This is a genomic window from Bacillus sp. SJZ110, assembly GCF_006715455.1.
GTDB lineage: Bacteria > Bacillota > Bacilli > Bacillales > Bacillaceae > Bacillus > Bacillus subtilis.
Genome location: NZ_VFNF01000003.1, coordinates 171,821 through 229,491, shown reverse-complemented (window position 1 = coordinate 229,491; position 57,671 = coordinate 171,821). Strand labels below are relative to the sequence as shown.

Here is a 57,671-nt window from a genome sequence, read left to right as displayed (position 1 = left end):
CATCTGTTCTTCTAATGGAAGGAGAGCTTGATATTTCGCGCCTGCGTTACTCACTCAATCAGCTTGTGAACCGTCACGAATCATTGCGGACATCATTTATGGAAGCCAATGGTGAGCCTGTTCAGCGCATCATTGAGAAGGCGGAGGTTGATCTTCATGTGTTTGAAGCCAAAGAAGACGAAGCGGACCAAAAGATTAAGGAATTTATCCGGCCATTCGACTTAAACGACGCACCGCTCATTCGCGCAGCTTTGCTTCGAATAGAAGCGAAAAAACATTTGCTGCTTTTAGATATGCATCACATCATCGCAGACGGCGTCTCAAGAGGCATTTTTGTAAAAGAATTGGCGCTGCTTTACAAAGGAGAACAGCTTCCGGAGCCGGCGCTTCATTATAAAGATTTCGCCGTTTGGCAAAATGAAGCTGAGCAAAAAGAACGGATGAAGGAGCATGAGGCGTATTGGATGTCGGTTCTTTCTGGCGAGCTGCCAGAGCTTGATCTCCCGCTCGATTATGCCCGTCCGCCTGTGCAAAGCTTTAAAGGAGATACGATCCGTTTCCGTACGGGAAGTGAGACGGCAAAGGCGGTAGAAAAACTGCTTGCGGAAACCGGAACGACCTTGCACATGGTGCTCCATGCTGTTTTCCACGTCTTTTTAAGCAAAATTTCCGGACAGCGGGATATCGTCATCGGCTCCGTTACTGCCGGCCGGACGAATGCTGATGTTCAGGACATGCCGGGAATGTTCGTCAATACACTTGCCCTGAGAATGGAAGCGAAAGAACAGCAAACATTTGCGGAGCTTTTGGAGCAAGCAAAGCAGACGAACATGTCAGCGTTTGAGCATCAGGAGTATCCGTTTGAAGATCTGGTTAATCAGCTTGATCTCCCTCGGGATATGAGCCGAAACCCATTGTTTAATGTGATGGTGACGACAGAAAACCCTGATAAAGAACAGCTTACATTGCAAAATCTGAGCATTTCACCTTATGAGGCTCATCAGGGAACTTCTAAGTTTGATCTGACACTGGGCGGATTTACTGATGAAAATGGCATTGGCTTGCAGCTCGAATATGCGACAGATCTGTTCGCGAAAGAAACAGTTGAAAAATGGAGCGAATACGTTCTGCGGCTACTAAAGGCTGTTGCGGATAACCCGAACCAGCCGCTTTCCAGCCTGTCACTTGTCACAGAGACAGAAAAGCAAGCACTTCTTGAGGCATGGAAGGGCAAAGCGCTGCCTGTGCCGACAGACAAAACGGTTCATCAGCTATTCGAAGAGACTGTCCAGTGCCACAAAGACTGTCCGGCTGTCACATACAACGGCCAGTCTTGGACGTACGGCGAGCTGAATGCGAAGGCAAACCGTCTCGCGCGGATTCTGATGGACTGCGGCATCAGCCCGGATGACCGCGTCGGCATTCTCACGAAGCCGTCGCTTGAAATGTCCGCCGCGGTGCTCGGCGTCTTGAAAGCCGGAGCGGCGTTTGTGCCGATTGATCCTGACTACCCGGATCAGCGGATTGAGTATATTTTACAGGACAGCGGCGCGAAGCTTCTCTTGAAACAGGAAGGCATTTCAGTGCCGGACAGCTTTACGGGAGATGTCATTCTTCTCGACGGAAGCCGCACGATTCTAAGCCTGCCGCTTGATGAAAACGACGAGGGAAATCCAGAGACGGCTGTAACCGCGGAGAACTTGGCGTACATGATTTACACGTCTGGAACGACCGGACAGCCGAAGGGTGTCATGGTCGAGCACCATGCGCTTGTGAACCTGTGCTTCTGGCACCACGACGCGTTCAGCATGACAGCGGAGGACCGCAGTGCGAAGTACGCGGGCTTCGGGTTCGACGCTTCCATTTGGGAGATGTTCCCGACCTGGACGATCGGTGCTGAACTTCACGTCATTGATGAAGCGATCCGCCTCGATATCGTCCGCCTGAACGATTACTTCGAAACGAACGGCGTAACGATCACGTTCCTGCCGACACAGCTTGCGGAACAGTTCATGGAGCTTGAGAACACATCACTTCGCGTATTGCTCACTGGAGGAGACAAGCTGAAGCGGGCAGTGAAAAAGCCGTACACACTCGTCAACAACTACGGGCCGACAGAAAATACGGTCGTTGCCACGAGTACAGAAATCCATCCGGAGGAAGGCTCGCTTTCCATCGGACGGGCGATCGCCAATACGAGAGTATACATTCTCGGCGAGGGCAATCAGGTGCAGCCGGAAGGCGTAGCCGGAGAGCTTTGCGTGGCGGGGCGCGGACTGGCACGCGGCTATCTGAATCGAGAAGACGAAACCGCGAAGCGGTTTGTCGCTGATCCGTTTGTGCCTGGTGAGCGCATGTACCGCACCGGCGATTTGGTGAAATGGACGGGCGGCGGCATCGAATACATCGGCCGGATCGACCAGCAGGTCAAGGTCCGCGGCTACCGGATCGAGCTCTCAGAAATCGAAGTCCAGCTCGCCCAGCTTTCTGAGGTGCAGGATGCGGCGGTAACAGCAGCTGTCAAAGATAAAGGCGGCAATACAGCGATCGCGGCGTATGTCACACCGGAAACAGCTGATATAGAAGCGCTGAAATCAGCACTGAAGGAAACCCTGCCGGATTACATGATCCCGGCGTTCTGGGTGACGCTGAACGAGCTTCCGGTTACGGCAAACGGCAAGGTGGACCGCAAAGCCTTGCCTGAGCCGGACATCGAAGCGGGAAGCGGAGAATACAAAGCGCCGACGACCGACATGGAAGAGCTGCTTGCCGGCATCTGGCAGGACGTGCTTGGAATGGCTGAAGTCGGTGTCACCGACAATTTCTTCTCGCTTGGCGGAGATTCCATCAAAGGAATTCAAATGGCGAGCCGCTTGAATCAGCACGGCTGGAAGCTGGAAATGAAAGATCTCTTCCAGCATCCGACGATCGAAGAGCTCACCCAGTACGTAGAGCGTGCCGAAGGCAAACAGGCAGACCAAGGCCCGGTGGAGGGCGAAGTCATCCTGACGCCGATCCAGCGCTGGTTCTTTGAAAAGAACTTCACGAACAAGCACCACTGGAACCAATCGGTGATGCTTCACGCCAAGAAGGGCTTTGATCCTGAACGGGTGGAGAAAACATTGCAGGCGCTGATCGAGCATCATGACGCGCTCCGTATGGTCTTTCGTGAGGAAAACGGGCACATCGTTCAGGCGTATCAACCGATCGGTGAGAGCGAGGTCAGCTTCGAAATCGTGGATCTGTACGGCTCCGATGAAGAGATGCTGAGAAGCCAGATTAAAATTCTCGCGAACAAGCTGCAGAGCAGTCTCGATCTGCAAAACGGGCCGCTTCTAAAGGCGGAGCAATATCGCACAGAAGCTGGGGATCACCTGCTCATTGCTGTACACCATCTCGTGGTCGACGGTGTGTCATGGCGGATTTTGCTTGAAGACTTTGCTTCAGGCTACATGCAGGCTGAGAAAGAAGAGAGCCTTGTCTTCCCGCAAAAAACAAACTCCTTCAAGGACTGGGCGGAAGAACTGGCGGCATTCAGCCAATCAGCGCATCTTCTACAGCAGGCTGAATACTGGTCGCAAATTGCCGCTGAACAGGTTTCTCCTTTACCGAAGGATTGTAAAACAGAGCAGCGGATCGTCAAGGATACATCATCTGTCCTATGTGAATTAACGGAAGAAGACACGAAACATCTTTTAACAGATGTTCATCAGCCATATGGAACTGAAATCAACGATATTCTTCTCAGCGCGCTCGGTTTGACAATGAAAGAATGGACAAAGGGGGCCAAAATTGGCATTAACCTTGAGGGACACGGCCGGGAGGACATTATCCCGAATGTGAATATCTCCAGAACGGTCGGCTGGTTTACGGCACAATACCCTGTTGTGCTCGACATATCTGACGCAGATGCCTCGGCTGTGATCAAAACAGTCAAAGAAAACCTGCGCCGCATTCCGGACAAAGGTGTTGGCTACGGCATTCTTCGTTATTTCACAGAAACAGCGGAAACAAAGGGCTTCACACCGGAGATCAGCTTCAACTATTTGGGCCAATTCGACAGTGAAGTCAAAACCGATTTCTTTGAACCGTCCGCTTTCGATATGGGGCGCCAAGTAAGCGGAGAATCAGAGGCGCTGTACGCTTTAAGCTTCAGCGGCATGATCAGAAATGGCCGGTTTGTGCTTTCCTGCTCCTACAATGAAAAGGAGTTTGAAAGAGCCACGATTGAAGAGCGAATGGAACGGTTTAAAGAAAACCTCCTGATGTTAATCCGCCATTGCACGGAAAAAGAAGACAAGGAATTCACACCAAGCGACTTTAGCGCCGAAGACCTTGAAATGGACGAGATGGGAGATATCTTTGACATGCTTGAGGAGAATTTAAAATAAAACGCAAGGGAATTACAGAAGGCGGGAGCGAAACATATGAGTCAATTTAGCAAGGATCAGGTTCAAGATATGTATTACCTATCGCCGATGCAGGAAGGGATGCTTTTTCATGCCATCCTGAATCCCGGCCAAAGCTTTTACCTTGAACAAATCACGATGAAAGTAAAAGGCAGCTTGAATATCAAATGTCTTGAAGAAAGCATGAATGTGATCATGGACCGGTACGATGTATTTCGTACCGTGTTCATTCACGAAAAAGTAAAAAGACCTATCCAAGTCGTATTGAAAAAACGGCAGTTCCATATAGAAGAAATCGATCTGACACACTTAACGGGCAGCGAGCAAACAGCCAAAATCAATGAGTACAAAGAACAGGATAAGATCAGGGGTTTTGATTTGACGCGGGATATTCCGATGCGGGCAGCCATTTTCAAGAAAGCTGAAGAAAGCTTTGAATGGGTGTGGAGCTACCACCACATTATTTTGGACGGATGGTGCTTCGGCATCGTCGTACAGGATCTATTTAAGGTATACAATGCTCTGCGCGAACAAAAGCCGTACAGCCTGCCCCCCGTCAAACCGTATAAAGACTACATCAAGTGGCTTGAAAAGCAGGATAAACAAGCATCGCTCCGCTACTGGCGCGAGTACTTGGAGGACTTTGAAGGACAAACGACGTTTGCGGAGCAAAGAAAGAAACAAAAGGCCGGCTATGAGCCGAAAGAGCTGCTCTTTTCACTGCCGGAGGCGGAAACAAAGGCCTTTACCGAGCTTGCAAAATCGCAGCATACCACTTTAAGTACGGCGCTGCAGGCAGTCTGGAGCGTATTGATCAGCCGCTATCAGCAGTCTGGCGATTTGGCCTTCGGTACAGTTGTTTCAGGGCGTCCCGCGGAAATCAAAGGCGTTGAACATATGGTCGGGCTGTTTATCAACGTTGTCCCGAGACGTGTGAAGCTGTCTGAGGGTATCACATTTAACGGCTTGCTCAAGCAGCTGCAGGAGCAATCGCTGCAGTCTGAGCCGCATCAATATGTGCCGCTTTATGACATCCAAAGCCAGGCCGATCAGCCGAAACTGATTGACCACATTATTGTTTTTGAGAACTATCCGCTTCAGGATGCGAAAAATGAAGAAAGCAGTGAAAACGGCTTTGATATGGTGGATGTTCATGTTTTTGAGAAGTCGAATTATGATCTCAACCTGATGGCTTCCCCGGGAGATGAGATGCTGATTAAGCTTGCTTATAACGAGAATGTGTTTGATGAGGCGTTTATCCTGCGCTTGAAATCTCAGCTTCTCACAGCAATTCAGCAGCTCATCCAGAATCCGGATCAGCCTGTCAGCACGATCAACATCGTTGACGACAGGGAGAGAGAATTTTTGCTAACCGGCTTAAACCCGCCGGCTCAAGCTCATGAAACAAAGCCTCTGACGGATTGGTTCAAGGAAGCAGTGAACGTCAATCCGGATGCACCGGCGCTTACGTATTTCGGCCAGACCCTGTCTTATCGCGAATTAGATGAGGAAGCGAACCGCCTTGCACGCCGGCTGCAAAAACAAGGTGCGGGCAAAGGCTCTGTTGTAGCGCTGTACACGAAGCGCTCACTTGAACTGGTGATCGGCATTCTCGGTGTATTAAAGGCGGGAGCAGCCTATCTGCCGGTTGATCCGAAGCTGCCAGAGGACCGAATCTCGTATATGCTGGCTGACAGTGCGGCAGCCTGTCTTCTGACGCATCAGGAGATAAAAGAACAAGCGGCTGAGCTGCCGTATACAGGCACAACGCTCTTCATTGATGATCAAACACGGTTTGAAGAACAGGCAAGCGATCCTGCAACCGCGATTGATCCTAATGATCCGGCATATATCATGTACACGTCCGGCACAACCGGAAAGCCAAAAGGCAATATCACCACTCATGCCAATATTCAAGGATTGGTCAAGCATGTAGACTACATGGCATTTTCTGATCAGGATACGTTCTTGTCTGTTTCGAATTACGCCTTTGATGCATTTACCTTTGATTTCTATGCTTCTATGCTGAATGCGGCACGGCTCATTATCGCAGATGAACATACGCTGCTTGATACAGAACGGCTCACAGATCTGATCCTGCAAGAGAATGTCAATGTCATGTTTGCGACAACCGCACTATTTAATCTTCTCACAGATGCGGGAGAGGATTGGATGAAGGGGCTTCGCTGTATATTATTCGGCGGAGAGCGCGCGTCAGTGCCTCATGTCAGAAAAGCGCTGCGGGTCATGGGGCCGGGCAAGCTGATTAACTGCTACGGGCCGACTGAGGGAACAGTGTTTGCGACAGCTCACGTCGTGCATGATATACCGGATTCCATCTCCTCATTGCCGATTGGAAAGCCGATCAGCAATGCCAGTGTTTATATTCTGAACGAGCAAAGCCAGCTCCAGCCATTCGGGGCGATCGGTGAACTGTGCATCAGCGGAATGGGCGTGTCAAAAGGGTATGTAAATCGTGCTGACCTCACGAAGGAAAAGTTTATCAAGAACCCGTTCAAGCCGGGAGAGACGCTTTACCGCACAGGGGATTTAGCGCGCTGGCTGCCGGATGGAACGATTGAATACGCCGGCCGTATTGACGACCAGGTCAAAATACGCGGACACCGGATTGAGCTTGAAGAAATCGAAAAGCAGCTGCAGGAATACCCAGGTGTGAAAGATGCGGTCGTTGTGGCGGACCGCCATGAGTCTGGCGATGCATCAATCAATGCCTACCTCGTGAACCGGACGCAGCTTTCAGCTGAGGACGTGAAGGCGCACCTGAAAAAACAGCTTCCTGCTTACATGGTGCCGCAAACCTTTACCTTCTTGGATGAGCTTCCTTTAACGACGAACGGGAAAGTCAATAAACGGCTGCTCCCAAAACCTGATCAGGATCAGCTGGCGGAAGAATGGATTGGACCGCGGAACGAGATGGAGGAAACAATCGCACAAATCTGGTCTGAGGTTCTCGGCAGAAAGCAAATTGGCATTCATGACGATTTCTTTGCGCTCGGAGGGCATTCCTTGAAGGCAATGACCGCCGCTTCCCGCATCAAGAAAGAGCTCGGGATTGATCTTCCAGTAAAGCTTTTGTTTGAAGCGCCGACGATCGCCGGCATTTCAGCGTATGTGAAAAACGGGGGCCCTGATGGCTTGCAGAATGTAACGATAATGAATCAGGATCAGGAGCAGATCATTTTCGCATTCCCGCCGGTCTTGGGCTATGGCCTTATGTACCAAAATCTATCCAGCCGCTTGCCGTCATACAAGCTGTGCGCCTTTGATTTTATTGAGGAGGAAGACCGGCTTGACCGCTATGCGGATTTGATCCAGAAGCTGCAGCCGGAAGGGCCTTTAACATTGTTTGGATATTCAGCGGGATGCAGCCTGGCGTTTGAAGCTGCGAAAAAGCTTGAGGAACAAGGCCGTATTGTTCAGCGGATCATCATGGTCGATTCCTATAAAAAACAAGGTGTCAGTGATCTGGACGGACGCACGGTTGAAAGTGATGTCGAAGCGTTGATGAATGTCAATCGGGACAATGAAGCGCTCAACAGCGAAGCCGTCAAACAAGGCCTCAAGAAAAAAACACATGCCTTTTACTCATACTACGTCAATCTGATCAGCACAGGCCAGGTGAAAGCAGATATTGATCTGTTGACTTCCGGCGCTGATTTTGACATGCCGGAATGGCTTGCATCATGGGAAGAAGCTACAACAGGTGCTTACCGTATGAAAAGAGGCTTCGGAACACACGCAGAAATGCTGCAGGGCGAAACGCTAGATAGGAATGCGGAGATTTTGCTCGAATTTCTTAATACACAAACCGTAACGGTTTCATAAAAGAAGTGATGAAAGGAGGAGACAGCCAATGAGCCAACTCTTCAAATCATTTGATGCGTCGGAAAAAACGCAGCTCATCTGTTTTCCGTTTGCCGGCGGCTACTCGGCGTCGTTTCGCCCTCTCCATGCTTTTTTGCAGGGGGAGTGCGAGATGCTCGCTGCCGAGCCGCCGGGACACGGCACGAATCAAACGTCAGCTATTGAGGATCTTGAAGAGCTGACGGATTTGTACAAGCAAGAACTGAACCTTCGCCCTGATCGGCCGTTTGTGCTGTTCGGACACAGTATGGGCGGAATGATCACCTTCAGGCTGGCGCAAAAGCTTGAGCGTGAAGGCATCTTTCCGCAGGCGGTTATCATTTCTGCAATCCAGCCGCCTCATATTCAGCGGAAGAAAGTGTCCCACCTGCCTGATGATCAGTTTCTCTATCATATTATCCAATTAGGCGGAATGCCCGCAGAGCTTGTTGAAAATAAGGAGATCATGTCCTTTTTCCTGCCTTCTTTCCGATCAGATTACCGGGCTCTTGAACAATTTGAGCTTTACGATCTGGCCCAGATCCAGTCGCCTGTTCATGTCTTTAACGGGCTTGATGATAAAAAGTGCATACGAGATGCGGAAGGGTGGAAGAAGTGGGCAAAAGACATCACATTCCATCAATTTGACGGCGGGCACATGTTCCTGCTGTCACAAACGGAAGAAGTCGCAGAACGGATTTTTGCGATCTTGAATCAGCATCCGATCATTCAACCGTGATCAAAAGCGGACAGCTTCGGCTGTTCCGCTTTTTTTTATGTTGAATGCCAATTTTTGCATGGTATAATAGTCGAAATACTCAAATAAAGGAAGGTCGAAACATGCGCACGTCTCCCAGGATGAAATGGTTTGTATTGCTGTTTACGTTTGTTTTCGCCATCGGAATGAACTCATTCAGAAATTCCTTTCAATTTTTTATGCTGCCAATGGCAGATGCCTTCCATGCCGACAGGTCGCTGATCTCGGTTTCTGTCAGCATTTTTATGATCACAACCGGCATCGTCCAGTTTTTTGTCGGTTTTTTTATCGACCGTTTCAGTGTCAGAAAAATTATGGCGCTTGGAGCTGTCTGCATCAGCGCAAGCTTTTTGGTGCTTCCTTATTCACCGAATGTTCATGTGTTTTCCGCCATTTACGGTGTGCTTGGCGGAATCGGCTATTCCTGCGCGGTCGGCGTGACGACCCAGTACTTCATCAGCCGTTGGTTTGACACACACAAAGGCCTGGCGCTTGCTATTTTGACCAATGCCAACTCTGCGGGCCTGCTGCTTCTCTCGCCCATTTGGGCTGCGGCTCCGTATCATGCCGGCTGGCAGAGCACCTATACCATTTTGGGAATCGTCATGGCGGCTGTTCTGCTGCCGCTCCTCGTCTTTGGGATGAAGCACCCGCCACATGCGCAAGCGGAGTCTGTGAAAAAATCTTATGATTGGCGGGGGTTTTGGAACGTGATGAAGCAATCCCGCCTCATTCATATCCTGTACTTCGGCGTGTTTACTTGCGGATTTACAATGGGAATTATTGATGCTCACCTCGTCCCGATACTGAAGGATGCGCATGTCTCTCATGTCAACGGAATGATGGCCGCGTTCGGGGCGTTTATCATCATTGGCGGATTATTGGCGGGCTGGCTGTCAGATCTCCTCGGCAGCAGAAGCGTCATGCTATCCATCTTATTTTTCATTCGGCTGCTCAGCCTCATTTGCCTGCTCATTCCCATTCTCGGAATTCATCACAGCGACCTTTGGTACTTCGGGTTTATCCTGTTATTCGGGCTCAGTTACACAGGCGTGATCCCGCTGACCGCGGCGTCAATTTCGGAAAGCTATCAAACAGGATTGATCGGATCGCTGTTAGGCATCAATTTCTTTATCCATCAGGTTGCCGGAGCTCTCAGCGTGTATGCGGGCGGTTTGTTTTTTGACATGACTCATGGTTATTTGCTGATTGTCGCTGTGTGCATCGTGTTTGTGGGTTTATCGGCTGTAATAGAGCTGGTGCCGTTTTTAGATAAACAGAAGGCAAAAGAAACCCACCATTCAATATAAAAGGATCAGCACTGTCAATGCTGATCCTTTTTAAATTTGAGTTTTTTTGTTTCGGTATTTTTAAGGATAATCCCCTTGAATCTGTTCATCTCCTCTTCGGAGTGAAAAAAATGTTTGGGGATCGCAATATATTGGCTGCTGGATGTATTGATGCGGAAGATATTCTTATATTCGAAAACAGCTGTGATTTCATTCCAATTGAAAATGAGGTTATATTTTTTAGAACTTATACAGATTCCTTCTTGATTGAGGGTATATGTTCTTTTAGATTTCATCCGTTCGTTCTTCTTGTATGCTCTGGAAAACTTCACATATAGAAGAAGGAGGAGCAGCAGTGTAAACAGAACTGACATCACGATAATCAACATACTGTTCATAAACAAGTTAAGCGCGTCACTGCCATAAACGATACGGGGCCATCCATTAATGAAGTTAACTGCAGCAAATATGGCGCAAAACAACAGAAAGTAAAAGCATGATATTTTTGCGAATTGATAAAAAAAGATTTCTCTTACATCCTTAAAAGCGATTTCTCCTGGAAGATTGATACTTTCACTAGCATATTGAATCATACGGTAAACCTACACCTCTAACCATGTTTTTCCTTTCAGTCTAGCATAATTTTTCATTTTTTTGCAGGTATACCAGGGCGCTTTGTTTTTTTCTCCAGATTGATATTGCTCCCCACCACGCCAATCATAATACAAACAGCCCCGGCAAGATGGTACCAGACCAGGCTTTCGTTGAGAATCACAACTCCTGCAATCATCGTCACAATGGTAGATACATGATTAAAAGCACTCATTTTAAACGCCTCAATTCGCGACAGCGTATAGTTAGACAGAAATGAAGTGACAAGTGAAGACAGCACGCCCAAATACACAATGGCGAGAACGAAGCCGGGCTCCCGGAACGGCAGAAAATAAGTGCCGACTGTTCCCGCCACTCCGTGACGCACAAGGGCGATGGCGTTGAAGACGACAAAGCCGATGGCTGACATGATGTAGGTGAGCTCGGTCAGCTTGAACCGCTGCGTCATTTTTCTGGCAGCAGTATTGTACATCGCTGAAGACAAAGCAGACAATAGGATCAGCAAAGACCCTTTTAAGCTGGCTGATTCCACGTCAACGCCTTTCATCACAAAAATAAACATGACGCCGGCAACGGATAAAACCGTGAACCCCTTTTGCGTCCACGTTGGGCGTTCCTTTAAAACATAAGCGGCAAAGACCATCGTGAAAATCGGAATGGCTGCCTGAATAATTCCCGCTTCAGAGGAGGACGAGTACACAAGGCCGAATGCCTGAAAGCTGAAAAATAACGCGGGATACAGCAGGGCGAGCGGCAAAATGGCAATGACGTCCTTTATGCGGATTGATAGCTTTACCCAGCCGAATAAGATCGGTATAGTGGCCGCAGCAAACGCAATGGTGAACCGATGCGCCAAAATATCAAACGGCTCTGCTGTTTGCAGTGCGATTTTTACGAATAGAAAGGATAAACCGATAATGAACGAATATAAAATAGCCGCTATATAAGCGGGGGCTTGCTGATGTTTAACCATAATGGGAAGGGCTCCTTTACCTGAATTGCAGCGCCGGTCGCTCCCTTTATTGTATGGCCGCGGTCAGAACGGTACAATGAGAAAAACAATGAACTGTACCGGTACAAAACAGGGGGAGAAGGCATGGAGAAATATATGAGTCTATTAACGAGGATAGAGGAGATAATGCAAAGCACCGCCTATCAAGAAGGAGACAGGCTTCCATCTATCCGTCAGCTGTCCGCCCGCTACCAAGTCAGCAAAAGCACAGTGATCCGCGCGCTGCAGGAGCTGGAAAAGCGCCACCTTATCTATTCTGTTCCGAAAAGCGGCTATTATATTGTGAAAAAGACAGGGAAATCAAGAAGCGGGCAGCCTGGCCCCATCGACTTTGCCACATCTGCGCCGGACCCAGATGTGTTTCCGTATCTTGATTTTCAGCACTGCATCAACAAAGCGATTGATACATACAAAAACGATTTGTTTATTTATGGGACGCCAAAGGGGCTTCCATCACTCATCCGCGTACTCCAAAAGCTCTTGGCCACTCAACAGGTATTTGCGGATGAACGGCATATTTTCATTACATCAGGTGTCCAGCAGGCGTTATCCTTGCTTTGTGCCATGCCGTTCCCAAATGGGAAAGAGAAGATCGCCATTGAACAGCCGGGCTACCATTTGATGGTCGAACAGCTTGAGACACTTGGGATTCCCGCCATCGGGGTGAAACGAACAGAAGAAGGGCTTGATATAGCCAAGGTTGAGCGGTTATTTCAAACAGAATCGATTAAATTTTTTTATACGATGCCGCGCTTCCATAACCCGCTTGGGTGCTCATTGTCAGAGCGTGATAAACAGGAGCTTGTGAGACTGGCAGAAGCGTATGATGTCTATCTCGTTGAGGATGATTACCTCGGTGATCTGGAGGAAAATAAAAAGGCAGATCCGCTGTACGCATATGATCTGTCCTCACATGTCATCTATTTGAAAAGCTTCTCGAAAATGATGTTCCCCGGCCTCCGCGTGGGGGCGGCTGTTTTGCCCGAAGCGCTGACTGACACGTTCTATGCGTACAAAAAACTGAACGACATCGACTGTTCGATGATTTCTCAAGCGGCATTGGAGATTTACCTGAAAAGCGGTATGTATGGCAGGCATAAGGAGAAAATCAGAGATTCTTATAAAGAGCGGTCGCTGAGGCTACATCAAGCCATTCGAACTCACAGGCAGCTGGGAAGCGGACGCTTTACGTTCTCCAGCGGGCAGGCACCCTGTATGCACACCCATCTGGTGCTTCCTCAGGATCTGCCCGCCTCAAGAGTGATTCATAGACTGAAAAAACAAGGGGTTCTCCTTGAGGCGATAGACCGTCATTATTTATCAGATTATCCGAAAGAAAATCTATTAAAAATCAATATTTCCAATGTGAAAACGGAAGATATTGAGCGCGGTGTCAAGCTGTTGATGAGCCATTTATAGAAGCTCTTCGTACGAGACCATTGTGATATCCTCAGGGAAATCAGGGTGTGCGGCGCATACAGCCATTTTGTAGCCGGGATCGACCTCATACGTTTTGATATAGCATGGGGAATGGCTGTCCGGAAGCTCAATGGATACTTGTCCGTCCTGGTGCAGGCGCACTGAAAAGGAATCAAGCGGAAGCGATAAGCCTTTGCCTTCCTGTTTGATAAAGCTTTCTTTCATTGACCATAGATGATAAAAATAGTCTGTCTGCTCGTCCTTGTCTTTTGCTAAAAGGTCGCTGTACTCTGTTTTTGAAAAGAAGCGCTTGGCGATCTCAAGGCTGATCGGTTTCGTTTTTTCGATATCTATGCCGATCGGCTGTGAATCAAACGCACCAATGACCCAGCGGCCGGAGTGAGAAATGTTGAAATGAGCGTCGGGAAGATCAGGGATGCACGGCTTCCCGTATTCCTGTGTGCTAAAGCGGATATCGGATTTGTCCAACTGATACTGCCTGCTTATGACTGAGCGAACGAGCACATCTCCCAGCAGGGTGCGGTGAGCATCTTCTTTATGATAAAATCTCCGGCATTTCTCCCGTTTTTCAGGTGATATGAAAGACATGAACCGTTCATTTTCTTCCTGTGAAAGCGGGCGGTCCATATAAATTCCGTAAATCTTCATTCTAGATCCTCCGTCTGCAAAAGATTGTCAAAACCATCCTATCATACTTCCACAAGACTCATATAGAGGAGAAAATAAAAAAACAAAGCCAAGGCGGCTTTGTTTTAGTGTACAGGCGGAGATGCTTTCACAGCGGCTGTCCGCCTTGCCACAGCATAATTCAGCAGCTGGATTGACTGGGGCAATGAAAAGCGCAAAATAAGTCCGGTGAGGATGGCGGTCAAAATGGTGCCAAAACCGATCGGCCCGCCCATGCCCCATGCCGCAAACAAAATGGTTATTTCCATGCCGTTCCGCACCCATTGCACATTCCAGCCGGTTTTTTCTGTAATCAGCATCATCAGTGAATCACGCGGCCCCGCGCCAAGGCCTGCTGATACATAAACACCGACGCCGTAACCGATCAGCACCACGCCTAGAGAGAAGACGATGATCGAGCCTGTGTAGGTCGAGGGGGCAGGCAGAATGAAATTGAAAAAATCTATAAATACACCAATGAGCACCATATTCAGGAGGGCACCAATTTTCGGCCAAGCTCTCGTAAACAATGACGTGAATCCGACGATGAGCGCTCCAATAATGATGGACCACTGGCCGACGGTAAGCCCGAAGTGCTGAAACAGGCTGTAATGAAATGCATCCCACGGACTAATGCCGAGTGCTTTTCCTTCTATCGTCAGGGATACACCAAAAGCCAAAATGATCAAACCGGCAAAATAAAATGTCCAGCGCAGAACAAGTTCTTGCTTCACGTGAGGTCCCTTCTTTCGTAAAAATCAGTCGATTGTCATTGTAGCACATCTGACAGAAGGGCGGAATAGGCGAAAGGGGCTCAACAAAAAAACAGGGCCGCCGCGGGCGCCCTGTTTCAGCGTGTTGGCAAACCCTTGCATTCGTTGTCAGGCCTGTGCTTCGGTGCTCACGAATTTAACATTCGCTGTGCTCCAATGCTCGCCCTTCCTAGACTTCAAAGGTTTTCAATCACGCTGAAAATCACAAAATCCTAAAACGAAAATCGTTTTAGGATTTTGTCAATAATCTGAAACAGGGCGCTGGCGCCCTGTTTTTCTTATTACAGCGGGTTCAAAATCCGGTTCAAGAACCGCTGTGTCCGTTCTTCTTTTGGTGCAGTGAAAATTTGCTCCGGCGGTCCTTGCTCCACGATAACGCCGCCGTCGATGAAGATGACTTCATCCGCAACTTCCTGCGCGAACTTGATTTCGTGGGTCACGACGACCATGGTCCAGCCTTCATTGGCCAAGTCCTTGATAACCTTCAGCACCTCTCCGACAAGCTCGGGATCAAGCGCTGAGGTCGGTTCGTCAAACAGCATGAGCTCAGGCTGAATCGCCAGTGCGCGGGCGATGCCGACGCGCTGCTGCTGGCCGCCGGAAAGCTGGAACGGATATAAATCCATTTTGTCCTTCAATCCGACTTTATCAAGAAGCTGAATCGCTTCTTTTCTGACTTCCTCTTTGTTCCGTTTTTGCACCTGAATAGGGCCCTCCATCACGTTTTCGAGGGCTGTGCGGTGCGGGAACAGGTGATACGCCTGAAACACCATTCCGGATTTTCGGCGAAGCTTTAGGATATCTGCCTGTTTCACCTTTTTGGAGAAATCGATGGAGAAATCATCAAATGCAAGCTCTCCGCGATTCGGGATCTCCAGAGCGTTCAGGCAGCGGAGCAGCGTCGTTTTCCCTGAACCTGAAGGCCCAAGTATGGCGATGACTTTTCCTTTTTCAATCTTCATATCTATCTTTTTTAAAATTTCATTTTCACCGAATGATTTGTTTAATCCTTTAACGGTAAGCATACTCGGAACCTCCTTATTTGGCCACGTAGCGGTCAAGACGCCGTTCGATGACATGCTGGACGAGTGAGAGCAGGAAGCAGATAATCCAATAAATAAAGGCTGCTTCAATATAGATCACTAAAATTTGATCAAGATTCCGCGCGCCGATTTCCTGGGCTTTTCTGAACAGCTCAGCGACCAGAATTTGAGAGGCGAGGGATGTATCTTTAATCAGGCTGATAAAGGTATTGGATAATGGCGGGATCGACACACGAAACGCCTGCGGCAAAATGACGCGGAACAGCGTTTTTTGATGTGTCATGCCAATTGTGTAGCCGGCTTCCCATTGCCCTTTCGGCACGGATAAAATAGATGCCCGAATGATTTCAGATGCATAGGCGCCGACGTTTAATGAAAAGGCGATAACTGCGCTTGGAAATGGATCTAATGTGACGTTAAAGGCCGGGAACAGATAGAAAATGATGAACAATTGAACGAGAAGAGGAGTGCCGCGTATTGCGGATACGTATACACTAAACACCCATCTCAAAGGTCTCACTTTCGACATTCTGGCAAGCGCCGTAATCAGCGCCAGGATCATTCCGAATATAAAGGAAAGAATCGTAAGGGGAATCGTATAGTAGATTCCCCCTGAAAGTATCGGCCAGAATGACTGCTGCACCAGATCCCACGGGATCGCCGTGCCAAGCGTCAATGCCGGCAGATTATTTAGAAACATCTTCGCCGAACCATTTTTTAGAAATTTTAGAAAGAGTCCCGTCCTCTTTCATTTCTTTTAATGCTTTGTTGACTTGATCAACAACCTCGCCGCTTCCTTTACGGAACGTGAAATATGTTGACTGAGGATCACCTGTTTCAAACGCGATTTTCACGTTTTTATTGCCAGATGTTTTTAAGTAGTTCAATACGGCAAGCTTATCGTTGTATGTCATATCGACGCGGCCTTGCTGGATCATTTGAAGGGCCTGCGCCATACCTTCAACGCCTTCTACTTTAGCGCCGGCATTTGTAGCTAATTTGTTGTAGTTGCTTGTCAGTGATTGAGCTGACGTTTTTCCTTTTACGTCTTTTTCAGACTTAATATCGTTGTTGTCTTTTTTCGTTACGACAACAGCTCTTGATGTTGTGTATTTATCTGAGAAATCATATTTGTCTTCACGATCTGTTTTTCCGACTTGGTTGGCAACAACGTCAAACCGTTTGGAATTCAGGCCGGCAAACATACTGTCCCACTGTGTTTCCTTAAAGTCGACTTTAAGCCCGAGGCGTTTTGCGACTTCTGTGATAACTTCGACATCATAGCCAGTCAGTTTATCAGTGTCTTTGTCGTGGTAAGTGAACGGCTCATATGTTCCTTCCGTTCCGACTGTGAGCACACCTTTTTTCTTAATTGAAGCCCAAAGATCGCCATCTTTGGCATTATCTTTTGACTGATTGTCATTTCCTGCTCCGCAAGCTGCAAGAGCTGCAATACTTACGACCATGAATAAAGCCAATAATGCTTTTTTCATCTTATTCCCCACTTTTCTGGTTGATTTTATTGAAATAAAAAAATAGCTTACAAATCTAAAGGATAACTTTTTTTTAGTATGAGTCAAGTAATTGGTTTTCATAAGGCAAATTCTTTTAAAATAAATCCAAAAATTGCTGTGCCGGTTTAGGCAAATAACTGTCCGTTCTCCACATGACAGCCGGTGTCATAATGAAGGGATTATTTTCGATATGGACGGTGTGAACGTGATTTCTCATATGAACGGGAATCATTGTGACGGGCAAAATAGACGCACCGAATCCGGATGACACGAGGCTGAGCAAAGTTGCAGAGTCGTGGCATTCACAAACAATGCGCGGCTCCAGATTCAAACGATGAAATTCATTCATGACCTGATTATAGACGCCTTTTCCGTTGACAGGCCGCAGCAGGATCAGCGGAAATGAAGGAATGTCCTCCATCTTAATGGTGTCTCCGCACGGATATCCGGCTTCATCTGAAAGCACGAGCACACATGGAATGTCATCAAGCTGTTTGAATTGTACCGTGTCACTTTTGATCAGTGTTGTCGTGACCGCCGCATCGATTTGCCGGCTTTCCAGCAGTTCCAACAGTGTCGCGGGTTCATTTTCCCAAATATTAAAGGTGAGATGGGGGTATCTCTCTTTGATCTGTGTTACTTTTTCAAGCATCAGAGCCGCGCAATAAATCGTTGATCCCACGGCAAGTGTGCCGGCTACTTCCTCCTTCAGCTCCTGTACCTCAATGACTGCATCTTCAAACCTATGCAGAATCTCTTTTGCTCTTTTTAGAAAAACAGCTCCTTCATATGTAAGAGTCATTTGTTTTTTCTTGTTCCGGTCAAACAGAACAACACCAAGTTCGTCCTCCAGCTGTTTGAGCTGCCTGCTTAAAGGCGGCTGCGCCATGTGAAGCTTTTTGGCTGCGGACGTGATTTTCTGTTCTTGGGCAATGGTAATGAAGTATCGAAGCTGGCGAATGTCCAAAAGAAAGCGCCTCCTTATCATACCTTTTAGGTATTAAATATAGATTTAATAGATATTTTTCATATGGATATATCAGGAGTATGATTGAAATGAAAGCAGAATTCAAGCGTAAAGGAGGGGGCAAAGTGAAACTCGTTGTCGGAATGACAGGGGCAACAGGGGCCATTTTCGGGGTCAGGCTGCTGCAGTGGCTGAAGGCCGCCGGAGTGGAAACCCATCTCGTTGTGTCTCCTTGGGCAAACGTCACGATCAAACACGAAACAGGCTATACGTTACAAGAAGTAGAACAACTGGCCACATACACTTACTCACATAAGGATCAGGCGGCAGCCATTTCAAGCGGGTCGTTTGATACCGATGGAATGATTGTTGCGCCGTGCAGCATGAAATCTCTCGCAAGCATTCGCACCGGCATGGCGGATAATCTGCTGACACGTGCGGCGGATGTCATGCTCAAGGAGAGAAAAAAACTCGTCCTCTTAACGAGAGAGACGCCTTTGAACCAGATTCATCTCGAAAATATGCTAGCGCTTACGAAAATGGGCACCATCATTCTTCCTCCGATGCCGGCATTTTATAATCAGCCGAGCAGCTTAGAGGAAATGGTTGACCATATTGTATTCAGAACGTTGGACCAATTCGGCATTCGGCTTCCTGAAGCGAAGCGCTGGAATGGGATTGAAAAACAAAAAGGAGGAGCTTGATCATGGCTTATCAAGATTTCAGAGAATTTCTCGCTGCCCTTGAAAAAGAAGGACAGCTGCTTACAGTGAATGAAGAGGTAAAGCCGGAACCGGATTTAGGGGCCGCCGCACGGGCAGCCAGCAATCTTGGCGATAAAAGCCCCGCGCTCTTATTTAACAACATTTACGGCTATCATAACGCACGAATTGCGATGAATGTCATCGGCTCTTGGCCAAACCATGCAATGATGCTGGGCATGCCGAAAGACACACCGGTAAAAGAACAGTTTTTTGAATTCGCAAAGCGTTATGACCAATTTCCGATGCCGGTCAAACGTGAGGAAACAGCGCCATTTCATGAAAATGAAATCACAGAAGATATCAATTTGTTCGATATACTGCCTCTTTTCAGAATAAACCAAGGAGACGGAGGCTACTATCTAGACAAAGCGTGTGTTATTTCCCGTGATCTTGAGGACCCTGACAACTTCAGCAAACAAAATGTCGGCATTTACAGAATGCAAGTCAAAGGAAAAGACCGCCTTGGCATTCAGCCTGTCCCGCAGCACGATATTGCAATCCATCTGCGCCAAGCTGAAGAACGCGGCATCAATCTTCCGGTCACCATTGCGCTCGGCTGTGAGCCGGTCATTACAACGGCGGCATCGACTCCGCTTCTCTATGATCAATCAGAATACGAAATGGCAGGCGCTATTCAAGGCGAACCATATCGCATCGTCAAATCAAAGCTGTCTGATCTTGATGTTCCGTGGGGTGCTGAAGTGGTGCTTGAAGGTGAGATTATTGCCGGAGAGCGCGAATATGAAGGGCCGTTTGGTGAATTCACAGGCCATTATTCCGGCGGACGCAGCATGCCGATTATCAAAATTAAACGCGTCTATCACAGAAACAATCCGATCTTTGAACATTTATACTTAGGCATGCCTTGGACAGAATGCGATTACATGATCGGCATTAACACATGCGTACCGCTTTATCAGCAGTTAAAAGAAGCGTATCCGAACGAAATTGTGGCAGTGAACGCCATGTACACACACGGTTTAATCGCGATTGTTTCCACAAAAACCCGCTATGGCGGATTTGCGAAAGCGGTCGGCATGCGCGCACTCACAACGCCGCACGGACTCGGCTACTGCAAAATGGTCATTGTCGTTGATGAGGATGTCGATCCATTCAACCTTCCGCAGGTCATGTGGGCGCTTTCGACCAAAATGCATCCGAAACACGATGCGGTCATCATTCCGGACTTATCTGTCCTGCCGCTTGATCCGGGATCCAATCCATCAGGAATCACTCACAAAATGATTCTCGACGCCACTACACCGGTTGCGCCGGAAACAAGAGGCCATTATTCACAGCCGCTTGATTCTCCGCTAACAACGAAAGAATGGGAACAAAAACTAATGGACTTAATGAATAAATAAGGAAAGGATGTTCGAAATGCATACATGTCCTCGATGCGACTCAAAAAAGGGAGAAGTCATGAGCAAATCGCCTGTAGAAGGCGCATGGGAAGTTTATCAGTGCCAAACATGCTTTTTTACATGGAGATCCTGTGAACCGGAAAGCATTACAAATGCCGAAAAATACAATCCAGCGTTTAAAATTGATCCAAAGGAAACAGAAACAGCAATTGAAGTTCCGGCGGTGCCGGAACGAAAGGCTTGATCCGCGTGAACTGTATGTCAGACCGTCTCTTTGAGCTGCTTGACGGGAGCTGCCTGAATGAGAAGCAGCATGAGGCCTTCGTTCTGCAAACAGTATCAGAGGATGGCTGGCCGCATGCCGCTATGATCAGTGCAGGTGAAATCATCGCGCTGAGCCGAACTGATATCCGAATCGCTCTGTGGAAAAACACAATGACTTCGGCCAACATCCTTCGCACAGGAAAAGCACAGTTCACGGCGTGGTGGAAGGGAGCGGCCTATTATGTAAAGCTTGAATGCGCGCCTTTACCGCCTTTGAAAGATGCCGAATATGAAAGAGACCGTTTTTCCTGCCGCATCGTTTCAGTGAAGGAGGACGTTGCGAAATACGCTGATTTGACTTCAGGTGTCCGTATACAGCTTCACAGCGCTGAAGAGGTGCTGAGCAGATGGGAAAAGACCCTGGAAGATTTAAAGCGGTAATATCGATAGCCTGACGCCATGCGTCAGGCTTTTTTTATATAATGAAAACAAAGGGGGCGTGAGAAATGGAACGGGCGGGGATCTGTCACTCGGACGGCTTTGATTTAGCTTATCGAATTGAGGGCGAGGGCGCACCCATCCTTGTGATCGGGAGTGCGGTTTACTACCCGCGCCTTTTTTCCTCAGATATCAAACAGAAATATCAATGGGTCTTTGTCGACCATAGGGGATTTGCTAAGCTTAAGCGAGGGCTTCGTGCGGAGGATTCGAGGCTTGATGCCGTCTTGGCTGATATCGAAAGGATGAGAACATTTCTTCAGTTTGAGGATATTATTATCCTGGGGCATTCCGGGCATGCTTTTATGGCTTTGGAATATGCCAGGACATATCCTGAACATGTCCGGAAGGTGGCGCTCTTCAATACTGCGCCTGATAACAGTGAAGAAAGACAGCGAAAAAGTGAATCATTTTTCATGGAAACAGCCAGCCTTGAGAGAAAGAAACGCTTTGAAAAAGATATCGCGAATTTGCCGCAGGACATTGAAAAAGATCCTGAAAGACGCTTCGTGCATATGTGTATTCGCGCTGAAGCGAAAAGCTTTTATCAAGAGCGGCCGCATGCAGCTGCCTTATGGGATGGCGTATTCACGAATATGCCGATCATTGATGAATTATGGGGCAATACATTTGCCCGGATTGATCTTCTTCAGCGGTTAGCTGATGTTCGTATGCCGGTGTATATCGGATTAGGGAGATATGATTATTTGGTTGCACCCGTTTCGCTATGGGATGCTGTTGACGATTTATATCCCCATGTGGATAAGGTTATTTTTGAAAAGAGCGGCCATCAGCCGATGCTGGAAGAACCGGAAGCCTTTGATCAAAGCTTCAGCAAATGGCTGGATCAATAAAAAAACAGCCCGCAGATCAAAATCCGCGGGCTGTTTCTGATTATAAGACCCCTTTCATCGCGCGTTTGATCATCGGCGAGAGCAGCAGGAGAATGCCGCCAAGAACGATAGAAATCAAACCGATGGTGCCGAAGTACATTGTTTCAGGAATTTTATCAAACAATCCGGCTACTTGGGCATTGATCGCTTGGGCTGCCGCGTTCGTCAGAAACCACATACTCATTGTCTGTGCAGAGAAGGCAGCTGGTGCCAGTTTCGTTGTCACGGATAAACCGACTGGAGACAGGCACAGCTCTCCAAGCACGACAAGCAGGAAGCTGAGAACGAGCCAAAGCGGGCTTACGAGTGCTTCTTTTCCTTGCATAGCAGGGAATACCATAATGATAAATGACAATCCGGCTAAAATAATTCCGATTGAGAATTTAACTGGTGTAGACGGCTGGCGTTTGCCAAGCTTCATCCAGAGCCATGCGAATATTGGCGCAAAAATGACGACAAACAATGGATTTAATGATTGGAACCATGATGATTGAAGTTCGAATCCGCCCAATGAAAGTCTTATGCGTTCATCAGCGTATACCGCAAGAATGGTCGCTCCCTGTTCCTGAATGGCCCAGAACATGACAGCACCGATAAACAAAGGAATGTAAGCGGCAAGACGGGATTTTTCTGTGCTGTCCGCTTTTTTGCTTGTAAACATGATGATGAAATAAATGACAGGAATCAAAATACCGAGAATACTTACAAGGTCGATAAAACGATTGATCGTCAGCACGCCTGTTTGTACAGAGATAATCACTGCGATCGCCACGATGATAACACCGATGCCGGTGCCAATCGCAGATTTTTTAGACAGCGGATTCGGCACATTGGAACCTGCAAGCCCGAGGTTTTTCTTTCTTGTCAAAGCAAAAACGATAAGTCCGAGAAGCATTCCGACCGCGGCAGCTCCGAAGCCGAGATGATAGTTGTACTTCTGTCCGAGTGTTCCGACAATTAACGGCGCAAGTAAACCACCGAGGTTAATCCCCATGTAGAAAATACTGAAACCTGAGTCGCGGCGCGGGTCTTCTTTCGTGTAAAGATCCCCAACCACGCTTGAAACGTTTGGTTTTAATAAGCCTGTTCCGACAATAATAAGCACCATGCTGATATAGAATGCGATCGCGCTGCCCGGATAGGCGAGTGCAATGTGGCCGAACATAATGAATATGCCGCCGTAAAACACGGTGTTTGCGGTACCGAATACCCGGTCAGCGAGCCATCCGCCAATAATGGTGGACATGTATACGAGTGATCCGTAAATCGACATAATGGCAACCGCAGTGCCCTTGTCAAAGCCGAGCCCTCCGTTTACCGTCTCTGTATACAAATAGTAAAGTAAGATTGCTCTCATTCCATAGTAAGAGAAACGTTCCCAAAATTCGGTGAAAAATAGTGTAAATAGTCCTCGCGGGTGACCAAAGAACCCTTTTTGCGGGACGCTTTTAATGATACTTTCGTTATCAATCGAAGCCATGTCAGCCAAACCCTTTCTAAAAAAAGTGTATTATAAAAATCATATTCTTATATAATACTTGTGTCAATATAATTTATACTCATTTCAAATAGTTCCATAATGGAAAAATTATAAATACCTAAAAATAGTGATTTTCTCCTAATTTTTATACTCTTTATCGTGAGATTTTCTTACACAACTATTCCTTTATATTTTTTTAATAAAATTTTAGAGAAATGTACAAGCAGATCGGGCCTTTGTGAGTAACATGATAGTAATCATAGAGAAGGAGGCTCGCAATTGGCTGAATTCATATTAAATGCAGCGGATTTCGGTGTTCCTGGAGATGGTAAAACGGATTCGACAGAACGGATTAATCAGTGCCTTAGTACAGCTGTTTCGAAAGGCTATCATACTGTCTGGTTTCCAAAGGGAACATATTTAATAGACGCAACGCTTGGCGGAGATCTTAATCAGAGGTTTCGAAACGCGGGGATCATTGTTCCCGGCAACCTTGAGATTATGATGGACCCCGAATGTATCATGAAAGTGATACCGAATAGTTCGTGGGGTTATTCCGCATTTTATGTAGGCAAGCAAGAGAATATAACCATTTCCGGGGGACAAATTATCGGCGAACGGGATGAGCATACGTATGCCTCGGCAGGTATAAGGTCAACCCATGAATGGGGCTTTGGCATATGTATTGAAGGATGCTCGAATGTTGTCATTGATGATGTGAAAATTTCCGATTTTACCGGCGATGGGATCATAGTCAGCCCAAGGGGATTAAAGACCAATCAAGATTATCGAACGTCAGAGCAAATTATCATCCGCCGCTGTGAGGTTCGGCGGTCGAGGAGAAATAACATTTCCATTACCGGATGTGACATGGTCACGGTGGAGGAATGCTTGATTGAAGATGCCGGAACGGGGAATGGAACAGCGCCGAAATTCGGAATTGACATTGAAGGATATGGCGAAGGTGATGTTGATTATGAGGAACCGATTAATGTATCAATTCGCAATAACCACTTTGTTGGAAACGTTTCAAGTTCTGTGACCAATTTTAACGGGTATGGCATTTTAATAGAAGGAAATCACTCAGACAATACAATCAGCTACGGATATGGGACGCAAACAGTGATCAAGGGAAATATACTGAGGCGCCCTGAAGACGCGGCGGCTGCGCCAAGAGTCGGGATAACCGGACTCGGTGTATCACAAGGAAAAGAGACCAGTGATGCAGTGATCGCTGGCAACCTCATTACCGGATTTTCAACAGGAATTGATGTCAGGGGAAAGAGCGTTCTTGTGACGAACAACAAAATCAGCAACTTTGAAAACACAGGGATATTGGTTTATCAGTCCTCCGACGTAAAGGTAGACGGAAACCAAATTCAAAACGGACTGTCTGAAACAAGGCGCAGCATCGGTCTTCGTGCAGTGCTTTCAGATGACACCGCTTTTCTGAATAACTGTCTCATTCAAGTCGTTGACGGTGTGAGCGTTTCGGGCGGAAACATGATCATTAAAGATAATCTCCTGAGAAAATTCAGCCGAGGCATTTGGATTGCTCAAGGGAACGCGGTGATTGAAGGGAATACACTGAATCCTGGCGCGTTTGAAGCAGTGCCGGAATCATATTCTGTTTCCGTTACAAACAATGCCGGCGCTATCATCAAAAACAATACATTTAAAGAGTTTAAAAATTACCCCATTTACTGCTCCACAAGTGCAAAAACCTCAATTATCGGCAACCACTTAGAGAGATCTCCGCTTTTGGTCACCATCTATATCAGCGCCGGTGTGCATGAGATTTTTGATAATACCATTTCAGTCAACAGAACAGCCGGGAATCCGATTGTGATTTATCTCAATGGCTCTGCAGGCTCTATCATCTCAGGAAACACCATCAATAACCTCTCCGCGGGCACTGCGACAGCTATTCAAACAAACACGTCAACCAATTCCAAAATCATCGGCAACCGCATTTTTAAAGGGACTATCAACAAACACAGCAGTGATGCAATAGACGGCAATATTATCGTCTGAAAAAAGCGCCCCCTCTAGGGGTTCTTTTTTTTCGATTTATAGATCACGTACATTTCTCTCACAAGTACTAACACAAAAAATAAAAGCACGACCCATTCCGCAAATGTTGTCATCTTAAAGCTGGACATATTGTTATAAATGGCTTTTGTTAAACTGAACCCTTGAAGCATGTCCATCAATACAGAAATAGCTAATAAACAAATTAATATAACTCCTGTCACGCCCAATATCTTCATGCTTCATCATCCTCCGCTTTTAGTGTCTATCGTTGGCGGAGAAGTTATACCGCATCTAAACCTAATGCATAATCTCAATTTTAAAAGGAAGAATATGAGAAAACGACAAGGAAAGGTATTTGTGTATGCCTTTATTTTCTAAGCGAAAGAACAATACAAGTTCGAAAGACAAGCGCAATACAGAAGAAAAGAATCAGGAACAGAAGCAAGAAAAAGAAAGGCCGGTTCTCATTTCTCCAAGTTTGGCCAAGAATATAGCGGAAACGAAAAAGGAAGTCGGAAGCAGCTCTGACGTCATCATTCGCGAGATTAAAATCGGGGAGCAGGATCATGTCCACCTAGCTGTTATCTATATTGCTGGGCTGGTCGATAATAACACGATCCATGAGTCGTTAATTGACCCATTGGTACAGGATGAGTCTATCCAGAATACTCATGCGATCCAGCAAATTCTTGAAAAAACGCTCCCGCTGGGCGGGGTGAAAGCGGAAAAGAGCTGGGACAAGCTTTTTTCCGAGTTAATGCTTGGCAATGCGCTCATTTTTGCTGATGGCTATGATGAAGCTTTGATTTGCAGCACTCAAGGGGGAGAGCAGCGCTCCATCCAAGAGCCGAGCACCCAGGTGTCATTCCGCGGCCCGCGCCAAGGGTTTACAGAGTCTCTGCAAACCAATATTTCCATGATCCGGCGATACATTAAAAATCCGAATTTATGGGTTGAAAAAATGAAAAAAGGTTCTGTTACGAATACGGATATCGCCCTCATGTACATTCAAGGAATATGTGATGAAAAGGTGCTGAAGGAAGTGAAGCAGCGCCTGGAAAAAATAGATATTGACAGTATTTTGGAATCTGGATATATTGAGCAGCTGATTGAAGATGAAACCTTTACGACGTTTCCGACTATGTATCATACAGAACGCCCTGATGTTGTAGCGGGAAATCTGTTAGAAGGAAGATTCGCGATTATTGTGGACGGAACACCGTTTGTGCTTATTGCCCCGGCCTTATTTGTCCAATTTTTTCAGTCTGTTGAGGATTATTATTCGCGTTTTGACATTGCGACAAGCATACGGATTCTTCGTGTTCTAGTCTTTTTCATTTCGCTTGTGGCACCAGCTGTATACGTGGCAGCCACGACGTTTCATCAAGAAATGATACCGACTCAGCTGTTAGTGGTCATTGCGGCCCAGCGGGAGATTGTCCCGTTTCCAGCTGTTGTGGAGGCGCTGACGATGGAGGTTGCTTTTGAGATTCTGAGGGAAGCGGGAGTCAGGCTGCCCCGGGTTGTCGGCTCGGCAGTGTCAATCGTAGGCGCGCTCGTAATCGGCCAGGCTGCCGTACAGGCTGGTATCGTCTCTCCGGCAATGGTCATTATCGTGGCACTCACCGCGATTGCGAGTTTCGCAACACCGGCGTTTGCAATGGCGATTTCAGCCCGGCTTATTCGGTTTATTTTTATTATTGCCTCAGCTGTTATGGGTTTTTACGGGCTGATTTTAGGGATCATTATGATGTTTGTCCACTTATGCAGTCTTCGTTCATTCGGCGTTCCATATATGTCGCCGCTTGCACCCTTTTCTTCACAAGGTGTAAAGGACGCGCTTTTCCGGATTCCGTGGTGGGCTGATGAAAAAAGGCCGGAATCGATCAGTAAGGAAGATAAGGTGCGGCAGGGGAAGGATCAACGCCCAGAGCCGGCCGCTTCACGAGGAATGGTGAACAAAGACTTGGAAGAAGGGGATCAGAATGGTACGTAAATGTCTATTAGCCGTTCTTATGCTTTTGAGCGTCATTGTGCTGCCCGGCTGCTGGGATAAGCGTGAACTGACAGATCTTGCGATTATCTCGGCGATTGGCATCGATCGGACAAACGAAGGCAACTACGTGCTGCATCTTCAAATTATCAATCCTGGAAATGTCGCCGGCGGGCTTCAGGGAGGCGGTGCTGGGGACAGGCCGCCTGTATCTGTCTATTCAATTGAAGGCGACAATTTGACGGAAGCACTCAGAAAAGCCTCCATGAAGGTATCGCGGCGGCTTTATTTTGCCCATACCAACCTAGTCGTAATCAGCGAAAAGCTGGCGAAAGAGGAAGGGCTGGATTTTGTATTAGACAATCTTGACCGGGACACGGAATTCAGGACAACGGCGACCTTCGTCGTTGCCCATAAAACAAAAGCAGAAAACATCGTGAAAATCCTAACGCCTATTGATAAAATTCCGTCAAATAAAGTCAATAAAACCCTCGATTTCACGGAGGCGCAATACGGTCGGGTGGTCAAAACCAATATTCAGGACGTTTTGAAAACACTTGCCAGCGACACAAGGGCACCGATTATTCCGGGTTATTTGATGATTGGCGATGATAAAAAAGGAGTCAGCATGGAAAACACGCAGGCAACTGACCCGAAAGCCATTCTTCAGGCAGACGGCTTGGCGGTTTTTGATAAGGCTGGGTATTTAAAGTATTGGATTGAAGATGATGAAAGCGTGGGGGCAGTCTGGCTTATGAATAAGGTCCAGCATACGTTTATTAATGCTGATTGGGGCAAGACGAAAGATGCGGTCAGCTTGCAGGTAACCCATCAAGATACAAAGCTGGTACCTGATATGCGGAACGGACGTCCGCACATCCATGTGAAAGTGACGGTTGAAGGAATTATAGATGCTGTCAAATACCCTTTCCAATTGTCTAATCCGAAGGTGCTGGCCGCTATTGAAAAAGCGCTCAACAAAGAGCTTGAAAAGGAAATCAGCCATACTGTGAAAATGATCAAGAAGAATAAGATAGATTTTGTCGGTTTTGGTGACACGATATATAGAAAGTATCCGGAGCAGTGGGAGAAAATGAAGAACACATGGGACAAAGAATATTTGCCCGAACTGCCCATCGATGTGAAGGCCGAGACGTATATCAGAAGGACGGGATTGCGGAACAATCCGATCAAACACCAGTTTAAAGATGATTAGGTCTGAAGAAAGGGGAAGTGACAGATGGAAAAAGCCAGAATAAGCATAAGGCAGCTGTTTGTCATGATTATCATTTTTGAGCTGGGCAGCTCCTTATTGATTACACCCGGATCAATGGCGGGCAGGGATGCTTGGATCGCAGTTCTGTTGGGGTGTGTGGCCGGTTTGTTTCTTTTCTATTTGTATCAAGGAATTTATCAATGTTACCCCAATTCTTCTCCGAAAGAATATATGGATGATATGCTGGGAACCAAGCTGAGCTGGCTGTTTTCATTTCTCTATATTTTGTACTTTGCCTATATTGCCGCAAGGGTCCTGCGTGACTTTGGAGAAATGCTGCTGACATTTGCTTATCATGATACACCTATCATTATTGTAAATGGTTTATTAGTGATAGTTAGCATATACGCTGTAAGAAAAGGAATCGAAGTGCTCGCCCGCGCGGCTGAGCTACTTTTCGGAGCCATGTATTTACTGGGCGCGATCGGCCTCGTGCTGATTGTTGTCTCAGGTTCTATAGACCCGCATAACTTAAAACCGGTTTTGGCAGACGGCTTTTCTCCTGTCCTTTACTCAGTTTTCACTCAGACCATGTACGTTCCGTTTGGCGAAGTCGTTTTATTTGTGATGATTTTCCCTAACCTGAATGACAGAAAAGATGTGAAAAAAATGGGGATGATTGCCATAGCTATTAGCGGATTGGTTGTGGCGCTCACCGTGGCGATTAATATCAGCGTGCTTGATGTTGATCTTACACTCAGATCCCAGTTCCCGCTTTTAAGCACGATCCAGACAATCAAGGTCGAAGAATTTTTAGACCGGCTCGATGTCTTTTTTATGCTGGCGCTGATCATCGGCGGCTTCTTTAAGGTTAGCCTCTACTTATATGCCACTGTGGTTGGGACATCTACGCTCTTTAAGGAAAAGAACCCCTCTCAATTGGCTTATCCGATGGGATTGGGCATCTTAATCCTTTCTATAACGATCGCGACTAACTTTTCAGAGCACTTGAACGAAGGCTTGAAAGTGGTGCCGCTGTATATTCATTTGCCTTTTCAATTATTGTTTCCGCTCTTTCTGTTTATTGTGGCTGTTTGGAAAAAGAAACGAAGAGAGAAGTCAAAAGGGGCGGAAGCAAAAAAATGATAAAAAGAGCGGGGGGATGCAGCCGCCGCTCTTTTTATGTTCACTTCTATATAAAAGGGGGATATAGGGTGCGCCCCTGTCTGCACTGGCAGAGGCGCGTTTTGTTATACGACTGCGATGTTTTCCTTCACAGTAAAGCTTCCTCTTGAAAGTCTGATATTGATGTCTGACACTTTTGCAATTTGTTCATCGTGCGTCACCATGATGACACATTTATTTTCCTTGTGTGCCAGATCTTGAAAGAGCCGTACGATCTCTTTTGATGTGTCCTCATCAAGGTTTCCGGTCGGTTCATCGGCTACGATAAGATTCGTGTCACAGCAGAAAGCCCTTGTAATTGATACCCGCTGCTGCTGTCCGCCGCTCAGTGTGAGCACTTTTTGCCGGGCTTGTTTTTCGTTGATGCCAACCTTCTGCAGCATGTCAAGCGCATATGATTCTTTGTTTTTTTCTTTAGAACCTGTGATTTCCATAGCGGTTGTGACGTTCTGCAAAGCCGTCATATACGGGAGCAGGTTGTACGCCTGAAAGACGATTGATACATATTGATTTCTGAAATTGGTTAAGCCGATTTTAGAAACCGCTTTTCCGTCGTAAAGGATGTTTCCTTCTTTTGGTGCGTCAAGTCCGCCTGCCAGAGACAGGAAAGTGGTTTTCCCCGTCCCTGATGTTCCGACGATTGTGTAGAATTTTCCTTTTTGAAAGCTGATGTTAATATCCTGAAACAATGGCTGGCTTTTGTCTTTATACCAGTAGCCGACTTGTTGAAATTCTAATAAGCTCATAGGTTCCGCCTCTTTCTATTCCTGTTTTGTCAATATCGTTTTCGGATGAAGCCGCAGTACTGAAATTGACGGCAGCAATGTTGCAATGATTGCGATTAGGATGCCGATCCCGCCAAGTATAAGCATGTCGTTCATAGAAACCGCGACGTTCAGTGAATCGATAACGTCCACGTTGGATGAACTGTGGCCGAACATTTTGCCGCCCATGCCACCGCCGCCGGGCATTTGTCCGCTTGCGGTTTGCGTTGAATCGGTTGATGAACTGATTTGCTGGGATAAAAGCTGATTTCCAAGCTGATTCGCGACGAGATTTCCCGTCACAGATGCAAGGCCGATAGCGATAACGGCCACAATCAGAATCTCAGTCAAGAACTGTCCAATCAATTTCCATCGTTTTTCACCGATGGCCATTAACACGCCCATTTCGTATTTGCGCTCCCTGATTGACATCATGACAATCAGGCCAAGAATGACGGCGCCTGCCACTGATACAAGATACACCACGTTTTTAGAGAAAGAAGCCACATTTTCAATCGGTCCGACCATTTGCTGGTAAAGCTGATCGTTTGTATTCAGTGTGTACGTATCAAAGTCAATTGATGTTTTCTTCGCTGCTTTTACGAAAGCATCCATATTTTTCGCGTCGTCCATATAGTAAACAGCTGAGTCAACCGTATTTTTATAGTCGTCGCCTTTCAGCGCCGCTGTTGCTGTGTAAGGCGTATAAAGCTTGTTATAAGGATTTAAGAAAGAGAAATTTTGGGCTTGGTCATCACCTGAAGATGTTGTTTTATAAATACCGACGATCTTCAGCTTTACTGTTGTATCCTCATCCGTTGCTGATTCAATTGTGATCGAATCGCCAACGCTTAAATCATTTTCTTCCGCTAATGTTTCATTGATGACTGTTACTTTTTTGCCGACATCTGATTTTGTAATCGCGCGTCCGTCAGTGATTTTTGAATCTCCGTCAGAGAAATCATCGACTAACGCTGTGCTGATGACACCTTCAATCGAAAGATCGGCTTGCACCATTTGCGGTCCGCCTTGTCCTCCGCCTTGGCTGTTTTTAGCGGTTGAGCTCGAACTGCTTGAGCTGGAATCACTTGAACTAGAGCTTGAGCTTTCAATCGCATCAAAGTTTCCTGCGTTGGCTGAAGCTGATGTGGTGTAATTGTAGCTCTTCACATGATCAAGCGCTGCAAGCTTATTCGCATCAGACACTTTGATCGGTGCTGATTCGAAGCTGCGTTTTTCACCGCTGTCCTGCTGTTTTTCCATTTGCTTTTGGCGGTCAACCTGAAGTGTCACGCTTCCGCCGAGTTCCTGTCTGGCCAGTTCGCTTGACTTTTGTGCTGCCGACTGGATGGTGAGGCCTGATAGAACAAAGACACATATGACTGTAAACACAAATAATTGCAATAACGTTTTTCCCTTTTTAGCCTTCATATTCCAAAAGGCTCGTTTGATAAAGTTCATTTATGTTCCTCCGCATTGGTATTTTTATTGATAAGACCGCCTCTGGGGCGGGCTTGCTTGTTGATAAATTAATAGTAGTCCAAAGGTATGAAAAAAATATGAACAATCTATTTCTAGTTGATGAAATAAAAACTAACAATTGTGAAACGCAAAACCTTCTGTTTAAAATGGTGCTATTATATAAAAAAGCATCAAAACAATCGGAGGATATAATGAAAATATTAATGATAGAAGATAATGTTAGTGTATGTACGATGACGGAGATGTTCTTTTTTAAAGAAGGTTTTGAAGCGGAATTCGTTCATGACGGGTTAGAAGGGTACCAGCGTTTTACGGAAGAAAATTGGGATCTGATCATTTTGGATATCATGCTTCCATCTATGGACGGCGTGACCATCTGCAGAAAAATAAGAGAGACAAGCACGGTGCCGATTATCATGCTGACTGCCAAAGACACTGAATCAGATCAGGTCATCGGCTTTGAGATGGGGGCGGACGATTATGTCACAAAGCCGTTCAGCCCGCTGACATTGGTTGCCCGCATCAAAGCCGTCATCAGAAGATACAAGGCGACAGGCAAAGCGGTTATTGATGAAGATATGATTGAAACGGAATGCTTTACCATTAATAAGAAGACGAGAGAAGTATTATTAAACGGAGAGCCTGTAGAAAATCTCACGCCGAAGGAATTCGATCTGCTTTATTACCTTGTCCAAAATCCGCGGCAGGTGTTCTCCAGAGAACAGCTGCTTGAGCAGGTATGGGGCTATCAATTTTATGGAGATGAGCGAACGGTTGACGTTCATATCAAACGGCTGCGGAAAAAGCTTGCCAGCGAGGACAAGCCTTTCCTGTATACTGTGTGGGGAGTAGGGTATAAATTTGATGAAGATTAAATATTTATATCAGCTGCTGCTAAGCCATATCAGCATTTTGATTTTAGCGTTTGTCATTATCATTTCTCTGTTTTCCCACTTTGTGAAGGAATTTGCCTATCAGAACAAAGTAGAGGAATTGACGTCATATGCGGTGCAGATTGCAAATGAATTCCAAGCCGGCCAGGTGGACATGCGCAGGCTCTATCCTTATCAGGACATGTTAAGCACAAGAAAGACGCAGTTTATCATCTTTAATGAAGAGCAGCAGCCCTATTTTCTTCCTGAAGGCTTTCATCACCCACCAAGGGAACAGCTGAAGAAATCAGAATGGAATAAGCTTAAAAAAGGGCAGACTGTCATGATCAGGGCAGATGGCCGTTTTGATGATGAAGTGTCACTTGTGGCGCAGCCTATATTTGTTCAGAACGAATTTAAAGGCGCCGTTCTGCTGATTTCTCCGATCAGCGGCGTTGAACAGATGGTCAATCAGGTCAACCTCTATATGTTTTACGCTGTGATCAGCACGCTTGTGATTACGATTCTCGTGAGTTGGCTTCTGTCCAAATTCCATGTCAAGCGGATTCAAAAGCTGAGAGAAGCGACAGATAAAGTGGCTTCCGGCGATTATGACATCCATTTGGAAAACAGCTACGGGGACGAAATCGGCGTTCTGGCCTCTGACTTTAATATCATGGCGAAAAAACTAAAGCAGTCAAGGGATGAAATCGAGCGCCTTGAGAAGCGGAGAAGGCAGTTTATCGCTGACGTGTCACATGAATTAAAAACACCGCTGACGACGATCAACGGTTTGGTTGAAGGGTTGAACAGCCATACGATTCCTGAGGATAAAAAGGATAAATGCTTCTCGCTGATCAGTGAGGAAACGAAGCGCATGCTGCGGCTCGTAAAAGAAAATCTGGATTATGAAAAAATCAGATCCCAGCAAATTACCTTGAACAAGCTAGACGTTCCTCTGATCGAGGTGTTTGAAATCGTGAAAGAGCACTTGCAGCAGCAGGCGGAAGAAAAACAAAACAAGCTGATGATCCAAGTAGAGGATCACGTCATCGTACATGCCGATTATGACCGGTTCATTCAAATTCTCGTCAACATTACGAAAAACAGCATCCAATTTACGCAAAACGGTGACATTTGGCTGCGCGGAATGGAAGGTTATAAAGAGACGATTATTGAAATTGAAGACACGGGTATCGGCATTCCAAAAGAGGATATTGAGCATATTTGGGAGCGATTCTATAAAGCAGATATTTCAAGAACGAACACAGCATACGGTGAATACGGACTCGGTCTCTCGATCGTAAGGCAGCTCGTTGAAATGCACCAGGGCACAGTAGAAATCAAGAGTGAAGAAGGGAAAGGCACAAAGTTCATCATCCGCCTTCCTTTAACGGCAAAACAGCAATAGCATACAGGGCGGCGCATCAACTGATGCATCCGCCTTTTTTGCACACCGCTTCGGTTTATTGCGTGCTCCCGAAAACAAAGATTGCGTGTTTTTCGGGTTGGGACGGTCTATAAACATGATAAAATATGACATAAACAGTTTTTGATGGGAGAGGGTGAAGGAATGAAGAGCGGGGTAATTCCTTCTTCAGCGGTCGGTCAAAAAATTAACGAGTGGTACAGATATATCCGGACATTCAGCGTGCCGGATGCCGAAGTGTTAAAAGCTGAAATCCAGCAGGAACTGAAACACATGCAGCATGATTCCAACTTGCTGCTTTATTATTCACTAATGGAATTCCGGCACCAGCTTATGCTGGATTATCTTGAGCCGTTAGAGAAATTAAATATCGAAGACCAGCCAAGCCTGTCTGAATTATCAAGAAACATTGACAGCAACCAGGCAGATCTCAAAGGGCTGCTCGACTATTACGTGAATTTTTTTCGCGGGATGTATGAATTTGATAAGCGGGAATTTATTTCTGCCATTACATACTATAAACAGGCGGAGAAAAAGCTCTCCTTTGTCGCAGACCATATTGAACGGGCTGAATTTTATTTTAAAATCGCGGAAGCTTATTATTATATGAAGCAAACGTATTTTTCATTGATTAATATAAAAAACGCCTATGAAATTTACGTGGAGCAGGAAACCTATAATGTGAGAATCATTCAATGCCATTTCGTCTTCGGGGTCAACCTGATGGATGAAAGAAATTTCGAACAAGCCGCACGCCATTTCAAATTAGCGCTCAATATGGCCCAAGCGGAACAAAAAGCCCAGCTGGTTGGAAGAGCATACTACAATCTCGGGTTATGCTATTACAATCAAGACCTTCTAGACCCTGCCATTGATTACTTTGAAAAAGCGGTCTCCACATTTGAAAGCAGCAGGATCGTCAATTCTCTCCCGCAAGCCTATTTTTTAATCACCCTGATTTATTATAAACAGGGAAAACATGATAAAGCTTCGGAATATCACAAGCGGGGCTATGAATATGCTAAAGAAACAGACGATGCAGACTATGCCGTAAAATTCGAGTTTTTGCAATCCCTATATCAGGATCAGCCCAATGAAGAAGGAATCGAACGATGTTTCCAGTACTTAAAAAATAAAAATATGTACGCTGATATAGAGGATTTAGCCCTAGAAGTAGCAAAATATTACTATGAACAGAAATGGTTTAAACTGTCTGCTTCCTACTTTCTACAAGTTGAAGAGGCAAGAAAACAAATACAAAGGAGTGAAGGTTTGTATGAAATTGAAATCTAAGTTGTTTGTTATTTGTTTGGCCGCAGCCGCGATTTTTACAGCGGCTGGCGTTTCTGCTAATGCGGAAGCACTCGACTTTCATGTGACAGAAAGAGGAATGACGTAAGAGCAAGCCCCTTCTCATTAGCGAGAAGGGGTTTTTCTTTTCAAAAAAACACCGCAGGACATAGTCTTGCGGTGCCGCCTTCATGGAGATTACGTTTATTTAGTAGCCTCCTACAAATGCAGTTCCCACAATGATCAAGAGGATAAATAACACAACAATCAAAGCGAAAGAAGTTCCGTAACCTGACATTTTGTGCACCTCCTTGCGAGATTGCTTCAGCATATACTGCAAAACTGTGGCGGACAGGGTTCCGCAGAGACGGTCAGCAGCTTAGTAGCCGCCAACAAACGCAGTCCCTACGATAATTAAAAGAATAAACAATACAACGATTAAAGCGAAAGAACTGATGCCGCCGTAACCGCCGCCGTTAGAGTATCCTGACATAAGGTTTCACCTCCCTATGAAGGATACTATAAGATATGCTGAACCGATCCATTTGGCAGGGATAATAGTGGACAAGAGAAAAAATGAAGAATTCGGCTATATGAAGGTGATATAAAAAATAGCGGGCGCTGCCGCCCGCTATTTATGTACGATTAAGAGATCAGCACGCCCGCGAAAAATTCCCGGTATAACGCTTGGACGGCTTTTCTTTCTTCGGCTTCTTTTACGCCAAACATCATGCTCACTTCAGAAGATCCCTGATTGATCATTTCGATATTCACCTGTGCCTCTGATAATGCTTTGGCGGCTCTTGCTGTTGTACCGACATTGTGGCGCATCGCTTCCCCTACAACCATAATCAGGGCGAGATGATGCTCGACGATGACTTCATCGGCATGCAAATCCTCTTCGATCCGTTTGATGACGCTGCGTTCAGTGGCGGCATCCATTTGCCCCTGCCGTAAAATGATTGTCATGTCATCGATTCCCGATGGAACATGCTCATACGTCAAACCATGCTCCTCCAGGATGTGAAGGGCTCTGCGGCCAAAACCGATTTCTCTGTTCATGAGATACTTGCTGATATAAATGCTGCAAAAACCGGTGTCGCTGGCAATGCCGACGACAGGCCCGTTTGTGTTATCCCGCTTGCTGACGACGCGGGTGCCTTCGGCTGAGGGGTTGTTCGTATTTTTGATCTGAACAGGAATCCCCGCTCTGAATGCCGGAATGAGCGCTTCATCATGAAACACTGAAAAACCCGCGTAGGACAGCTCCCGCATCTCTCTATATGTCAGCTCGCTGATTTCCTTTGGATTCTCAACGAAGGACGGATTGACAGAATACACAGCGTCTACGTCTGTAAAGTTTTCGTACAAATCGGCTTGTAGTCCGTTGGCAAGAATCGAACCGGTAATATCAGAACCGCTCCGTGAGAATGTGATCACATCGCCATCCTTGCTGAATCCGAAAAAACCGGGAAAAATGATGAGTCCGTCACGTTCCCGAAGACGATAGAGGTTTTGATAGGATTCAGGAAGAACTTGCGCGTTGCCGGGTTCATTTGTCACAAAGAGGCCAGCATCCTTCGGGTTTACATATTCCGCTTTGACGCCTTTATAACGGAAGTAAGCGGCGATCAGCTTGGCATTGTTATCCTCTCCGCTGGCCTTGACTGCGTCAAGGTATTGCTCGGGATTGCTTTTATCTCCTTCTAAAAGCGTAAACAGATCATTTCTGATTTTTTCGATAATGCTTTGCCCTAGCTGAAGCTCATTGGCGATGAGAGCGTACCGTTCCACAACTGCTTCCGCCAGTTCAGGTGCACTGCCTGTTGCCAAATATTGTTCTGCACATGCGATTAAGAGATCAGTCACTTTCGTATCCTCGGCATAGCGTTTTCCCGGAGCTGAAACGACTACAGCTTTCCGTGCCGGATCTGAGGTAACGATGTGAAACACCTTGTCAAGCTGGGCGCCTGAAGCAAGTGAGCTGCCTCCGAATTTAACGACCTTCATGTTTACATCTCCTAATGTTTAAAATTTTCACACAAATTTAGTATTTATTATCTCTCTTTCAGTACTGTAAATCAAGGGGGAATTTCTATATGGGGAGAACATTTGTATTTTCCACGAGGAATAATGTCAGGTTTGCTGACCGTATACCTGCGTTATAAAGATAAATATGGTAAACAGCCTAACGTTTTGTGATGGAAAATGGTTAGAATGATTAGTAAAATGGATAAATGACTAGGTTAATATTTTTAAAGAATATTGACTAACCCTAGAAAAATGGTAATATGTAAATGATAATGATAATCAATTACTATATGGCCATATTGTTTTGAGTCCTTGCGGAGTAGGAGATACGTTCTTTTTGCTGTAAGGATGTAAGGAGGCAGCATGAAGCTACGTTACTTATTTATTCTACTTATCATATTAGCAGTCACATCTGTATTTATCGGTGTAGAAGATCTGTCGCCGCTTGATCTCTTCGATTTAAGCAAACAAGAGGCGTCAACGCTGTTTGCAAGCCGTTTGCCGCGATTGATCAGCATTGTCATCGCGGGATTAAGCATGAGCATCTGCGGTTTGATTATGCAGCAGATCAGCAGAAATAAATTCGTGTCACCGACGACGGCGGGCACGATGGATTGGGCTCGGCTCGGCATTTTAATTTCCTTGCTGCTGTTTACATCGGCCAGTCCTTTAATCAAAATGCTGGTCGCGTTTGTCTTTGCCCTTGCAGGAAATTTTCTGTTTATGAAAATCCTTGAAAGAATCAAGTTTAACGACACCATCTTTATTCCGCTTGTCGGTTTAATGCTCGGGAATATCGTCAGTTCAATCGCGACATTTATCGCATATAAATATGACTTGATCCAGAATGTGTCATCATGGCTGCAGGGAGACTTCTCTTTAGTCGTGAAAGGAAGATACGAGCTTCTTTATCTGAGTATTCCGCTCGTCATCATTGCCTATGTGTATGCGGATAAATTCACATTGGCCGGTATGGGTGAAAGCTTTTCTGTCAACCTCGGCCTGAAGTACAAACGGGTTGTGAACATCGGGCTCATTATCGTGTCCCTGATCACGTCCCTTGTCATTTTGACTGTCGGTATGCTGCCGTTTCTCGGTTTAATCATCCCGAATATTGTATCGATTTACAGAGGAGACAATCTGAAGAGCAGCCTGCCGCATACTGCGCTGTTGGGAGCGGTGTTTGTGCTGTTTTGCGATATACTGGGCAGAATCATTATCTTCCCTTATGAAATCTCGATTGGCCTGATGGTCGGAATCATCGGCAGCGGCATTTTCCTGTTTATGCTGTTAAGGAGAAAAGCCTATGCGTAACCAGATGAAAATAGCTTTGCTCGTTGTTTTAGCCATTGTATGTATCGGCTTGTTTTTGTTTTATGACTTAGGCAATTGGGATTACACCCTGCCGAGACGAATCAAAAAAGTCGCTGCCATTGTGCTGACGGGGGGAGCGATTGCGTTTTCGACCATGATCTTTCAAACGATTACGAACAACCGCATCCTGACGCCGAGCATTTTGGGCCTTGATTCTCTCTACATGCTGATTCAGACTGGCATTATCTTTTTGTTCGGTTCTGCGAATATGGTCATCATGAATAAAAACATCAACTTTATCATCTCTGTTCTGCTGATGATACTGTTTTCTCTTGTTTTGTATCAGATCATGTTCAAGGGTGAGGGGAGAAATATCTTTTTCCTTCTGCTTATCGGAATCGTGTTTGGCACGCTGTTCAGCAGCCTGTCTTCCTTTATGCAGATGCTGATTGATCCGAACGAGTTCCAAGTTGTGCAGGACAAGATGTTTGCCAGCTTTAACAATATCAATACGGATTTGTTATGGCTCGCGTTCATCATCTTCCTGCTGACAGGCGTTTATGTCTGGCGTTTTACAAAATTTTTCGATGTGCTGTCGCTCGGACGCGAGCACGCCGTGAATTTGGGTATTAACTACGACAAAGTGGTGAAGCAGATGCTGATCGTGGTTGCGATTTTGGTTTCTGTTTCAACAGCGCTAGTCGGGCCGATCATGTTTTTAGGCCTTCTAGTCGTCAACCTGGCGAGAGAATTCCTGAAAACATATAAGCATTCATACTTAATCGCAGGCTCTGTTTTCATCAGCATCATTGCGCTGGTCGGAGGGCAGTTTGTGGTTGAGAAAGTGTTTACCTTCTCAACGACGCTGAGCGTCATTATTAATTTTGCCGGCGGGATTTATTTTATCTACTTGCTGTTAAAGGAGAATAAATCATGGTAGAGGTCAGAAATGTAAGCAAACAATATGGCGGGAAAGTTGTTCTTGAAGAGACGTCAGTCACGATTCAAAAGGGCAAAATCACCTCGTTTATCGGTCCTAACGGCGCCGGCAAAAGTACGCTGCTGTCTATCATGAGCCGCCTGATCAAAAAGGATTCCGGCGAGATTTACATAGACGGACAAGAGATTGGAGCATGTGACAGCAAAGAGCTTGCCAAGAAAATGAGCATTTTGAAGCAGGCGAACCAAATTAATATCAGGCTCACGATCAAAGACCTCGTCAGTTTTGGCAGGTTTCCGTACTCACAGGGCCGGCTGACAGAGGAAGACTGGGTTCATATTAACCAGGCGCTCAGCTATATGAAGCTGGAAGACATTCAAGACAAATACTTGGATCAGCTGAGCGGCGGACAGTGCCAAAGGGCATTTATCGCCATGGTCATTGCCCAGGACACAGATTATATTTTTCTGGATGAGCCGCTGAACAATCTGGATATGAAACACTCAGTTGAAATTATGAAACTGCTGAAACGGCTGGTAGAGGAGCTTGGAAAAACGATCGTCATCGTTATTCACGATATCAATTTTGCTTCAGTCTATTCTGACCATATCGTCGCTTTGAAAAACGGCCGAATCGTAAAAGAAGGACCACCTGAAGAAATGATAGAAACATCAGTGCTTGAGGAAATCTACGATATGACCATCCCGATTCAGACGATTGATAATCAAAGAATAGGTGTCTATTTTTCTTAATATATAGAAGAGGTGAAGAGCATGAAAAAGTTCGCATTACTATTCATCGCTTTGGTGACGGCAGTTGTGATTTCTGCATGCGGAAACCAAAGCACAAGCAGCAAAGGTTCTGATTCTAAGGAAGAACAAATCACGGTGAAACACCAGCTGGACAAAAACGGAACAAAAGTACCGAAGAGCCCTAAAAAAGTTGTCGTATTTGACTTTGGAAGCTTAGATACATTAGATAAACTTGGTCTTGATGATAAAGTAGCGGGACTGCCGAAACAAGCCCTTCCTAAATATCTGTCCAAATTCAAGGATGACAAATATGCTGACGTCGGAAGCTTAAAAGAGCCAGACTTCGAGAAAGTGGCAGATTTAGACCCTGACTTGATCATTATCTCAGGAAGACAATCTGAGTCTTACAAAGAATTCTCTGAAATTGCGCCGACAATTTACCTTGGCGTAGACACAGCGAAGTATATGGAATCATTTAAGTCTGACGCAGAAACAATCGGTAAGATCTTCGATAAAGAAGATGAAGTGAAGGATGAACTCGCAAAAATCGATCATTCAATCGCAGATGTAAAGAAAACGGCTGAAAAGCTTAACAAAAACGGTCTCGTCATCATGGCGAACGACGGGAAGATCAGCGCATTCGGTCCTAAATCAAGATACGGCCTGATCCATGACGTGTTCGGCGTGACACCGGCTGATAAAAACATCAAAGCGTCTACTCACGGACAAAGCGTTTCTTACGAGTACATTTCAAAAACAAACCCGGATTACCTGTTTGTCATTGACCGCGGTACAGCGATCGGTGAAACATCATCTACTAAACAAGTCGTTGAAAATGATTATGTGAAAAATGTAAACGCAGTGAAAAATGATCATGTCGTCTACCTTGATTCTGCTACTTGGTACTTATCAGGAGGCGGTCTTGAGTCTATGGCACAAATGATCAAAGAAGTGAAAGACGGTTTAGAAAAGTAAAACCAAAAAGAGCCTCCGCTAAGTAGCGGGGCTCTTTTTTTGTTAATCAGCGTGCCGGCTGCTGTTCGGCAGGGCGCTGAGGTTTCTTTAATGTGAATGAGAGAAGGAAGCCGACAAGTGCAATGACGGCAGCCACAATAAAAGCGGCATTCATGCCGTGCAGGGCGGCGTGCTTTACATTTGACGTGCCTGCATGTGCCGCCTGGTTGCTCATCACGGAAACCAATAGTGCGGTTCCGATCGAGCCGCCGACTTGGCGAATCGTGTTGTTCATCGCAGTTCCGTGCGGAATCAAGTGGCGCGGCAGCGCGTTGATTCCGGCTGTTGTCACCGGCATCATGATCATGGCGGTGCCTAAGAGACGAACGGTGTATAAAACGACAATCCAAGCGAGTGACGTATGGTCAGTCAGCTGCATAAACGGCAGAGATGTCAGGAAGATGATGCAGAAACCGGCAATCGCCAGCCCTCTTCCGCCGACACGGTCAAAAATTCTGCCGATAATCGGCGACATAAAGCCCATCACAACGGCTCCCGGAAGGAGCATAAGCCCTGTATCAAAAGCTGTGACGTCTCTGACATTTTGTGTATAAAGCGGCAGGATAGTTTCCGTACCGATCAATAATGCAAAGACGAGGGTTCCCAGCAGTGTTGTTAAGCTGAAAACGCCAAACGTGAAGACGCGGAATTCCAGCATCGGTTTTTCAAGCTTCATTTGTCTTGTGATAAACAAGAGCAGCGCGATGACACCCACCAGCAGTGAAATCAAGACGGTTGAACTGGACCAGCCGTAAGAGCCGACGCTTGAGAATCCGTACAGAAGGCCGCCGAATCCAAATGTTGAAAGGATGACTGATAAAATATCAATCTGTGTTTTTCTTAAAGTCGTCACGTTTTTCATCAGGATGCTGGCAAGAATCAAATCAATCACAGCAAACGGAAGAATAATATAAAACAATGATCTCCAAGAGAAAGCTTCGACAGCCCATCCGGAAAGAGTCGGTCCGATCGCAGGCGCGAATGAGATGACCAATCCGACCATACCCATAGCCTGGCCGCGCTTTTCAATCGGAAAGATTGTCAGGAATACAGTCTGCATGAGCGGCATCATAATGCCGGCTCCAGCCGCTTGAATGATACGCGCTGTCAGCAGAACCGGGAAGTTCGGCGCGAACGCTCCGACGACTGTTCCGGCAGTGAAAATGCTCATTGCTGTGATGAGCAGCGCCCGGCTTGTGAATTTCTCAATTAAAAACGCGGTAATCGGAATTAAAATCCCGTTGGTTAACATAAATGATGTGGTCAGCCATTGTGCTTGGTTGGCATCGACATTGAAATCCCTCATGATATGGGGAAGTGCGGTAATCAACAATGTCTGGTTCAAAATCGCCACAAACGCTCCGGCTAACAAAATGCCGACAATGACAGAACGGTTAAAAGATTTTTGTTCAATACTTGTGTTCAATACATATCCCTTCTTTTCTCTAAGTAATTAATAGTGTTTTTAACATGGAAACGGGCTGTGTTAAAACACCGGTTTTTTCCAGATAGCCAATCAGTGATTTGAGTAAAAAAGCGCGGGGTTCTTCCTTCTTCGCTTCTTCCTCCAGCATAGCGGCTGCGGATGTCAGTTCATCTACGTCATAGTCCGCGGCGGACAGGGAAGAGATGCCTTTATGTAATTCCTTCAGGCTTTCCGATAATAGGACTGATTTATCCTTTGGCTTGTAGGAGGATGCTGATTGAATATAAAGCTCGATGGCTTCGGGCGGAAGAAGAGACTGGCGGGTTTCCCTGTTTTTGATAATCTGATTGAGGGTGCTGATGATAAACTCTGCGATCGGGTCAAGCTCAAGCGGTTTTTCCTCGATTTTGATCAGCATTAAAAACTCACGCATCATACCATGAAGAATGATGACCAAATCCCACACAAATGGGAGAATGGTTTCTCCATACGCCTGGATCAGCGAATCGCGGTGCCAGCAGATAATCGTCGATCTGGTCTGATGGATATGCTGTTTGACCCGGTCATTGTGCAGCTTGGGGTTTCCGTAGGTCAGCATATTGAAAAACTGCTGATTCCGCCTGAAGCCCTCCAGTTCCATTTTGACCTTTTGCGTCAAACGCTCCTCCGGTGTAAGTGCGGTATTTTCCTGAAGTCTTGAGGCCGCGGCCACCATTTGCTTCTGGTTAAATGACAGCAGCTCCAAAAGCAGATCTTCTTTAGATTGAAACAGCTTATATATCGAAGCTTTTGACATCTTACATTCTTCTGCGATCGCCTGCATGGAAACCGACGTAAAATCCTTTTCCGAAAAAAGCTTTCGCGCGGCTAACAAGATATCTGTTTTTTTATCAAGCATCTCATGGCTTCCTTCTTTCTTGAACATTAGAAAACCCATTGGTTCACAGAAAACCAATGAGTAACTATGAAAAAATTTTACCAAATAAACAAAATAGAAGTCAATGGATTTTAACCGGGTAAATGAAAGGCCTGCCGGAAAATCCGACAGGCCGAATAAGAGCTTATTTTTCAACTTTAAATCCTTGTTTTTCAAGCATTTCACGGATGTGCGGATAGTACAGGCGCTCATAGTAGGAAGCGATGCTCTGTGACCAGTTTCTTGTTTCTTTTCCGTTTGTCCGTTTATTCATGTATTCAGACATCTGTTTGTCGTATGCCTGAATGTGAGACGTCAGCTCATCCTGATTCAAATAAGTTTCCTGATGATTGACAGCTTCCTGCGGCAAGCGCGGTTTTTTCGCTGAACGGTCGGCAGGATGCCCAATGACAAGGCCGGATAAAGGGAACACGTATTTTGGAAGCTCAAGCAGTTCGATCAGCTCTTGAGGGTTTCCGCGAACTGCACCGATCGGAACTGTGCCAAGTCCGAGTGACTCGGCCGCTGCTGTTGCTGTGCCGAGTGCAATACCAGCGTCTACTGCGCCGACAAGAACAGATTCCAATCCATTTGTGATTTCCATTTTGAAATCATGCAGATCTTCAAGCGCAATTTTGGCCCGGTTGAAATCTGCGCAGAACAGCAGGAAAACAGGAGCTTGATCGATCCATGGCTGGCCGCCTGCCAGCTCGGAGATTTTCTTTTTGCGCTCTTTATCCTGGACTGTGATCACAGTCACTTGCTGTCCGTTGATAGAAGAAGGGGCTGATTGCACCGCTTCAATGATTTGGTCCAATTGCTCCTGAGCTACAGGCTCATCTGTGTAGCTGCGAATCGAGCGGTGGTCTGTTAAAGATTTAATCACTTCATTCATATGAGACACCCTTCCTTTACTCGCTAAGCTCTGTGCGGACAACATCAAGAGGAGCGCTCAGCAGTTCTTTTCCTTTTGCGACAAACCCTTGGAAATGCGCAGTTTCGTTATGGAATTTCATTGCCGCTTCATCTTTCCATTTTTCAAGCATGACAAATGTATTTTCTTCGCCTACTTTTTCGAATAGGTCGTATTGCGCGTTGCCTTCCTCAGCTCTTGAATGCTGAACAAGTGATTGAGCCTCGCTCAAAAATTCCTCGCGTTTTTCTGGTTTTACTTTGATGTAAGCTTGTAATACGATCATTTAAATCTCCTCCGTTGTTATGCGAATTTATTGTTCGAATTTCATCGAACTAAATGTAACATGTATTCTAAATGAGGTAAAGGAAAAACCCTTATATAGTAAAATTGTCATTCTAATTGTTGTGTGATACATTTGTGTCATGAACATTCCAAACCATCCAGAAACAGAAACATTGCAGCTGACAAAGGTTCTTCATGCACTTAGTGATCCGCTTCGTTTAGAGCTCGTCAAGCAATTAGCTGAAGCAAAAGAAAAAACGTGCAGCACCTGTGCAGATGTGCAGGTTGCCAAATCGACTTTGTCGCATCATTTTAAAGTTTTGAGAGAATCAGGCATCGCTCAAGTTCGGATAGAAGGAAAGCGCCGGTATTATTCGCTTCGCGCTGAAGACCTTGAAAAGGCATTTCCGGGACTGCTTGAAGCCGTGCTGAATGTAGACCAGGACCGCTGGTGAATCAATCCCCTGTAACGGGGATTTTTTTATGTCCGTAAACCGCTTTGAAAAGCCGCTGCACACCCTCCTGAATATCTTCTTCCTTCAGCCGTGCAAAGCCGATAATGAGAGCGGGCCTGCCCGTTTGCCGCTTGTTTTCCTTCAAGTTAAATCGGCTCATTCCGAATATTTCAAGCTGCAGACCGGCAGCATGTGACAGGATGTCTTGTTCGGTGCGCCTGGTATCAAATTCGGTAACAAAATGCAGCCCCGCATTTGCTCCTTTTACGGTAACCTCTCCGCTGAACTCTGCTTCTAAAGCGGTGATCAGGCGTTCTCTCTTTTCTTTATAATGCTGCTTCATTTTTTTTATATGCTTCTGATATTCACCAGACTCAATAAATTCCTGCAGGGTGAGCTGTGTAAGTGATGAGCAAGTCTGCAGATCGTAGCCCCGCTGTTTGTATATCCTCAACAGCTCAGGCGGCAACACCATATAGCTGATCCGCAAGCCGGGGAGAAGGGACTTTGAAAAGGTTCCCATATAGATAACATTTTGAAAACGGTCGAGGCTTTGCAGCGCCGGAATACTGTCTACATCATATGTGAATTCACTATCATAATCGTCCTCAATGATATATCGGCGCGGCTCCTCGGCTGCCCAGTTCAGCAGCTGAATTCTTCTGGACACAGGCATAATCGTTCCGGACGGAAACTGATGCGACGGGGTGGTCACCAGCACATCTGGCTGCTGTCTGGTGATTTCAGCAATCGACATGCCCTTTTCATCCAGCATGATCGTCTTGACTTGTTTTCCGGCATTCTTCAAAAGCTGATACATGCGCCTGTAGCCAGGCTCCTCCATCGCATACACGGCTTCCTTGGGTAAAAGCTCAGTCAACAGCTGCATGAGCACCTGTGTGCCTGCCCCTATGATCATTTGTTCTGGCCTGCATTTTACACCCCTCGTCAGGGAAATGAGCCTGGTAATGGCCGCTCTCACTTCATATATCCCTTGCGGATGTGACATATCGCCGAGCGTGCGGTATGAGCGGGAGGCCGCTTTTTGCTCGCAGCGGAACCAGCTTTTGATCGGAAAATGGTCTGTATCGGAACTCATGTGTGAAAACGATATCCAATCGCTCTGGTCGATGTGAATCTCTTTTAGATCATCCGGCAGTGCAAATGGAGGGTGCTCCTCGGCGGAAAACATGTCTAGTTCCTCCACGAAGAAACCCTTTCGTTCAATGGCGTACAAATACCCTTCAGCCAGCAGCTGCTGATAGGCTGAATTCACTGAATTTACGCTGACCTTGAGATTTTCAGCCAGCTCCCGCTTGGAGGGAACCTTCGAGTGCGGCAGCAGATTGCGGCTGAGGATTTCTTTTTTCAGCTTTTGATAAATTTGCTGATAGATATAATCGGCTTGCTCTGAACGATCGAGTGTAATTGTGATATCCATTTTGTAGTTTCTCCTTCTGATACCATCAAAAAGTTATAATTGGTACTTTTCATCATACCAAAGAGAAGTCAGAATGATAAGAAAATACCGACAGGGGGATATTCACATGAGTCAAACAACAGTAAGCATCACAACTGCACAATGGCAGCAAAAACGGGATCAATTTGTGTCAAAAGGTGTGAGCAACGGCAACCGCAGTCTGGCGGTCAAAGGAGAAGGGGCCGAGCTGTACGATCTGGATGGACGGAGATTTATTGATTTTGCAGGCGCCATCGGCACGTTAAATGTCGGACACTCGCATCCGAAGGTGGTTGAGGCTGTGAAGCGGCAGGCGGAGGAGCTGATTCATCCTGGTTTTAATGTCATGATGTACCCGACTTATATCGAATTAGCCGAAAAACTGTGCGGCATCGCGCCGGGCAGCCATGAGAAAAAAGCGATTTTTCTTAACTCAGGGGCAGAAGCAGTCGAAAACGCTGTGAAAATCGCCAGAAAGTATACAAAGCGTCAAGGCGTTGTCTCATTTACGCGTGGGTTTCATGGACGCACGAATATGACGATGAGCATGACAAGCAAGGTAAAACCTTATAAATTCGGTTTCGGACCTTTTGCGCCAGAGGTTTATCAAGCGCCGTTCCCTTATTATTATCAGAAGCCGGCCGGCATGAGTGATGAAAGCTATGACGATATGGTCATTCAAGCATTCAATGATTTCTTTATCGCTTCAGTGGCGCCTGAAACGGTGGCGTGTGTCGTGATGGAGCCAGTGCAGGGAGAAGGCGGGTTTATTATCCCTTCGAAACGGTTCGTACAGCACGTCGCTTCATTCTGCAAAGAACACGGCATTGTTTTTGTTGCTGATGAAATCCAAACCGGCTTTGCCAGAACTGGCACTTATTTCGCAATTGAGCACTTTGATGTAGTGCCCGATCTGATCACGGTTTCTAAATCGCTTGCGGCAGGCCTGCCATTAAGCGGTGTGATTGGGCGTGCGGAAATGCTTGATGCGGCAGCGCCAGGGGAGCTGGGCGGCACGTATGCAGGCAGCCCGCTCGGCTGCGCGGCGGCTTTGGCAGTCTTGGATATTATCGAAGAAGAAGGACTGAATGAGCGATCTGAAGAAATTGGCAAAATCATTGAAGACAAGGCGTATGAGTGGAAACAAGAATTCCCGTTCATCGGTGACATCCGCAGACTCGGGGCGATGGCCGCAATCGAAATCGTCAAAGATCCTGACACGCGTGAGCCTGATAAGGCAAAAGCAGCAGCGATCGCGGCCTATGCGAATCAAAACGGATTACTTTTGCTGACAGCGGGAATTAACGGTAATATCATCCGCTTTTTGACACCGCTCGTCATCTCAGACAGCCTATTAAATGAAGGGCTCAGCATCTTGGAGGCGGGCCTGCGAGCTTAATCATTGGAAAGAAAACGGCTGGGTCTGCTATCATTTTAAGTAATCATGAAAAGAAAGGAATGTTCAATATGCCAGATCAATTAACGGTCTACAACCCGGCTACGGGCGAGGAGATCAAAACGATTCCTCAGCAATCAGCCAAAGAAGTAGAAGAAGCCATTGAACGTTCACATCAAGCGTTTAAAACGTGGTCTAAAACATCAGCGAACGAAAGAGCGTCTCTTTTGAAAAAATGGTATGAGCTGATTGTTGAACATAAAGAAGAACTTGCAGATTTAATTACAAAGGAAAACGGAAAACCATACAAGGAAGCAGTTGGCGAAGTGCTTTACGGCGCAGGCTATATCGAATGGTTCGCAGAGGAAGCGAAGCGTGTGTACGGAAGAACGGTCCCGGCCCCGACAACGGGTAAACGAATTGTTGTCACACGCCAGCCGGTCGGCCCCGTTGCTGCTATCACGCCCTGGAATTTCCCGAATGCGATGATTACACGCAAAGCGGCGCCTGCTCTTGCCGCTGGCTGTACATTTATCATCAAGCCGGCGCCGGACACACCGCTGTCTGCTTATGAACTAGCGCGCCTCGCATATGAAGCGGGCATTCCGAAGGATGTTCTTCAGGTTGTAATCGGCGATGGAGAAGAAATCGGAAATGTGTTCACAAGCAGTCCGAAAATCCGCAAAATCACGTTCACAGGCTCAACACCTGTAGGGAAAATCCTTATGAAAAACAGCGCGGACACCGTGAAGCACGTCTCAATGGAACTCGGCGGACACGCCCCGCTGATCGTAGATGAAGATGCGGACATTGACCTTGCCGTTGAACAGGCGATGGCGTCCAAATACCGAAACGCCGGCCAAACCTGCGTATGCGCCAACCGCCTGATCGTTCATGAATCCATTAAAGATGAATTTGCTGCGAAACTGAGCGAGCAAGTGTCTAAGCTGAAAGTCGGAAATGGACTTGAGGAAGGCGTCAATGTCGGACCGATCATCAACAAACGAGGCTTCGAAAAAATCGTCAGCCAAATAGATGATGCGGTTGAAAAAGGCGCGAAAGTGATTGCTGGGGGCACATATGACCGAAACGATGACAAAGGGTGCTACTTTGTGAATCCGACAGTGCTCACCGATGTCGATACGTCCATGAACATCATGCATGAGGAAACATTCGGCCCGGTCGCCCCGATCGTCACGTTTTCTGATATTGATGAAGCGATTCAGCTTGCCAACGATACACCGTATGGCTTGGCTGCTTACTTCTTCACAGAAAACTACCGCCGCGGCATCTATATTTCCGAGAATCTAGAGTATGGCATTATCGGCTGGAATGACGGCGGACCGTCAGCGGTTCAAGCGCCATTCGGCGGAATGAAAGAAAGCGGCATTGGCCGTGAAGGCGGTTCAGAAGGTATCGAGCCGTACCTTGAAACAAAATATTTGTCCATCGGTTTATAAAGAATGCACGCTCCTGAGAGCTGCCGGATTTTCCGGCAGCTCTTTTTGTGTTCCGGCGAATAATCACAACAATTCCAGCCAAAATAACAGCAAATACATTTTGAAAGAAGGTTCCCCAACAATGGATTTATTATTGGCTCTTCTCCCGGCTTTGTTTTGGGGGAGCATTGTTCTCTTCAATGTGAAATTAGGCGGCGGGCCGTACAGCCAGACACTGGGAACGACGATCGGGGCACTCATTGTTTCTATCGTTATTTACTTTTTTGTTCAGCCCGTTCTGTCACTTCGCATTTTTATTGTTGGAATCGTATCCGGCTTATTTTGGTCACTTGGACAGGCCAACCAGCTGAAAAGCATTCAATTGATGGGCGTGTCGAAAACAATGCCGATTTCCACAGGAATGCAGCTCGTTTCCACCTCGCTTTTCGGTGTGATCGTGTTCCGCGAATGGTCAACACCGATTGCGATTACGCTTGGCGTTCTCGCTTTGATCTTTATCATTGTGGGAATCATTCTCACGTCCTTGGAAGATAAGAATGATAAAAAAGAGGGCGAGCCAAGCAATTTGAAAAAGGGCATTTTGATTCTCCTTGTTTCGACTCTTGGTTATTTGGTTTATGTAGTCGTGGCTAGATTATTCAATGTGTCCGGCTGGTCCGCGCTGCTGCCACAGGCAATTGGCATGGTGGTCGGGGGGTTAGTTTTAACCTATAGACACAAACCCTTTAACAAGTATGCGATCAGAAATATTCTCCCAGGGTTAATCTGGGCAGGCGGAAATATGTTTTTGTTTATTTCTCAGCCGCGAGTCGGCGTTGCAACGAGCTTTTCCCTTTCACAAATGGGAATTGTCATTTCTACGCTAGGCGGTATTTTCATCCTGCGTGAAAAGAAAACGAAACGCCAGCTTATAGCAATTGCGATCGGAATTATCCTGATTATTGCCGCCGCTGTATTCTTGGGAATCGCCAAAACAAATTCATAACAAATGGAGGAAGATGTATATGTATCCGGATTTAAAAGGAAAAGTCGTCGCTATTACAGGAGCTGCTTCAGGGCTCGGAAAGGCAATGGCCATTCGCTTCGGCAAGGAGCAGGCAAAAGTGGTTATCAACTATTATAGTAATAAACAAGATCCGAACGAGGTAAAAGAAGAGGTTATCAAGGCGGGCGGTGAAGCTGTTGTCGTCCAAGGAGATGTCACGAAAGAGGAAGATGTAAAAAATATCGTGCAAACGGCAATTAAAGAGTTCGGCACACTCGATATTATGATTAATAATGCCGGTCTTGAAAATCCTGTGCCATCTCACGAAATGCCGCTTAAGGATTGGGATAAAGTCATCGGCACAAACTTAACAGGTGCCTTTTTAGGAAGCCGTGAAGCGATTAAATATTTCGTAGAAAACGATATCAAGGGAAATGTCATCAACATGTCCAGCGTGCATGAAAGGATTCCGTGGCCGTTATTTGTCCACTATGCAGCTAGTAAAGGCGGAATTAAGCTGATGTCTGAAACGTTGGCTTTGGAATACGCGCCGAAGGGTATTCGCGTCAACAATATCGGGCCAGGTGCGATCAACACGCCAATCAATGCTGAAAAATTCGCTGACCCTAAACAGAAAGCAGATGTAGAAAGCATGATCCCGATGGGCTATATCGGCGAACCGGAGGAAATTGCCGCAGTGGCAGTGTGGCTTGCTTCGAAGGAATCCAGCTATGTTACAGGCATCACGTTGTTTGCGGACGGCGGAATGACGAAATATCCTGCTTTCCAGGCAGGCCGCGGTTAAACATAAAAAGCGACCCAGACATGACATCTGGATCGCTTTCTTTATTAGGCGCGTTTTTTCTTAACAAGCGCTGCTACAGATAAAATAATGGCAGCCGCAGACAGCACAATCGCTGTAATGTCTAGAGCTGAAGAACCTGAGTTTTCGGAATCGTCTTCTGTTTTCGTGGCGCCGTGCTCATCTGTCACTTGTTTTGCAGACGTGATGTTTGTAATGGAATGAGGTGTATCGGCATCCTCGTCACCTGTCCACTCAACAATGCTGCCGTCTTTGTAATATTGGTATGCGTCCCAAGCAGCTTCCTCCGCTTTGTCAGGGTTTTTGGCAACAAAGGTAAACTGCTGGAACTGTCCTTCCTGAATGCCTCCGTCAGTCGCCTTCCATGTCACGGACACTGATTTGTCATCATGTTTTTGAGTGGAAACCTTCCAGCCCGGAATTGGCTCATATTGCTGGAATTCAACATCCTTCGGCATTTTGAGGACAACCTTCGTTGTCGGCAGATTTTTCTCAGAAGGAACCTTCATTGTATACGTTTCCCAAGAGCCTGCAGCAGACTCAGCTGGTTTTACAGAAACATGCGCGCTGGCAGGGGCCGTAAAGAATAAGAGGGAGCCGACAATAGCCGGACATAGTGTCAATGCGATTTTTTTCAACAACGTAAACACTCCTTAATTGGTCTTTGTAAACATGATATTGATTTCGTTAAAGTCGCCGGTCAGGCCGTGGACTTTGATCTTCCAGTTTCCTTTTTCATTAATCGACAGGTTTTGATCTTGGAAGACGCCTTTTGTTTTTTCTTTTAATGTAAAGGTGCTTTTGTTTTCGCTGCCTGACAGGCCTGTTTTATAAACGGTTAACGTCATTTGCTGGATGTTTTTCACGGGATCTCCGTTATGGTCGGTGACACGCAGCTCAAAAACATTTTTTCCGGGCTGGTTTGGGCTGATGCTGAGAGAAACGCTTTGTCCGTTCTCAATCGCTTTGGTTTGGTAGAACGGTTCCGGCGCTGGCTCAGGCGGGCTTGGCAGGCTTGTAAACACGGCCGCTGTGATCAATACAGCGATGCCGATTGCCCACTCCGCTTTCAACGTTCGGCTGATTCCTGTGCGGCGCTGCTTTCTGGTAAGCAGAAAATGAATCGCACCTAAGACCAGCATGAAAACAAACAGCCCGCTTTTCACTAAAAGAGCTTGGCCGTACGCTGTATGGAACAGTGAATCCATTGAACGAATGATGAAAAATCCATTGAGCAAGCCTGAAAACAAAATGACGCCGACTGCAGTGAGCGCCCATGGAGAGAACCGTCTGACCGTCTCCCACGCGAGCGTTTTGTCAGGCTGCCTCCATTCTTTTGAGAGCAGCAAAACGAGTGCCGCTATTCCGCCGACCCAGATGGAAGCGGAAGTTAAATGAAGGAAATCCATCAAAATGCCGACCGTTTTTTCTTCAACGACAGCAGCATGCCCGGTAAACGCCTTGGCAAGCAGGAGACCGAAAAAGAAAATGAGCGGCGCTGTCCAATAGCCAAAGGATGAAAAGCGGTTTTTCCGTATCGCAGGGATGACAGACAGTGCGAGCAGCACGAACAGCGCGGCCTGTATGATCCAAATGGAGCCGCCTGCTGTCTCAAACAGTGTTTCTCTGATGTAGCCCGGCTGGAATGCGCTGCCCCAGCCGCCGCCTGCGTTCGCTTTTGTCTGAATCGGAAGCTGAAGCAAAAGCGCCAGCCCCAATGCTGCGATCGAGCCGGTCAGGATACGTCTCGTCCGTTTGACGAGCTGTTCTGATTTCCCTTTATACCAGAAAAGATGGAAGAAAACTGTTCCGATAAACAGAGATAAGGCTGTATACAGAATCGCGCGATCTGCTGCTGTTCCCGGATTCAGCGCTGAATCGGCTGCTTTTTGGCTGCTGAATCCGCCATCCGCTTTCCCGATACTGAACGGAATGACGCCGGAAACAGGATGCCCGTCCGCGGATACGGCATTCCATTCCGCTCTGTACACATCTTTAGGCAGATTCTTCTTCAGCTTCACTGTCATGATGTGATGATTATCTTTTTTGATTTCAGTCTTGTCCGTATCCACACGGTCGCCGTTTGAATTATAGACTTTAATGTAATGAAACCCTTCTTCAACCGGTTCATTAAATTCGATTTCCACCTGCGGAGGGGCGCTTTTTAATTCGCTGTTTTCCCCAGGTGAAGATTTGACAATATAGGCGTGAGCAAAGCTTGTTTTCGGCAGGAAAACAAGAAAAAGCAGAAGGATGATCCACCATCTGTTTCGCTTCATCACTCAGACACCACCTTCCGCTGTATGTGTTGTGTTATTTCTTGGTGCAGGTGCAGCGTTTCTTTCTGTCTTGAAGCATATCTTCCAGCGCTTGGTCGAAAGTGCGGACGGCTCCGCCGAATCCTTTTTGAAATCGTTCGGCATGGTCAAGTGTCGCAAACGGAATGGCCTGCGGCTGGCAGCAGTGCAGGTTTAATTCAGCATTTACGACGAAATAAGCCGAACCGGCACTGACGGTTGTCTGTAACAGAAAATCTCTGCAAATCAAGTGTGAAACCTCTTCCGTTTTATCCGCGTAACGCAAAAACGCGCAATGTGCGCAGCATAGCTGTTCAATGTCTTGGTTTACCGTAATCAGCTGAACCGAATGAGCTTGATTGACGGGCTTCAAGCAATAGCTGCACATATGATCTGTTTGAGGTGTTCGGACGGGGAGCGTGATACCGCCGGCGGTTTTTATGACCTGATTTGACTGAACCAGCTGATTGACATCTCTATATACCGTCATTTCCGAAACGCCGAACCTTGCGCTGATGTCAGAAATTCTGAGCGAGCCTTCTTCTTTCAGCCACTTCAGTATGTGTTGCTGTCTATTAATCGGAAGCATTCATACACCCTCTTCATTAAGATCTATTTAAGCGTAGAGGATTTTAGAGACAGAGACAAGTAAGTGGATGATAAAAAATGTGAAAATATGTTGAACAGCAACAAAACGAAACAGAAGGGACTCTGGTATAATAGACAGATGGAATAGAAAGTGAGGAATACCCTATGAAAGAAACACCATGCCCGAACTGCGGCAAACCTTTGACAGGCGATATGGTCAGATCATCAAATGTGCCTTGTCAATTTCGCTGCGGCCACTGCCGGGAACGGCTTTATGAATATAAAGTTTCAGCTCCGATTATGCTGGTATCATTAGCGGCCATCGTGCTGCTTATTTATCTTTTGTTGCTCCTCCGCAATGCGGCAGGCTCAGTGCTGCCAGCTGTACAGCACGTGCCGATGGCTGTTTTTGCGCTTGTGTGCGCCTATCCCGTTTTTATTGTGAGTGAGCGAATGATCGCAAAGTACGTGATTCAAAACGGCAACATTATTTATAGAGGAAAGAGAAAAGGCTCCTGATATCAGGAGCCTTTTTATTTTTAAAAAATTGTCACAGTCATGTGCCAAAGTCCTCTTTACTTTCAATTGTATAGGGACTGTAAGCGTTTTAACATAGAGTCAAAGGGAAGCATCATTCTCTGAACATATTTTTGTATCTTACAGCGACAAACAAAACAGGGAGGGTTTATATATGCAGCAGCAAGAACAGCAGCAAGGCGGCATGAAAGTGAAAGTGCAGCGCTTTGGGAGTTATTTGAGCGGAATGATCATGCCGAATATCGGCGCGTTTATCGCGTGGGGTATCATTACCGCGCTGTTTATTCCGGCAGGATGGTTTCCGAATGAACAGCTGAACACGCTGGTCAGCCCGATGATTACGTATTTATTGCCGCTTTTGATAGCGTATACAGGCGGAAAAATGATCTACGACCACCGCGGCGGAGTTGTCGGAGCGACAGCGGCAATTGGGGTGATTGTCGGATCGGATATTCCAATGTTTTTAGGCGCAATGATTATGGGTCCGCTTGGCGGATACCTCATTAAACAGACTGATAAATTATTCAAGGATAAAGTCAAGCAAGGCTTTGAAATGCTGATCAACAACTTTACGGCAGGGATTGTCGGCGCGGCTTTAACGATTCTCGCGTTTTACGCCATCGGCCCGGTTGTCCTGACGCTAAATAAATTGCTGGCGGCTGGTGTGGAAGTCATTGTACACGCTAATTTACTGCCCGTAGCCAGTGTTTTTGTAGAACCGGCGAAAGTGTTGTTCCTCAACAACGCCATCAACCATGGAATCTTAAGCCCGATCGGAATCGAGCAAGCATCCCAAACAGGAAAATCAATTCTGTTTTTAGTAGAAGCAAACCCTGGACCGGGGCTCGGCATTTTGCTGGCGTACATGTTCTTTGGCAAAGGATCTTCAAAATCAACGGCTCCCGGTGCGGCGATCATCCATTTCTTCGGAGGGATTCACGAGATTTACTTCCCGTACATTCTGATGAAACCGGCCCTGATTCTTGCAGCCATTGCCGGCGGAGCAAGCGGACTCTTAACGTTTACGATCTTTAATGCCGGACTTGTCGCGGCAGCGTCACCGGGAAGCATTATCGCATTGATGGCAATGACGCCAAGAGGAGGCTATTTCGGCGTATTGGCGGGTGTATTGGTCGCTGCAGCTGTATCGTTCATCGTTTCAGCAGTGATCCTGAAATCCTCAAAAGCTAGTGAAGAAGACCTGGCTGCCGCAACAGAAAAAATGCAGTCCATGAAGGGGAAGAAAAGCCAAGCAGCAGCTGCTTTAGAGGCGGAACAAGCCAAAGCAGAGGAAGCGTCTGAGCTGTCTCCTGAAAGCGTGAATAAAATTATCTTTGCGTGTGATGCGGGAATGGGATCAAGTGCCATGGGGGCATCCATCTTAAGAAACAAAGTGAAAAAAGCGGAGCTTGACATCAGTGTGACCAACACGGCCATTAACAATCTGCCAAGCGATGCGGATATTGTCATCACCCACAAAGATTTAACAGACCGCGCGAAAGCAAAGCTGCCGAACGCGACGCACATATCAGTGGATAACTTCTTAAACAGCCCGAAATACGATGAGCTGATTGAAAAGCTGAAAAAGTAATCTTATAGAAAGAGAGTGATACTCATGCAAGTACTCGCAAAGGAAAATATTAAACTCAATCAAACGGTATCATCAAAAGAAGAGGCCATCAAATTGGCAGGCCAGACGCTGATTGACAACGGCTACGTGACAGAGGATTACATTAGCAAAATGTTTGAACGTGAAGAAACGTCTTCTACGTTTATGGGGAATTTCATTGCCATTCCACACGGCACAGAAGAAGCGAAAAGCGAGGTGCTTCACTCTGGAATTTCAATCATACAGATTCCAGAGGGCGTTGAGTACGGAGAAGGCAACACGGCAAAAGTGGTATTCGGCATTGCGGGTAAAAATAATGAGCATTTAGACATTTTGTCTAACATCGCCATTATCTGCTCAGAAGAAGAAAATATTGAACGCCTGATCTCCGCTAAAAGAGAAGAAGATTTGATCGCCATTTTCAACGAGGTGAACTGACATGATCGCCTTACATTTCGGTGCGGGAAATATCGGGAGAGGATTTATCGGCGCGCTGCTTCACCATTCCGGCTATGATGTGGTGTTTGCGGATGTGAACGACACGATGGTCAGCCTCCTCAATGAAAAAAAAGAATACACAGTGGAACTGGCGGAAGA

At 46.4% G+C, this 57,671-nt stretch carries 54 protein-coding genes (2 of these 54 running past the window's edge); 31 read left to right on the top strand and 23 right to left on the bottom strand.

The window, feature by feature from the left end; translation table 11 throughout:
- The 4 genes from srfAB to FB592_RS11235 form a co-directional block, all read left to right on the top strand.
- Positions 1-4,391, top strand: the 3' portion of a protein-coding gene (srfAB, locus tag FB592_RS21315) for a surfactin non-ribosomal peptide synthetase SrfAB (RefSeq protein WP_141949518.1). It extends 6,364 nt beyond the left edge of the window; only the last 4,391 of its 10,755 coding nucleotides appear in the window; the start codon falls outside the window, past its left edge; it ends in the stop codon at positions 4,389-4,391.
- A 36-nt stretch (positions 4,392-4,427) separates the two neighbouring features.
- Positions 4,428-8,255: a surfactin non-ribosomal peptide synthetase SrfAC gene (gene srfAC / locus FB592_RS11245; RefSeq protein WP_141949517.1), complete on the top strand. Its 3,828-nt coding sequence runs from the start codon at positions 4,428-4,430 to the stop codon at positions 8,253-8,255.
- 28 nt (positions 8,256-8,283) lie between these two features.
- Positions 8,284-9,012 carry a surfactin biosynthesis thioesterase SrfAD gene (srfAD, locus tag FB592_RS11240; RefSeq protein ID WP_021481773.1) on the top strand — a complete coding sequence of 243 codons (729 nt, stop codon included), beginning with the start codon at positions 8,284-8,286 and terminating at the stop codon, positions 9,010-9,012.
- Positions 9,013-9,113: 101 nt separating this feature from the next.
- Positions 9,114-10,340 carry an MFS transporter gene (locus FB592_RS11235; RefSeq protein WP_021481772.1) on the top strand — a complete coding sequence of 409 codons (1,227 nt, stop codon included), beginning with the start codon at positions 9,114-9,116 and terminating at the stop codon, positions 10,338-10,340.
- Positions 10,341-10,354: 14 nt separating this feature from the next.
- Here the strand turns inward: FB592_RS11235 and FB592_RS11230 are convergent, their stop codons facing one another.
- Positions 10,355-10,912 (bottom strand): YcxB family protein, encoded by a 558-nt coding sequence (locus FB592_RS11230; protein ID WP_021481771.1) that lies wholly within the window; start codon positions 10,910-10,912, stop codon positions 10,355-10,357.
- A gap of 53 nt (positions 10,913-10,965) precedes the next feature.
- Positions 10,966-11,904: a DMT family transporter gene (locus tag FB592_RS11225; RefSeq protein ID WP_125121460.1), complete on the bottom strand. Its 939-nt coding sequence runs from the start codon at positions 11,902-11,904 to the stop codon at positions 10,966-10,968.
- Positions 11,905-12,027: 123 nt separating this feature from the next.
- Between FB592_RS11225 and FB592_RS11220 the strand changes: the two genes are divergently transcribed.
- Positions 12,028-13,362: an aminotransferase-like domain-containing protein gene (locus tag FB592_RS11220; protein ID WP_141949516.1), complete on the top strand. Its 1,335-nt coding sequence runs from the start codon at positions 12,028-12,030 to the stop codon at positions 13,360-13,362.
- Here the strand turns inward: FB592_RS11220 and FB592_RS11215 are convergent.
- The 6 genes from FB592_RS11215 to bsdA all read right to left on the bottom strand — a co-directional run bounded on the left by FB592_RS11215 (position 13,357) and on the right by bsdA (position 18,346).
- Positions 13,357-14,031: a 4'-phosphopantetheinyl transferase gene (locus FB592_RS11215; RefSeq protein WP_032726545.1), complete on the bottom strand. Its 675-nt coding sequence runs from the start codon at positions 14,029-14,031 to the stop codon at positions 13,357-13,359. The genes FB592_RS11220 and FB592_RS11215 overlap by 6 nt on opposite strands.
- Positions 14,032-14,135: 104 nt before the next feature.
- Positions 14,136-14,783, bottom strand: coding sequence for a YczE/YyaS/YitT family protein (locus tag FB592_RS11210; RefSeq protein ID WP_014475783.1), 648 nt, complete (start codon positions 14,781-14,783; stop codon positions 14,136-14,138).
- 320 nt (positions 14,784-15,103) lie between these two features.
- A complete protein-coding gene (gene tcyC / locus FB592_RS11205) occupies positions 15,104-15,847 on the bottom strand; it encodes a cystine ABC transporter ATP-binding protein TcyC (protein WP_043940049.1) in 744 nt (247 codons plus the stop codon).
- Positions 15,848-15,860: 13 nt separating this feature from the next.
- Positions 15,861-16,565, bottom strand: coding sequence for a cystine ABC transporter permease TcyB (gene tcyB, locus FB592_RS11200; protein WP_003234541.1), 705 nt, complete (start codon positions 16,563-16,565; stop codon positions 15,861-15,863).
- Positions 16,552-17,358 (bottom strand): cystine ABC transporter substrate-binding lipoprotein TcyA, encoded by an 807-nt coding sequence (tcyA, locus tag FB592_RS11195; protein ID WP_032726543.1) that lies wholly within the window; start codon positions 17,356-17,358, stop codon positions 16,552-16,554. Before tcyA ends, tcyB begins: the two co-directional genes overlap by 14 nt.
- A 115-nt stretch (positions 17,359-17,473) precedes the next feature.
- Positions 17,474-18,346: a transcriptional regulator BsdA gene (gene bsdA, locus FB592_RS11190; RefSeq protein WP_003234533.1), complete on the bottom strand. Its 873-nt coding sequence runs from the start codon at positions 18,344-18,346 to the stop codon at positions 17,474-17,476.
- 89 nt (positions 18,347-18,435) lie between these two features.
- On the opposite strand from bsdA, the gene FB592_RS11185 reads away from it, so the two are divergent.
- The 5 genes from FB592_RS11185 to FB592_RS11165 all read left to right on the top strand — a co-directional run bounded on the left by FB592_RS11185 (position 18,436) and on the right by FB592_RS11165 (position 22,090).
- Positions 18,436-19,050, top strand: coding sequence for a non-oxidative hydroxyarylic acid decarboxylases subunit B (locus FB592_RS11185; protein ID WP_014478815.1), 615 nt, complete (start codon positions 18,436-18,438; stop codon positions 19,048-19,050).
- A gap of 2 nt (positions 19,051-19,052) precedes the next feature.
- Positions 19,053-20,474 carry a phenolic acid decarboxylase BsdC gene (gene bsdC / locus FB592_RS11180; protein ID WP_141949515.1) on the top strand — a complete coding sequence of 474 codons (1,422 nt, stop codon included), beginning with the start codon at positions 19,053-19,055 and terminating at the stop codon, positions 20,472-20,474.
- Positions 20,475-20,490: 16 nt separating this feature from the next.
- On the top strand, positions 20,491-20,718 hold the full coding sequence (bsdD, locus tag FB592_RS11175; RefSeq protein WP_141949514.1) for a phenolic acid decarboxylase subunit BsdD: 228 nt from the start codon (positions 20,491-20,493) through the stop codon (positions 20,716-20,718).
- Positions 20,715-21,179, top strand: a complete 465-nt coding sequence (locus tag FB592_RS11170) for a pyridoxamine 5'-phosphate oxidase family protein (RefSeq protein WP_021481766.1) — start codon at positions 20,715-20,717, stop codon at positions 21,177-21,179. Before bsdD ends, FB592_RS11170 begins: the two co-directional genes overlap by 4 nt.
- Positions 21,180-21,244: 65 nt before the next feature.
- Entirely contained in the window at positions 21,245-22,090 is an 846-nt protein-coding gene (locus FB592_RS11165; RefSeq protein WP_043940050.1) for an alpha/beta fold hydrolase, read from the top strand.
- A 40-nt stretch (positions 22,091-22,130) separates the two neighbouring features.
- Here FB592_RS11165 and FB592_RS11160 read toward each other — a convergent pair whose 3' ends face one another.
- Positions 22,131-23,609: a peptide MFS transporter gene (locus tag FB592_RS11160; protein ID WP_015715239.1), complete on the bottom strand. Its 1,479-nt coding sequence runs from the start codon at positions 23,607-23,609 to the stop codon at positions 22,131-22,133.
- A gap of 279 nt (positions 23,610-23,888) precedes the next feature.
- Here FB592_RS11160 and FB592_RS11155 point away from each other — a divergent pair, with 279 nt between their 5' ends.
- Positions 23,889-25,643 (top strand): right-handed parallel beta-helix repeat-containing protein, encoded by a 1,755-nt coding sequence (locus tag FB592_RS11155; RefSeq protein WP_021481762.1) that lies wholly within the window; start codon positions 23,889-23,891, stop codon positions 25,641-25,643.
- A gap of 14 nt (positions 25,644-25,657) precedes the next feature.
- Here the strand turns inward: FB592_RS11155 and FB592_RS11150 are convergent, their stop codons facing one another.
- Entirely contained in the window at positions 25,658-25,879 is a 222-nt protein-coding gene (locus tag FB592_RS11150; protein WP_014475793.1) for a YczF family membrane protein, read from the bottom strand.
- A gap of 125 nt (positions 25,880-26,004) precedes the next feature.
- Here FB592_RS11150 and gerKA point away from each other — a divergent pair, with 125 nt between their 5' ends.
- From gerKA to gerKB, 3 genes are read left to right on the top strand one after another with little or no spacing between them, the layout of a single operon-like run.
- Positions 26,005-27,639 carry a spore germination protein GerKA gene (gene gerKA / locus FB592_RS11145; protein ID WP_038828426.1) on the top strand — a complete coding sequence of 545 codons (1,635 nt, stop codon included), beginning with the start codon at positions 26,005-26,007 and terminating at the stop codon, positions 27,637-27,639.
- Positions 27,629-28,852 (top strand): spore germination protein GerKC, encoded by a 1,224-nt coding sequence (gene gerKC / locus FB592_RS11140; protein WP_021481760.1) that lies wholly within the window; start codon positions 27,629-27,631, stop codon positions 28,850-28,852. Before gerKA ends, gerKC begins: the two co-directional genes overlap by 11 nt.
- A 24-nt stretch (positions 28,853-28,876) precedes the next feature.
- Entirely contained in the window at positions 28,877-29,998 is a 1,122-nt protein-coding gene (gene gerKB, locus FB592_RS11135; protein ID WP_141949513.1) for an endospore germination permease GerKB, read from the top strand.
- A gap of 104 nt (positions 29,999-30,102) precedes the next feature.
- Here the strand turns inward: gerKB and FB592_RS11130 are convergent, their stop codons facing one another.
- Positions 30,103-30,783: an ABC transporter ATP-binding protein gene (locus tag FB592_RS11130; protein WP_032726533.1), complete on the bottom strand. Its 681-nt coding sequence runs from the start codon at positions 30,781-30,783 to the stop codon at positions 30,103-30,105.
- A 15-nt stretch (positions 30,784-30,798) separates the two neighbouring features.
- Entirely contained in the window at positions 30,799-32,262 is a 1,464-nt protein-coding gene (locus tag FB592_RS11125; protein ID WP_141949512.1) for an ABC transporter permease, read from the bottom strand.
- Between the two features lie 212 nt (positions 32,263-32,474).
- Here FB592_RS11125 and yclJ point away from each other — a divergent pair, with 212 nt between their 5' ends.
- The 4 genes from yclJ (at position 32,475) to phrC (ending at position 35,983) form a co-directional block, all read left to right on the top strand.
- Positions 32,475-33,158 carry a two-component system response regulator YclJ gene (gene yclJ / locus FB592_RS11120; protein ID WP_003246532.1) on the top strand — a complete coding sequence of 228 codons (684 nt, stop codon included), beginning with the start codon at positions 32,475-32,477 and terminating at the stop codon, positions 33,156-33,158.
- Entirely contained in the window at positions 33,145-34,566 is a 1,422-nt protein-coding gene (yclK, locus tag FB592_RS11115) for a two-component system sensor histidine kinase YclK (RefSeq protein WP_072173981.1), read from the top strand. The genes yclJ and yclK overlap by 14 nt, the downstream gene beginning before the upstream one ends.
- A gap of 162 nt (positions 34,567-34,728) precedes the next feature.
- Complete coding sequence (rapC, locus tag FB592_RS11110) at positions 34,729-35,877, top strand: response regulator aspartate phosphatase RapC (protein ID WP_014475800.1); 1,149 nt, start codon at positions 34,729-34,731, stop codon at positions 35,875-35,877.
- Positions 35,861-35,983: a phosphatase RapC inhibitor PhrC gene (phrC, locus tag FB592_RS11105; protein ID WP_003224994.1), complete on the top strand. Its 123-nt coding sequence runs from the start codon at positions 35,861-35,863 to the stop codon at positions 35,981-35,983. Before rapC ends, phrC begins: the two co-directional genes overlap by 17 nt.
- Before the next feature lie 99 nt (positions 35,984-36,082).
- Here phrC and FB592_RS11100 read toward each other — a convergent pair whose 3' ends face one another.
- The 3 genes from FB592_RS11100 to FB592_RS11090 all read right to left on the bottom strand — a co-directional run bounded on the left by FB592_RS11100 (position 36,083) and on the right by FB592_RS11090 (position 37,884).
- On the bottom strand, positions 36,083-36,172 hold the full coding sequence (locus FB592_RS11100) for a YjcZ family sporulation protein (protein ID WP_015482794.1): 90 nt from the start codon (positions 36,170-36,172) through the stop codon (positions 36,083-36,085).
- 81 nt (positions 36,173-36,253) lie between these two features.
- Positions 36,254-36,367, bottom strand: a complete 114-nt coding sequence (locus FB592_RS11095) for a YjcZ family sporulation protein (protein ID WP_014478831.1) — start codon at positions 36,365-36,367, stop codon at positions 36,254-36,256.
- A 152-nt stretch (positions 36,368-36,519) separates the two neighbouring features.
- The gene (locus FB592_RS11090) at positions 36,520-37,884 is read right to left on the bottom strand and encodes an aspartate kinase (protein WP_021481755.1); all 1,365 of its coding nucleotides are present in this window, start codon (positions 37,882-37,884) and stop codon (positions 36,520-36,522) included.
- Between the two features lie 384 nt (positions 37,885-38,268).
- Between FB592_RS11090 and yclN the strand changes: the two genes are divergently transcribed.
- The 4 genes from yclN to yclQ are packed head-to-tail and all read left to right on the top strand — an operon-like array spanning position 38,269 to position 41,886.
- Complete coding sequence (gene yclN, locus FB592_RS11085; RefSeq protein WP_014475804.1) at positions 38,269-39,219, top strand: petrobactin ABC transporter permease YclN; 951 nt, start codon at positions 38,269-38,271, stop codon at positions 39,217-39,219.
- The gene (yclO, locus tag FB592_RS11080; RefSeq protein WP_141949511.1) at positions 39,212-40,159 is read left to right on the top strand and encodes a petrobactin ABC transporter permease YclO; all 948 of its coding nucleotides are present in this window, start codon (positions 39,212-39,214) and stop codon (positions 40,157-40,159) included. The genes yclN and yclO overlap by 8 nt, the downstream gene beginning before the upstream one ends.
- Positions 40,153-40,911 carry a petrobactin ABC transporter ATP-binding protein YclP gene (yclP, locus tag FB592_RS11075; protein WP_014475806.1) on the top strand — a complete coding sequence of 253 codons (759 nt, stop codon included), beginning with the start codon at positions 40,153-40,155 and terminating at the stop codon, positions 40,909-40,911. The genes yclO and yclP overlap by 7 nt, the downstream gene beginning before the upstream one ends.
- Before the next feature lie 21 nt (positions 40,912-40,932).
- Positions 40,933-41,886: a petrobactin ABC transporter substrate-binding protein YclQ gene (yclQ, locus tag FB592_RS11070; protein ID WP_014478834.1), complete on the top strand. Its 954-nt coding sequence runs from the start codon at positions 40,933-40,935 to the stop codon at positions 41,884-41,886.
- A gap of 46 nt (positions 41,887-41,932) precedes the next feature.
- Here yclQ and FB592_RS11065 read toward each other — a convergent pair whose 3' ends face one another.
- The 4 genes from FB592_RS11065 to FB592_RS11050 all read right to left on the bottom strand — a co-directional run bounded on the left by FB592_RS11065 (position 41,933) and on the right by FB592_RS11050 (position 45,466).
- Positions 41,933-43,351 (bottom strand): MDR family MFS transporter, encoded by a 1,419-nt coding sequence (locus FB592_RS11065; RefSeq protein ID WP_141949510.1) that lies wholly within the window; start codon positions 43,349-43,351, stop codon positions 41,933-41,935.
- 19 nt (positions 43,352-43,370) lie between these two features.
- Entirely contained in the window at positions 43,371-44,249 is an 879-nt protein-coding gene (locus tag FB592_RS11060) for a TetR/AcrR family transcriptional regulator (protein WP_031315646.1), read from the bottom strand.
- 163 nt (positions 44,250-44,412) lie between these two features.
- Positions 44,413-45,162: an oxygen-insensitive NADPH nitroreductase gene (gene nfsA, locus FB592_RS11055; protein ID WP_032726528.1), complete on the bottom strand. Its 750-nt coding sequence runs from the start codon at positions 45,160-45,162 to the stop codon at positions 44,413-44,415.
- A gap of 16 nt (positions 45,163-45,178) precedes the next feature.
- Entirely contained in the window at positions 45,179-45,466 is a 288-nt protein-coding gene (locus FB592_RS11050) for a putative quinol monooxygenase (protein WP_003234477.1), read from the bottom strand.
- A gap of 139 nt (positions 45,467-45,605) precedes the next feature.
- Between FB592_RS11050 and FB592_RS11045 the strand changes: the two genes are divergently transcribed.
- On the top strand, positions 45,606-45,920 hold the full coding sequence (locus FB592_RS11045; protein WP_003234476.1) for an ArsR/SmtB family transcription factor: 315 nt from the start codon (positions 45,606-45,608) through the stop codon (positions 45,918-45,920).
- Between the two features lies 1 nt (position 45,921).
- Here FB592_RS11045 and gabR read toward each other — a convergent pair whose 3' ends face one another.
- Entirely contained in the window at positions 45,922-47,361 is a 1,440-nt protein-coding gene (gene gabR / locus FB592_RS11040) for a MocR-like transcriptional regulator GabR (protein WP_101501870.1), read from the bottom strand.
- 106 nt (positions 47,362-47,467) lie between these two features.
- Here gabR and gabT point away from each other — a divergent pair, with 106 nt between their 5' ends.
- From gabT to gdh, 4 genes are all read left to right on the top strand, one after another.
- The gene (gene gabT / locus FB592_RS11035; protein WP_101501871.1) at positions 47,468-48,778 is read left to right on the top strand and encodes a 4-aminobutyrate--2-oxoglutarate transaminase; all 1,311 of its coding nucleotides are present in this window, start codon (positions 47,468-47,470) and stop codon (positions 48,776-48,778) included.
- Between the two features lie 68 nt (positions 48,779-48,846).
- Complete coding sequence (gene gabD, locus FB592_RS11030; RefSeq protein ID WP_014475814.1) at positions 48,847-50,235, top strand: succinate-semialdehyde dehydrogenase; 1,389 nt, start codon at positions 48,847-48,849, stop codon at positions 50,233-50,235.
- A 121-nt stretch (positions 50,236-50,356) separates the two neighbouring features.
- Positions 50,357-51,220: a glucose uptake protein GlcU gene (gene glcU / locus FB592_RS11025; protein WP_003234455.1), complete on the top strand. Its 864-nt coding sequence runs from the start codon at positions 50,357-50,359 to the stop codon at positions 51,218-51,220.
- A gap of 19 nt (positions 51,221-51,239) precedes the next feature.
- A complete protein-coding gene (gene gdh / locus FB592_RS11020; protein WP_014475815.1) occupies positions 51,240-52,025 on the top strand; it encodes a glucose 1-dehydrogenase in 786 nt (261 codons plus the stop codon).
- Between the two features lie 44 nt (positions 52,026-52,069).
- Here the strand turns inward: gdh and FB592_RS11015 are convergent, their stop codons facing one another.
- The 3 genes from FB592_RS11015 to cutR are packed head-to-tail and all read right to left on the bottom strand — an operon-like array spanning position 52,070 to position 54,929.
- Positions 52,070-52,684: a YcnI family copper-binding membrane protein gene (locus tag FB592_RS11015; RefSeq protein ID WP_141949509.1), complete on the bottom strand. Its 615-nt coding sequence runs from the start codon at positions 52,682-52,684 to the stop codon at positions 52,070-52,072.
- A gap of 12 nt (positions 52,685-52,696) precedes the next feature.
- Positions 52,697-54,322, bottom strand: coding sequence for a copper transporter YcnJ (gene ycnJ / locus FB592_RS11010; protein WP_141949551.1), 1,626 nt, complete (start codon positions 54,320-54,322; stop codon positions 52,697-52,699).
- 34 nt (positions 54,323-54,356) lie between these two features.
- A complete protein-coding gene (gene cutR, locus FB592_RS11005) occupies positions 54,357-54,929 on the bottom strand; it encodes a copper uptake transcriptional regulator CutR (RefSeq protein WP_015252812.1) in 573 nt (190 codons plus the stop codon).
- Between the two features lie 164 nt (positions 54,930-55,093).
- Here cutR and FB592_RS11000 point away from each other — a divergent pair, with 164 nt between their 5' ends.
- The 4 genes from FB592_RS11000 to FB592_RS10985 all read left to right on the top strand — a co-directional run.
- Positions 55,094-55,447 (top strand): hypothetical protein, encoded by a 354-nt coding sequence (locus FB592_RS11000; RefSeq protein WP_017696160.1) that lies wholly within the window; start codon positions 55,094-55,096, stop codon positions 55,445-55,447.
- A 172-nt stretch (positions 55,448-55,619) separates the two neighbouring features.
- Entirely contained in the window at positions 55,620-57,056 is a 1,437-nt protein-coding gene (locus FB592_RS10995) for a PTS mannitol transporter subunit IIBC (RefSeq protein WP_010886406.1), read from the top strand.
- Between the two features lie 24 nt (positions 57,057-57,080).
- Positions 57,081-57,512 carry a PTS mannitol transporter subunit IIA gene (locus tag FB592_RS10990; RefSeq protein WP_021481745.1) on the top strand — a complete coding sequence of 144 codons (432 nt, stop codon included), beginning with the start codon at positions 57,081-57,083 and terminating at the stop codon, positions 57,510-57,512.
- A 1-nt stretch (position 57,513) separates the two neighbouring features.
- Positions 57,514-57,671: the beginning of a mannitol-1-phosphate 5-dehydrogenase gene (locus FB592_RS10985; protein ID WP_095252666.1), read on the top strand. It continues 964 nt past the right edge of the window; the window shows 158 of its 1,122 coding nt (coding positions 1-158); its start codon is at positions 57,514-57,516; its stop codon lies off the right edge, out of view.

Bases quoted from the DNA above. Each gene is read 5' to 3' on its own strand.
- srfAC (WP_141949517.1), top strand. From the start codon at position 4,428: ATGAGTCAATTTAGCAAGGATCAGGTTCAAGATATGTATTACCTATCG.
- srfAD (WP_021481773.1), top strand. From the start codon at position 8,284: ATGAGCCAACTCTTCAAATCATTTGATGCGTCGGAAAAAACGCAGCTC.
- FB592_RS11235 (WP_021481772.1), top strand. From the start codon at position 9,114: ATGCGCACGTCTCCCAGGATGAAATGGTTTGTATTGCTGTTTACGTTT.
- FB592_RS11230 (WP_021481771.1), bottom strand. From the start codon at position 10,912: ATGATTCAATATGCTAGTGAAAGTATCAATCTTCCAGGAGAAATCGCT.
- FB592_RS11225 (WP_125121460.1), bottom strand. From the start codon at position 11,904: ATGGTTAAACATCAGCAAGCCCCCGCTTATATAGCGGCTATTTTATAT.
- FB592_RS11220 (WP_141949516.1), top strand. From the start codon at position 12,028: ATGGAGAAATATATGAGTCTATTAACGAGGATAGAGGAGATAATGCAA.
- FB592_RS11215 (WP_032726545.1), bottom strand. From the start codon at position 14,031: ATGAAGATTTACGGAATTTATATGGACCGCCCGCTTTCACAGGAAGAA.
- tcyC (WP_043940049.1), bottom strand. From the start codon at position 15,847: ATGCTTACCGTTAAAGGATTAAACAAATCATTCGGTGAAAATGAAATT.
- tcyB (WP_003234541.1), bottom strand. From the start codon at position 16,565: ATGTTTCTAAATAATCTGCCGGCATTGACGCTTGGCACGGCGATCCCG.
- tcyA (WP_032726543.1), bottom strand. From the start codon at position 17,358: ATGAAAAAAGCATTATTGGCTTTATTCATGGTCGTAAGTATTGCAGCT.
- FB592_RS11185 (WP_014478815.1), top strand. From the start codon at position 18,436: ATGAAAGCAGAATTCAAGCGTAAAGGAGGGGGCAAAGTGAAACTCGTT.
- bsdC (WP_141949515.1), top strand. From the start codon at position 19,053: ATGGCTTATCAAGATTTCAGAGAATTTCTCGCTGCCCTTGAAAAAGAA.
- bsdD (WP_141949514.1), top strand. From the start codon at position 20,491: ATGCATACATGTCCTCGATGCGACTCAAAAAAGGGAGAAGTCATGAGC.
- FB592_RS11165 (WP_043940050.1), top strand. From the start codon at position 21,245: ATGGAACGGGCGGGGATCTGTCACTCGGACGGCTTTGATTTAGCTTAT.
- FB592_RS11160 (WP_015715239.1), bottom strand. From the start codon at position 23,609: ATGGCTTCGATTGATAACGAAAGTATCATTAAAAGCGTCCCGCAAAAA.
- FB592_RS11150 (WP_014475793.1), bottom strand. From the start codon at position 25,879: ATGAAGATATTGGGCGTGACAGGAGTTATATTAATTTGTTTATTAGCT.
- gerKA (WP_038828426.1), top strand. From the start codon at position 26,005: ATGCCTTTATTTTCTAAGCGAAAGAACAATACAAGTTCGAAAGACAAG.
- gerKC (WP_021481760.1), top strand. From the start codon at position 27,629: ATGGTACGTAAATGTCTATTAGCCGTTCTTATGCTTTTGAGCGTCATT.
- gerKB (WP_141949513.1), top strand. From the start codon at position 28,877: ATGGAAAAAGCCAGAATAAGCATAAGGCAGCTGTTTGTCATGATTATC.
- FB592_RS11130 (WP_032726533.1), bottom strand. From the start codon at position 30,783: ATGAGCTTATTAGAATTTCAACAAGTCGGCTACTGGTATAAAGACAAA.
- FB592_RS11125 (WP_141949512.1), bottom strand. From the start codon at position 32,262: ATGAACTTTATCAAACGAGCCTTTTGGAATATGAAGGCTAAAAAGGGA.
- yclJ (WP_003246532.1), top strand. From the start codon at position 32,475: ATGAAAATATTAATGATAGAAGATAATGTTAGTGTATGTACGATGACG.
- rapC (WP_014475800.1), top strand. From the start codon at position 34,729: ATGAAGAGCGGGGTAATTCCTTCTTCAGCGGTCGGTCAAAAAATTAAC.
- phrC (WP_003224994.1), top strand. From the start codon at position 35,861: ATGAAATTGAAATCTAAGTTGTTTGTTATTTGTTTGGCCGCAGCCGCG.
- FB592_RS11100 (WP_015482794.1), bottom strand. From the start codon at position 36,172: ATGTCAGGTTACGGAACTTCTTTCGCTTTGATTGTTGTGTTATTTATC.
- FB592_RS11095 (WP_014478831.1), bottom strand. From the start codon at position 36,367: ATGTCAGGATACTCTAACGGCGGCGGTTACGGCGGCATCAGTTCTTTC.
- FB592_RS11090 (WP_021481755.1), bottom strand. From the start codon at position 37,884: ATGAAGGTCGTTAAATTCGGAGGCAGCTCACTTGCTTCAGGCGCCCAG.
- yclN (WP_014475804.1), top strand. From the start codon at position 38,269: ATGAAGCTACGTTACTTATTTATTCTACTTATCATATTAGCAGTCACA.
- yclO (WP_141949511.1), top strand. From the start codon at position 39,212: ATGCGTAACCAGATGAAAATAGCTTTGCTCGTTGTTTTAGCCATTGTA.
- yclP (WP_014475806.1), top strand. From the start codon at position 40,153: ATGGTAGAGGTCAGAAATGTAAGCAAACAATATGGCGGGAAAGTTGTT.
- yclQ (WP_014478834.1), top strand. From the start codon at position 40,933: ATGAAAAAGTTCGCATTACTATTCATCGCTTTGGTGACGGCAGTTGTG.
- FB592_RS11060 (WP_031315646.1), bottom strand. From the start codon at position 44,249: ATGCTTGATAAAAAAACAGATATCTTGTTAGCCGCGCGAAAGCTTTTT.
- nfsA (WP_032726528.1), bottom strand. From the start codon at position 45,162: ATGAATGAAGTGATTAAATCTTTAACAGACCACCGCTCGATTCGCAGC.
- FB592_RS11050 (WP_003234477.1), bottom strand. From the start codon at position 45,466: ATGATCGTATTACAAGCTTACATCAAAGTAAAACCAGAAAAACGCGAG.
- FB592_RS11045 (WP_003234476.1), top strand. From the start codon at position 45,606: ATGAACATTCCAAACCATCCAGAAACAGAAACATTGCAGCTGACAAAG.
- gabR (WP_101501870.1), bottom strand. From the start codon at position 47,361: ATGGATATCACAATTACACTCGATCGTTCAGAGCAAGCCGATTATATC.
- gabT (WP_101501871.1), top strand. From the start codon at position 47,468: ATGAGTCAAACAACAGTAAGCATCACAACTGCACAATGGCAGCAAAAA.
- gabD (WP_014475814.1), top strand. From the start codon at position 48,847: ATGCCAGATCAATTAACGGTCTACAACCCGGCTACGGGCGAGGAGATC.
- glcU (WP_003234455.1), top strand. From the start codon at position 50,357: ATGGATTTATTATTGGCTCTTCTCCCGGCTTTGTTTTGGGGGAGCATT.
- gdh (WP_014475815.1), top strand. From the start codon at position 51,240: ATGTATCCGGATTTAAAAGGAAAAGTCGTCGCTATTACAGGAGCTGCT.
- ycnJ (WP_141949551.1), bottom strand. From the start codon at position 54,322: ATGAAGCGAAACAGATGGTGGATCATCCTTCTGCTTTTTCTTGTTTTC.
- cutR (WP_015252812.1), bottom strand. From the start codon at position 54,929: ATGCTTCCGATTAATAGACAGCAACACATACTGAAGTGGCTGAAAGAA.
- FB592_RS11000 (WP_017696160.1), top strand. From the start codon at position 55,094: ATGAAAGAAACACCATGCCCGAACTGCGGCAAACCTTTGACAGGCGAT.
- FB592_RS10995 (WP_010886406.1), top strand. From the start codon at position 55,620: ATGCAGCAGCAAGAACAGCAGCAAGGCGGCATGAAAGTGAAAGTGCAG.
- FB592_RS10990 (WP_021481745.1), top strand. From the start codon at position 57,081: ATGCAAGTACTCGCAAAGGAAAATATTAAACTCAATCAAACGGTATCA.